Here is a 50,210-nt window from a genome sequence, read left to right on the forward strand (position 1 = left end):
CAAAGCTAAATTATCAATTGAGTTAGCACCACCTTTTGCAAGAGGAATTATATGGTCTACTGTGAAGGAAACATATTGCCATTGTTCCGATGCGTGACAATATTCGCACAGAAACTTAGCTCGTTGTCGTACTTGGTTTTGAGTAGGTTCACTAATGTAACGATTCGCAGACAAATTTCTAATACCCTAGAATATGCTTTGGTTTTGAGTTAGCGATACATTTCTAATCATCCGATTCACTAAACTCAGATAATCGTCTAATTCTTCATATTCATCTAGTTCTTTTTCTTCCTCTGAAGTAAGTGCAGATTCTTTTTGCTTAACTAATAAAGCTTCAATTCGCCCCTGTACTAAATTTGAAGCTCGAAATATTGGCACTCCTTCTACTAGCTCGATGCGGACAGCACCGTCTAATGGCAAACTGTTGGGCAAGTGTGACAATTTCATAGGTAAATTGGTTGTCATAGCATCTATCTCAAAATATAAGGAAAATTATTAAAGAAGTCCTTTCCCCATGCCCCTTAATTTTTTAACATGTCGTTGAAATCAGTTAATGATATTTTAGGTGTTCTGGAGCAACAGGCTAAATGGCAAGAGCAGCCATTTAGCCTGTTGCTCGAATATTGGGCAGAAATTGTGGGAACAGTGATTGCTGCTCATACTCGGCCATTGTCAATTCAGCGTGATGTTTTGCGGGTGGCAACTTCTAGTTCTGCTTGGGCACAGAATATGACTTTCAGACGGCAGAACCTGCTGCTAAAGTTAAATGAAAAGTTACCTACACCCTTGGTAGATATTCGCTTCTCTACTGCTGAATGGCGGTCTCTACCAGAGATAGCGCCGCAACAACAACCAATTTTGCTACAAGAGCATCCAAGTTACTTGGGTCATGTTAGGAACTCCCATAGTGATGTTACGCCTACTATCAAGAGCGCTAACACTGTTTTTGGAGACTGGGCAAAGACAATGCAAAAGCGGTCGCTAGGTTTACCTCTTTGTCCCCAATGCCAATGTCCTACCCCACCCGGTGAACTCCAACGCTGGGATGTCTGTTCTTTCTGTGCGGCCAAGCAGTCAAAATAAACAATATCCTTAGCTGCCTGATTTTGTTACCCAAATTTGTTTTGATATTTGGAACAATCATCTGGGCTAGACAGTCAGACTCTCATGACTAAATAATTTTCAATAAAATGAATATTTTAGTAATAAAAGTAAAAATATTGTTATCAAGTTTACTATCCAGGTAAATTTCAACAGTCTTTTCTTGGAATGGCTGTAATTGGCAATTGTTAAGAAATATAGGTGGAAGGCAAAAACTGTGAGCAAAAAGTTAGAAAGTGTTTGGGCAAGGTTTTTAAAGCTCAATTTTTGCCGTATACACTTACAATTCATCCCAAAACTGCCATAGCCTTTGATCTCTAGGGCAGTTTACAAAACAGCCTACAAAATTAATTTTTATTCGCGACCTTAATTACTGGAAAAACAGTATGGCGTTTATGGAGTCCAACAGGGCCAACCTTCAACTAACTTGCAGCTTTTTGAGACAAGAGTTGCAATAGTTGAGAGATCAAAATATTTTATTTAAAATAATGCCAATTAGGCTAAATAACTGATCACACTTAATTGTAGACAGGATGCTTGAAGTATGTCTTAAGGATGAGGTAAAAATTGAATTTGCATCTAAAGTCATACTTTTAATCTTGATCCCCAACTAGTTTTAGCTGAAATTAGTGTGTATCCACTTTAGTGATCATTTAAAAATATAACAAGAATATAAAAACATCCTAAAGTTTATTTTTTCTTGGGGATCGCTACAACCTAGAGAAAATAACGACTTTTTGGCAATATTCCGTATTTATATCTAGAAGCAAAATATAAGAATGCAAATCAGCCCTTAACGGCACTAAAGATGAAATAAAATGAAACCTATTAAATTCTTGACATCTGCCTGTCGATATTGTCGTCATTACAAGCCAGAGGGTCGCCGTGGTGGAGTGTGCCAACAATTGGGAGTGCCAGTTCAAGCAAGTTGGAAAGCTTGCTCTTTAGCGCTTCCTCCTTTTGCACCTTCTTGGGAAACTTTAGAAGATGCTTGGAGTTTGCCAGATGCAACACGAGTCTTAGATGTTTCTCACTCTATGGCTTCTAATGTAGACAATGTAGTTCTTACCCCTGTGGAAGAAACAGTTAACTGTTCCTTACAGGAGGCTAAGGCTGAGGCAGTACGAATTTAGTCATCGTTTATCACTAGGCTCAATTTGTATTCTGCTTAATATTAAGATTTATCTTTAAGATTTCTAGTGCTGTTAATTTGACATCTTCAGAAATCGCATCTTGTTTAAAGATGCGATTTCTGTAATTTTTAGGGTAGCCAGGGGAAAGTGCGAAAATTCGGTGGACGTTTTTCTAGAAAAGCTTGTTTTCCCTCAGACCCCTCTTCTGTCATGTAATACAGTAGAGTGGCGTTCCCAGCAAGTTCTTGTAAACCGGCTTGTCCATCACAATCAGCGTTGAATGCTGCTTTGAGACACCGAATTGCGATCGGACTTTTTTCTAAAATCTCCTGCGCCCATTGAATGCCTTCGGTTTCTAATTGTTCTACTGGGACAACATAATTAACTAAACCCATGTCTTGGGCTTGTTGTGCATTATATTGGCGGCAGAGAAACCAAATCTCTCGTGCTTTTTTTTGCCCAACAATGCGGGCTAGATAGCTAGCACCAAAACCCCCATCGAAACTGCCAACTTTGGGGCCAGTCTGCCCAAAAATCGCATTATCGGCAGCAATGGTTAGGTCACAAATTAAGTGTAGGACGTGTCCACCACCGATCGCATAGCCTGCTACTAGAGCAATTACTACTTTGGGCATAGAACGAATCAGACGCTGCAAGTCCAGGACGTTCAAGCGGGGAATACCAGCATCATCCACGTAACCAGCTTGTCCCCGTACACTTTGATCGCCACCAGCACAAAAAGCATATTTGCCATCTGTGTGTGGCCCAGCACCTGTAAAGAGTACTACTCCAATATTTGTGTCTTCACGAGCATCACAAAAAGCATCATATAGTTCAAAAACAGTTTTAGGGCGGAAGGCATTACGTTTATGGGGGCGGTTGATGGTGATTTTAGCGATGCCATCAGTTTTGTGATAAAGAATGTCTTCGTAAGTTTTAACAGTTTGCCAGTTGACTTGCATGAGAATAACTGCGCTGTTGTGCTTGAGAATTTTATCGCGGACGCAGGGACAAGCGATCGCTGAGTTAAGCTAATTTGGTAAATATGGTTACACAATGAAATTTATCGGCATTGATTTAGGCTGGAAATCTCAACCTAGCGGCTTGTGTTGCTTAGAATTCATCGACGGAAAGCTGCAATTACTTGATATAGACCGAGAAGATGCTATTGCAGACATCCTCACCTGGATTGATCAACGCGTACAACAGGATGAACCAGCCATTATTGGTGTAGATGCACCCACCCTCATCCCCAACGCTACCGGGAGTCGCCTACCTGACAAACTCACTCACAAGTACTTTGGCAAATATCATGCTGGCTGCTATCCAGCCAACCAAAACTTACCTTTTGCAGAACGCACTATCAACTTTGGCTTAGAACTAGAATCGCGTGGTTTTATACATGCACCTACTATTGATCCCCAAAAAATTGGTAGATATCAAATAGAAGTTTTTCCCCACCCAGCAATAGTTAATTTATTTAATTTAGAACGCATTCTCAAATACAAAAAAGGACGCATCAATGAGCGTCGCTTAGAATTAATTAAACTCTACAATTATATTCTTGATATCCTTCCCTCTCTTTCTCCTCCTCTGCGTCTCCCTTCGGGTTCACCAGTCGCCTGCGGAGGAGCCAGTGCGGTCTTGGGGGTTTCCCCCATGAGCAACTGGCATTGGAAACCCTCCCGCAGCGCTGGTTCACTGCGCCTCTGCGGTTCATTTCCTTCCGAAATCCCCACCACTGGGGCAGCCCTCAAAGCAACCGAAGATAAACTAGATAGCTTGATTTGCGCTTATGTCGCAGCACACTGGTGGTATTGGGGAGAACAGCGCAATTTAGTACTAGGCGATCGCACTACTGGCTACATTGTCATTCCTGCAAAAATGGGGCTAGAGTAATTTCTAGCCCCTAGTCTATTTGGGGTGTGCGAGCCAGTTGTCAGTTGTTTGATTCACTGACTACTAACCACTGACCACTGACAAAACTCTATCCCTTGTGGGTAAAGTTTTTATTCTGCCCAGGCAATCAATCTTGGCTCATAAGGACTAGACAAGTATTGGTGTCTTGGCAATACGCGCAAAGACAAGCCTTGCAAACCGGAGGTGGTGTAGGTGATGTTGGCTGTGTAAATACTCAATTGTTGTGTATCTTGTCCTTGGTAATCCATCACTACTGGTGTAGCGTTGACGATTTCACCATTGGCATCGATCGTACCTTGATAGAGTTCTACTTGCACATCATCATTTATCAAAGTTGACAAGTCAATTTTGGCTTTGACAGCAACGGTTTGGTTAACTTCGATATCCGCAGGTGCCGATACATCAATATCTTTAATTTTGATGTTGAACCAGTCTTCGCTGAGTTTTGCTTTCCAAGCAGCTAATTCTTTGACTGGGGCATAGTTATCGGTTGTCAGGATATGATAGCGATCGCTGGCTGGAAAATAAGCCCGTTGGGCATATTCTCGCACCATCCGTGCTGTATTAAAGAACGGACAATTTAACCGGATGGCATCTTTCATTTTGGCAACCCATGATCGGGGTAAGCCATCGGCATCCCGGTGGTCATAGAACAGGGGTACAACTTCCTTTTCTAATAACTCGTAGAGGGCGTTAGCTTCTACCTCGTCCTGATAATTGGGGTCGTCGTAGTTTTCACCGTGTCCAATTGCCCAACCTGTGCGGACATAATCAGCTTCATCCCACCAGCCATCTAGGACGCTTAAATTGGGCAATCCATTCATTGCGGCTTTCATACCACTAGTCCCAGAGGCTTCTCGTGGACGGCGCGGCGTATTTAACCAGATATCACAACCCGCTACCATCAACCGGGCGATGTGAATGTCATAGTTGGGAACGAACACCACTTGTTTTTGTAAATTTTGTTCGTCGATAAAGTGATTGATGTCGCGGATTAGTTCTTTACCAGGAATATCCTTGGGATGTGCTTTACCAGCAATCACAAACTGCACTTTCCGGTTTTTGTTGGCTAACAAAATCCGCTTAATGCGTTCTAAATCACGCATCCAGAGAGTGGCGCGTTTGTAAGTGGCAAAACGACGGGCAAAACCAATGGTCAAAACGTTGGGATCAAGAACTTCTTGAGCTTGGCCAATCTCTGAGGCCGAAGCGCCGCGATCGCGTAAATGCTTGACTAAATGATCCCGCACATACAAAATCATGTCTAAGCGGCAGCGTTCGTGATTGCGCCATAATTCTTCATCGGGAATTGCATCCATCCGATCCCACAACTGGTTATCTGGTGGTACTGAAGACCAGTTTGGCCCTAGGTAGCGATCGTACAGTTCTTGAGTCGATTTAGCGACACAGCTACGGGCATGGACACCGTTGGTAATGGCTGCAATTGGTACTTCTTCGACTGGAACTTTTTTCCACAAACCCTGAAACATCTGCCGCGACACCACACCGTGCAGTTGGGCTACACCGTTAGAAAATGTCGCCATCTTCAGAGCCAGTACCGCCATACTAAAAGGTGCGGATAAATCACCAGTATTCTCACGCCCCAGTCCTAAAAATTGCTCTTTGGGCAAATCAAAGATTTCTGCATAATATCCCAGGTAATGCAAAACTTTGTCGGGAGCGAACAAGTCAATTCCCGCTGGTACTGGTGTATGGGTAGTAAAGATATTGCTAGAAGCTACTACCTGTCTAGCTTGGGCATAATCCAGTCCCTCTTCTTGCATCAAAACACGGATGCGTTCTAAAGCCGAGAACCCCGCGTGACCTTCATTCATGTGATAGGCGGTGACTTTATATCCCAACGCCTTCAGCATTTGTACACCACCAATCCCCAGCATAATTTCCTGGTGGATACGCATATCGATATCACCACCGTATAGCTGGTCTGTGATGTCGTGGTCGTAAGAATTGTTGGGTTCAATATTGGTGTCTAGCATGTATAGAGGCACAGTGCCAACTTGTACACGCCAAACTCTGGCATACACCTTACGTCCTGGATAATCTACTGCAATCCGTAGTTCCGAACCATCAGGGTTGCGCTCCAGGTGTAGAGGCATATTATAAAAATCGTTGATTTGGTAGCGTTCTTGCTGCCAGCCATCAGCGTTGAGGTACTGAGCAAAGTAGCCTTGCTGATACAATAAGCCGACACCAACAAGAGGTAGCCCCAAATCACTAGCAGATTTGAGGTGATCCCCTGCGAGAACACCCAAACCTCCAGAATAGATAGGTAAACAATCTACAAGTCCAAATTCAGCCGAAAAATAAGCATAGCATTCTTTTGGCTGTTGGCTGCGTTGCTTTTGATACCAAGTGCGCTCTTGCAAATAATCTTCTAACTGACGGTTAGCTCGATCCATTTGCGCTAGAAAACCTTCATCTTCGACAACTTCTAAAAGTCGTCCTTGACTGATAGTACCCAGCATCAACACCGGATTGTGATGGCTAGACTCCCACAGGTCGGGGTCTAAGCGTCGAAATAAATCTTTAGACTCAACGTTCCAATCCCAGTGCAGGTTATATGCCAGCCGCCGCAGTGGTTCGAGTCGCGGCGGTAGTGAAGGAGAGACGTTGAATGTGCGAATTGGCTGCATAGGTTGGCAAAACTCCTAGTTTTAGCTATGGCTATTGTTTACTGTCTTTCCCCAATGTTGCCAATTCTTGATACTGTGTTTGTGAAAATACGGTGACTTTGTTAAGCATTGAGAATTATTCTTTCCCTCGCTGCTAAAGTTTACACCAAGGATATGTCTAAGTCTATGCGTTATCCTTAGACATATCCTTGGTATATTAAAATTTAACTATTTGCTGATATTTAAGATTTCAATACATAATTAGGGTTGAATTAGAAAATATTTATATTTATTTTATATTTACCCTGCTAGATATTGGCGAAACACGGTCAATGTCTCCAACATCATGTCATGTTATGTGCAGGTAAAACCACATATAGCAATCCGATTTGATTTGAAGAACTTGTTTACGTAGGGAGGGAATAAAAAACAAAAAATAAGGGAGATAGAGATATATTGAGGGGAGCATCCCACTTTTTCAATAAATACCCTAGAAGGGTATTGCTACACGAACAAAGCCTGCGTTCGCGTAGCGTTCCAAAAGGAAAGGCAGGCTTCGTATTTGTAGCCCCAGGCTTATAGCCTGTGGGCATTTTAAAAACTGGGATGCACCCAATTGAGTGCAATCCTGCTCCACTGAATTTGGAGCTATTTTGTAGAGAGCTAATTGAAGAATTTTCTGCTGTTCAAACTACCGGGCATCAGATTGTTTTTATCTGTCAGAGCCATAATACAGAAGCTTTGATGGATGAACAGCTTCTACATTATATGTTTATAAATATACTTTCAAATGCCGTTAAATATTCTCCCAGTGGTGGAACTATTTTATTTGATTTAACCTGTGACCCAGTTGCAGGTGTATCAATTTTTTGTATTCAAGATCAAGGTATTGGCATTCCTGAAACAGATCAAACTCGGCTTTTTGAGTCATTTTATCGAGCTTCTAATGTCCAGTCAATTCAGGGAACAGGACTAGGATTAGTCATTGTCAGGCGTTGTGTTGAAGCTCACAATGGTCAAATTAGTGTGGTCAGTCAAATTGCAGTCGGTACTACCGTTACAATAGTTCTGCCATTAAATTCTGAACCGTTATTAAATGCAACTATTGATTAGTTCTCTTGTCGCACACCACCTACAACTGGTCTAACATCAGAAAATGGATCAGTACCGCCAGCCCAGTTAAAATCACTAATCCGGATGCTGATGCCACCTAATTCCAGTACTGGATTGTAACGCAAGGTGAGACCATAAGTGCGGCGGCTATATTCCACAAAGTAATCGGTACTACTTTCTTCACCTGTATCCAAGTTAATTGATGTTTGAAAGCCTAAGCGTAATGGCCCGTAAATTTGTTGTGAGATTCCGCCACTCAAGACTCGATTATCTACAGAACGGTCAAACAAAAAGGGCGATAACCCGCTATTTATACCTTGATAATAAATAACATTAAAAGCGGTGTAGTCTAAAAAGGGGCGAGAAAAATTTCCTACCTGCCCTACTAAACCAACTCTACCAGTCAGGGTGCTTTGGTTATCACCATTGGTGTAGTAACTAGTAGTACCTGTAACGCCAGCGATCGCTTGTAAGTAAGGAACCACTGGGTTGGGTGTGTATCTTAATCCTTCGGTAGCTGTGGGTGGTAATGGTTTACCTTGCCACAACAATAGACCAGTACTGAGGTCAGCGCTGGCTTGTAAACGACCTAATGAGATGCGATCGTTTTCTCGGTTTACTTCTAGTAAGTCTTGGCGGTCGGTGTTGGCGTTGATGTATTGAGCGCCTGCTTGATAGCTGAGGTTAACACCACTTTTACCTAAAGGAATCACCGGAGAAAGAATAACACCACCAAGGCTACTCTGGACGGTTTGAAAACCCAGAGTCCCGTTATAAAGGCGATCGCGGTAGCTATATTCTAAATTCAAGATGTGGGGATTGAGGTCGCCTAATTGTTGACGCAATCGCAAACTCGCCCGCAAATTTTCGTCCAGCTTGTCCAAATTAAAACTGGTTAATTCTCCGGAACCTTGGAGTGAAGCTTGTGGACTCAAAACAGCATTTAGTTTGGTCTTCACGCCAAACAGTGAAGCTATATCACTTGCACCTTCTTGTACAGCTTTTTGCACGAACAACTGGGGTGTGACTGTCCAGGTTGCCTGTTCTGTATCTATTGGTGCAAAACCACGTTCCAAGAATAAACCACCCCGTTTATCGCCATCAAAACCAGGGGAGACTATTGCAGGTGTAACTTCTCTCTCCCGACGGTCAATAATTTGCTGATCCACAGGTATGGGGATAGTAACCCTTTGATCTAATACTAAACGCTGGCGTTGTGTCTGAATGCGGTCTACCAGCGGTGCTTCCCGCGTCATTGTTACTTTATCTGCTCGTAATTCTAGTTCTGGCGGCGAAAAAGGATCATTGGTCAACCGTACATCCCTTGCTTGCCAGCCTCGCGGGTAAAATTCAATTCGTGCAGCCTCAAATCGTACTCGCTTGACTACACCCCCTGCTTCTGGTGATGCGATGTTTCTCGCATCTGCCCTACCACCCAACACAAAGTCAATACCTCCTGGACTGCTGACACCAGTAGTTGGCTGATTGGCTCGAATGCGATCGCTTGGAGGACGCTGGGGTACACCACCGGCTGTCACATCGTTGGGTAAAAAAGCAAAGTCTGTTTGAGCTGAGGGTATATTAATCTCCCCCCTACCATTTTCTAATTCTCCACTGTCTTGGACAAAGTTATAGGTAAAACGTTGTCCTCGTAATACCTGATCGCCCCTTGTCAAGGCTACATTACCTTCTCCAACGGCAATTAAATTGTCTAAATTTACTTGCAGGCGATCAGCATCTATGACTGCTCCATCAAAGCGCACTACTACATTACCTTGCGCTGTAACAATTCGCCGTTGTTCGTCATACTCCTGCTGATCTGATGTAACTTCTACAACTCTCACTCTTGCTGGTGGTGTGGTAGCAGGTGCAGTTTGTTGGGGAGTGGTAGCAGGTGGTGGTTGAGTTTGTTGGGGTGAATTAAATTCTATTGTGGAAGGCGTTGAAGATGTGTTTGTTGGGCTGCGAGACTTGAATTGTATAGTATTTTTTACTGGTTGAGAACTTGGTAAGTTATCAGCAGTAGATACAGAAAGATTGATTTTTCCGGGAACCTGTTGTGCTGTTGGAGCTAATTTTTCAGCTACAACTGGCGCTGTGGAAGGTAGTGAATCTCTACCATTTGTAAGGCTGGGGACAATAGGCAGATTTGAATTACTGCTGTTATTGGGATTAGACCCTTGAACCTGCTGCATGGGATAACCCACTATCTGGGGTTGTCCCAAATTGGCGGCACTCCTAGAAGTGTTGACAGGAGAAAATTCTGGTGGGAAGGTCTCTGGAGAGTTAGGTACTACTGAGTTATCTTGAGCAGTTTCAGTGGTAGTTAGCACTCGCACAGAATTATTAGTCTGTCCCACACTTGGTGTTTGTGGCGTTTCCCGTTGTGTGTGGGATTTTTCTAAATTTTCTGAGGTACTACTGTCAGTATCTACGACTGAAAGAAACTGAATATCACTAGCAAATGAGAGGGAATTTGCAGTTTGTACAGGTTCGACGATGGGAAGCAGTGCGGGCGGTGGAACTGAATGCAGCATATCTGGGAACAATCAAGCTAGAAATAGCCAATTGATAGCCGGAAGGAGGAATTTACACTTTTAACCTTCCGACTTTTGCTTTTTGCTTACATACAGCAAACCGCCCGGAAGAAAACACTGCGTTACAAAGAGAAGTCGCTTAAGCGAGTCTTTGAGGGTTACGAGCGCCGGAGAGATTACCTCCGTTGTAGCAACTGCCGTCCCGTTGAAACAAGTGTTCTTAAGTCTGGTGTTTTTCGCCCACCGGCAGTCGCGGATAATTATCAGGATATTACTCTAAATCCCGTCGTCCGGGGTTACGAGCTGGGTCATTCGACAAAAATCCGAAGATAAAGATACTCACGAAAAAGGCAACAACAATATAAACAGCGATTTTTAAAGTCACCATAGAAATATCTCCAAGGGTTATGAGAAAGAGAGCTTTATCTCTCGGTATCTGCGATGCAGAAAAAGATAGCTCCTTTATATTACCCAAATCTCGTCCCTTTTTCAGATGACTCTGATGGGAAGTGGAGAACCTTCTTGCTACAGGGTAATCACAGAATAACCCTTCTGCTGCAAAGACGCTAGTCCTGTATTTGTTAAGACAGTGCTGCGCTTTAAGCAAGTTGGGCTGCTTTGGTTTGTCTGAATCTTAATAGATGCACCTCAGAAAGTAATTTTTAGCTATTTAATTTGGTGACGTGTCACTAACAGCAAAAGTTTCCAGTCGCAGCCACTTGTTAATGTTTTTTAGTCAGCAGATGTGACTAAATCCTTGGCAATCCGGCTTTTGACTATTCGCACAGGCGCACCTACAGCAATAGAGAAGGGAGGAATATCTTTATTGACAACTGCTCCTGCGCCAATAACACTGCCTTGTCCGATAGTCACACCATCTAATACTGTCACTCCATGCCCTAACCAACAGTCATCTTCAATTACAATGCCCTTGCGAGTAACACCTTGATATTTGATTGGCTTTAGTGGATCTGTAAAATTATGGTGATTGGCATATATTCCAGAATGGGCTGCTATCATGCAGCGTTTACCAATTTTAATGTTTCCAGGCCCAGCAATACAGACATCAGGCCCAATAAAAGCTTCTTCACTAATTTGTATGTAAGTGTCTTCCATACACCCAATATCGACGTTACGCTCAATGGCAACTCCATTGCCTAGATGAACTCGATTATTTGGGTGTCCTTTAGCATCAATACGCACACCTTTAAAAAGGTATACTCCTTTGCCCATTTCAATACAGTCAGTGCCCATAAATTCAACACCATTTTGAATATAAACTGGGCTGCTCATCTGAGCAAAAATTATGCGATACACCAAATTTCGCAACTTTGGGCCTAGAGCGATGGTAGGAATATCTCCTAATAAAGTAACTACTAATAGTTCTTGGAGGCGCTGCCATGTTGAGGAGTATTGTTTGTTATTCATGGCTGAATATATCTCAAATAAATTGTTGTTGACAGTATTGAAGGTTTGTTGGGGATGTATCCTATCTTCTGGCAGTAGTGCTTATCCCGTACATTGATCAAATTCAGAATTTAGTTTGCAAAAAAAGGCAAGAAGCTGCATTCAATTTTCGTAATTGAGATACACAACAATTACTTAATTTCCTGTATATCAATTGTCTGAGTTAATCAAAATATCCCATTATTTCAATATCAAAATAAAGATACTGATCTTTTATAGGATGATTTTCCAAGCCAATACTCAGTTAATTACAGCGTCTATCCTCGGAATATAAAAATTGTCAAATTGGGTGTTACAGACAAGATGATATGAATAGCTGGATACACTGCCAATACAGTTGTTGAGCTTCACTTCAAGCTATTTCTTGCCAAGAAATTTTAGTTTTTTCTTATTCAAAAACCCAAATTCACAAATTATTTCTACATTCCTACATTCTTTATGGCAAATATCAAATTTTGAGGATATTTTTTTTATCCATCAAAATGTAATTATTGTTGAATTGCTTGTGGTATTTTACCTAAATACAACTCTATTAGGGTGGAGTATCACCAACTTCAGCCATTACATTAAAATTCACCATCGGTGCAAACAAGTAAGCACTTCCCCGACTGCGATGACGATTTTCTTGCAACGAATTTCTAGAGTATGCTGCTCTAATCATGTTGCACACCGATGATTTACATGCCAACCATATCACGATAACAACTACATGAATGGCTTTTAATAATAGTTGTTTATAAGAATAACACATTTTATTTTTAGCGGATCACTCTGAAGAAGTAAGTTTATTTATATATAAAATTTGCTATTAAACCAACATTATTACTTGTGCAATCATCATTGTCAAATATTTTTATGTAGGTGCTAAAAAATATACATTGCCAAATTTAAAAATGGCAAAATTTATGTCCATTGATATATATATCAAATCAGGCGATCGCCTAATAAATCAAGGATAAGCACAACTGATAATTTAGATCATGCTATAGGTTCATACGTCCGGAAGTTATTCAAGTTAGTTGAAATATTAAACGAATTATTTTCTACACAACTGCGCTAAGATGAAAATGATATCTGCGATACTTTTTACAACTTAAGTTCTCAAATAACCAAAATTAAAAGTTTTTCTTTATTACCCATACTCCAAAATTTGTCAATCACCCGATCAGGTGATCCAAATGGGTGATGTGTTATGGCAGTTACTTATTATAAATTGTGGACAAAATCTAGATCAACAACAAACTAATACACAAAGGCATCATTGTTAACTCACACACTTGGTTAAAATTATGATTTTAATTAAAGAAATTGTCCAACAAGCTTTGACTACTGGCTATTTGAGTGTGGCAGACCAAAACCAGATGCAAGTGCTATTGCAAACAAGCTATGACTCAGAAGACCTAGATGCCTTTATTATTTTGCAGCGGGCTGTTATGGCTGGTGATGTCAAGGAAGAATCCCGTACTCGCAAAACTTTTCGTTCTTCCCGCAGTAAAGATACTGCATCTAATATCAAACAGGCTTATCAAATGGCAGCAGAGATGGCTTTTGCAGCAGCAATGGCTTTGACTATGCCAACAAAAGCTCAAGACCAGCCTTCTTTGGGTGCATAAATATTGTCTTTGAAAAAAGCGCCCTCTGACTAGAGAGCGCTTAAATTAGGACTAAACATGAATTGCAGGTGTTTGTAGAGCCACAGGTATTGCCTCACCAGCAGCCAAGTCTAAGGGAAAGTTGTGAGCATTGCGCTCGTGCATGACTTCGATGCCCAGGTTGGCGCGATTTAACACATCTGCCCATGTGTTAATTACACGTCCTTGAGAATCAAGTACTGATTGGTTGAAGTTGAACCCGTTGAGGTTGAATGCCATCGTACTTATACCCAAAGCTGTTAACCAGATACCAACTACTGGCCAAGCAGCCAAGAAAAAGTGCAAAGAACGCGAATTGTTAAAGCTAGCGTATTGCCAGATTAAACGTCCAAAGTAACCGTGAGCAGCGACGATGCTATAAGTTTCTTGTTCTTGACCAAACTTGTATCCATAATTCACAGATTCAATTTCGGTTGTCTCTCTTACTAAAGAAGAAGACACCAAAGAACCGTGCATGGCGCAGAATAGCGAACCACCGAATACCGCAGCTACACCCAGTTGGTGAAATGGGTGCATGAGGATATTATGCTCGGCTTGGAACACGAACATAAAGTTAAACGTGCCGCTAATGCCTAGAGGCATTCCATCAGAAAAGCTACCTTGACCAATTGGATAAATTAAAAAAACAGAGGTTGCAGCAGCTACAGGAGCAGAATAAGCAACACAAATCCAAGGACGCATCCCCAGACGGTAGCTTAACTCCCATTGCCGACCCAACCAGCAGAAAATACCGATCAAGAAATGTAAGATAATGAGCTGATAAGGGCCGCCGTTGTAGAGCCATTCATCCATTGATGCAGCTTCCCAAATTGGGTAAAAGTGCAAACCAATAGCATTGGATGTAGGTACAACAGCACCAGTGATGATGTTGTTGCCGTATAATAGAGAACCAGAAACTGGCTCCCGAATGCCGTCAATATCGACGGGAGGAGCAGCAATAAAGGCAATAACGAAACAGATGGTAGCGGTCAATAGAGTGGGAATCATTAAAACCCCAAACCAACCGATATAAATTCGATTATCGGTGCTAGTAATCCATTGACAAAACCGTTCCCACAGATTACCGCTTTCGCTTCTTCTGAGAATTGTGGTCATGGCTATGTTGTTAATAATGTACTGACAACAAACTTTCTCAAATCATCAGATTTAAGAATTTTGCTATTTGCAATAGTTTTGCTAAATACCTTCTCTCTAAATGCCGAGACTCTTTAGAATGACCCCACACCGAAAATACTGTTAATTAATTTCCCCAGGGAGACTGTATGAAAAAAGGGGAATTTTTCTCGGCTCTTCACTTCACGTTTTACATTAACTATTGAAATTTTTCAATATATTTATTCTAAAGATTTGCTAAGCTAACTGCTGAACAAATTGTATGTGTTCTGGGGAATTCAACCCTTGTTGCAGCACTGCTAAAACTTTCATCATGTCCCCTGTAATTAGCAAGTTTTATAGATAACCACAAACCAAGAAAAACTTGGCTTTTGATCACACTATCTGCATCTGCCACAAGTGGTAAATATTCACCATTTTCTAAATAGAACCAGTCAAGTTTATTTTCCCAAACCTGCCAGACAATATATTCTTGCAACCAGTTGCGGCGGTAAACGTGTTTTTTATCTATCAGCAGCACAACATCAGGCTGTGGTTTATTGTCTATGTGCCTTTGTGGTTAGCAATGATTTTTTAACCACAAAGGCACTAAGGGAAATGTATATTTTCTATAGTTCCCTTACCAAGGGTTTACCATCTTTAACTTCGCCAATTAAAACCAAATCTACACAGTTGACGAAGATGCCATTTTCTAAAACACCTGGAATGTTATTTAATGTTTTTTCCAGGTTAATTGGGTCGTCTATAGAATCAAATGTGACATCTAAAACCATGTTGCCTTGATCGGTGATTACTGGCCCAGCTTTTTTTACACCCATGCGGAGTTCTGGTTTTCCACCAAGTTTTTTAATTGCATTAATCACGGGGGTCATAGCCATTGGGATCACTTCCACTGGTACGGCAAAACTTGATCCCAAGCGATCAACCAACTTACCACTATCAACTACAACGATAAATTGCTCTGCCAAGTAATCGACTACTTTTTCGCGAGTATGCGCTGCACCGCCACCTTTAATGAGATTTTTTTGGGGATCGACTTCATCAGCGCCATCGATCGCAATATCAATGTGGTCAATAGCGTCTAGGGTGGTAAGAGGGACACCGTACTGCTTTGCCAAAACTTCTGATTGAAAAGAAGTAGGGATGCCAACGATATCTTTAAGTTCACCAGATTTGAGGCGATCGCCCAAAAACTGAATTGTATAAGCTGTGGTTGAGCCTGTACCCAAACCGACTATCGAACCTGATTTTACCAGGGCAGCGGCGGCTTTGCCAACTTCTTGCTTCATCAACTTTACGGGGTCTGCTGCTGCGGTCATGCCCAAATCTGCTCCATAAAACTTCTAAAATGAACATAACCTAAAGTTACGTACATTTTGCGCTTTACTTCTTGTGATCTGTCGTTTGGGGATGTTAACGAGGCTGTTGTAATGAGAGTTGCGATCGCTTGTTAATTTCTTGCCAGTTCACTACATCCCACCAATTATTCAAATACTCGCTGCGACGGTTGCGATATCGCAGGTAATATGCATGTTCCCAAACATCGTTACCCATGATGGGATATACACCATCTATAATCGGGTTATCTTGATTTGCTGTGGTGACAATTTGAAGTTTACCTTGTGGGTTACGCACTAACCACACCCAACCACTACCAAAGCGATCGCTACCTGCGGCATTAAATTGTTTTTTAAAAGCATCAAAACTGCCAAATGTTTGATTAATTTCTTTGGCGATCGCTCCTGTTGGTTCTCCACCGCCTTTGGGACTCATAATTTGCCAAAACATCGTATGGTTGAGGTGTCCCCCACCATTGTCGCGCACCTTTGTGCGAATATCTGCTGGTACGCTGTTTAAATCTCTCAATAAAGCTTCAATACTTCTTTTTTGCAGATTTGGGTAATTTTTTAAAACGTCATTAAGGTTATTAACATAGCTTGCATGGTGCGCGTCATGATGCAATCTCATTGTTTCAGCATCAATTGCTTTTCCTAGTACACCATAGTCATAAGGTAATGGTGGTAGTTTTGCTGGGTTAGCGCTCAATTCTCCCTGAGGAGAAACTACAGGAGGGCGCGACCTAACAGGAACTGGAGTTGCTGTAGGAGATTGCGATCCAGCTATTGGTAGTGGTTGACAAGAAATGAGTACAATCCCCAATACAGCTGTCAAAAAAAAAGCAGTTATTTTTTTGAACGTTCTTTTCATAAATATTTACTGTACATTAGTTTTTCAGAAATGAAAATTTATACTAGTTTTTTATGTAAAAATAGCCACATTTTCCCAAGCCATAAATTGACTTAAATTATGTCTAAGACAATAGTTGTTCTATTTATCTATTATCTATATAATTTGATAGCATAATCATTTATTTACTCTGTTTTTCGCTTTAATAATAAATCTGACTATAAAGCTTGAAATTATTTATTTGGTAAGTAAAAATTCGGTTTACATGGGAATCTACAATAACATAGAAATACATCTTCATCATCTATTTTTTAATATACTCCTTTGGGAATACGACCACAGTTAATAAGCAAAACTATCGGCAGAGATAGGATAAATCTGATTCTGTTAAATATATAATTGGAACACTACTCGTACTCCCTTGGAAACAAGCTACTGAGATATTTCATGACTTAAATTTTTTATTGATGGCAACTGTCCGACTGAGTCAAAAATATTCTGTCAAGGACAAAATAATCCTCGTTTATCCGAAGTATAAAGTATTTATAATCTTCGGTCTCTGATGCTTTAATTTATGGCAACGAGTAAGTAGAAATTGATAGTTGTTGTCCCATAATTAAAATTGCCTTTTTATCAAAAATCAAGGTGGTAAATATACATAATCAAGGATAAATAATATGTCTATTAAGCAAATAGCGGTCAGAAATTTCACAGTAAATCGAAATATTCAGCAGATAACTGGCAGTGAAATCAAACAAGAAGAGGTACAAATTGAGGCTTCAAATGTCCCTGATATATTAGTATCATTAGCCCCCGTCGGCTTGCTTTCGAGTTGGGTGATTTTTTTTCTAGTTTTACGAAAAATTCGGGCAGCTTTAGATAATAAGATGGTTTTTGAAGTTAAGGGCTTACATAAAGTTCCCTGCAAAAATTGTCAATTTTATTCAAATAATAATTATCTGAAATGTGCAGTAAAACCTGATGTTGTTATGACTGAAGAAGCTAAAGATTGCTCTGAATACTCACCCAAAAATGGCGAAGTTTCTACCAAAAAATTCTTTTAACCTGCTACTCTTTACTGATAAATAAAATTTGATGTGAAATTGCTGGTAAGTAAATCGGTGAACAAGTCTTTAGTCACGTCATTAGCAGTAATAATACCTCTGAGTAAATTGTTCTGAATCACTAACATCCGGTGAACTTCTGAATTTTGCATTTTTTGTAAGGCCTGAGTTATCTGTTTTTCTGGATAAACTGTGACTCCGTTAAGATTGATTGCATCCAAACGAAAAGCGCTATGTGAACCAACTACAAAATTAGCATTTCTCGTTTGGTTTAGTTTCCACCACTCAAAGCTATGTATAGACGGGCTACCCCTACGCTAAATTTGTGTCAATAAGTAGGGATTAATGCGATTATTTTCGATCTGATCTTATTGAGAATACAATCTTTTTGTTGAGATGATACGTTTGTTCTATGGTAAATATCGAAAACAATTTTTATTTTCTGTGGAATTTGCTCAATGACAATATTAGCAAAGATGTGCTATAACATTTTAATTAATTTTAGAAGTACTGTATTAGCCTTTCAGCATAACTTTTAAAATTCTCTCTGTTATCAACATCATAAAGCAGTAGGTATATGCAATTAACTTCACAGCAGTTTGAGTCTAAGGATGTCAAAGTTCAACTTCTTTTAGCAGGAGGTTATCAATACACCGTTTATTTAAAATCGGATGCACCTGTACTGCATAGTCTTCTAACAACAATTGTGGCTCGTGCCTACAATCAAGAATCTGCTGCTCACAGTTTATTTCAGGTTCCCATAAATGAAGGCTATTCTGCTTTGTGCTTTTCAAGCGATCGCCTTGTAGGCTTAGTGACAGAACCTCCTATTTGGGTGCAGCAAATAGAAGAAATAAAACCACCATCTATTGATATTTTAAATTCTAATTATATACAAATAGAAAACTTCTTATCGCCAAAAGAATACGAGCAATTAATCAACTATGTTCTAAAAAAAGAGTCAGATTTTATAGCAACTAGCACTTCTACTAAAGAGCAGGATTATCGCCGATCAATGGTTCTCTACTCGTTTCCCGAATTTGCTGAACTGATTGTCAAGCGCATTCAGGAAATAATTACTGATGTAATTAGTAAGTTAGGATTACCATCATTTGTGATATCTCAAATTGAAAGTCAATTAACAGCGCATAATGATGGAAATTATTACAAAATTCATAATGATAACGGCAGCCCAGAAACGGCTACCAGAGAACTAACATACATTTATTATTTTAATAAACAACCAAAGGCTTTTTCTGGAGGTGAATTAATAATTTATGACAGTAAAATTGAAAATAATTTTTATGTAAATGCAGAGTCTTATAAAAAAGTAGAACCATTAAATAACAGTATTGTGTTTTTCCTCAGTCGATATATGCACGAAGTTCGACCTGTAATTTGCCCCTCTAAAGCTTTTGCCAATAGCCGTTTTACCATCAACGGCTGGGTACGTCGATAGAATTTAATAAAGAGAGACGCGATAAATAGCCGTCTCTACAGCAAATCTATATCGTCAATTATTTCTTAATCCGCTTCTACTGGGCTACGCCTGGATTGAGTTGAAGTAATAACCAAGTCAGATAAGTACCAAAAGGGCCCCAAAGAGCATAAGGAAGAAAAAGCCAAGACGCTCTCTGGGAAATAGGTTTAACTACAAAAGCCAGGATATAAACAAGTAGCGTTGCTAAACCGCCTGCAATCAATCCCCCTGTGAGGCTGCGGAGTTCTACCACAATGGGACTGTAAAGTGAAGTTAGCAGAGCGATAGCTGCATAGATAGCCATTAAGTACCAAGGATGAGATCGTTGTTTGGAACGTCTCTCCCACACGATAATTGCTGAAATTGTCAGACAAAGCCAGATAAAAGTCCAAATAAACGGGATTAGGAACTCAAAAGTTAGCCAGTTAGGACGTTGCAAATTCTGAAACCAAGGGTCGCGCAATGATGTCAACAGACTACCGCCAAAAAATAGTGCCGCTGAAACTGCTGTGATGATCCATCTAGCTTTCACAAGAAGTTCCTGTAATGGTGGGAATACACTTGTAGTTTAAGACGGGACTGCGATCGCCACACCTATCTGGGGACTATCTTTTTGTTGAGAATAACATTTGCGTCCCTAACTCACATAACAAGAGAACTTAAACGTTTGTAACGCTTATTCTGTACTGACCAATCTCTACAAACTTCTGTGACAAGTTGTATTTCTTCATCTGTGAGCTGTTCATCTGGTTTTCCAGATGCCAAGATTTTGGCTGCTTTCGCTGCTTTTTCATATTCCACACCGTACTTAACTAATTGTGTGTGAAATATTTTCTCTTTTTCTGCCGCTGTCGTTAAAAACTTACGTTGCATAAGTAAGATAGAAGGAGATTTAAATTTTTTTAAAATTACATTGCATAAAAAATCAACCGATAGTTTTAAGTTTTACAAAAACTAAATTTTCTTACTTCTACCTGAGGATGCAAAAGCAAATATACTTAATATTTTTTTTATAAACTTCCTTTTCTATGAGAGACTCCACCCTAAACGTAGCTATGCCGGAGGCTTTACGAGGCGGTAACTTTTAATCCTAGTTTGAAAATAACTTGATTGCAGGTCGCTGCAACTAAGTTTCGGTTTTAGCTAGTCCCTCAACTAATATTTGGGTGATGAAGACAGCGAAATGATAAGTGGATTGAGTGGCAGAGAAGGGAATTTGACCATCCATCCACAGCTTTGCCCAACCATGCACTAATGCCCAAGCAGTTAAGGCTAATTTTTCAGAGTCATCTGCTCGAATCACCCCTGCCTGCTGTCCCCGTGCAATCACGCCAACAAGAACCATGAAGACTTGTCTTGCAGCATATTCCAACTCAGGATTTTGTTGAGCAGAGGATGAGCGATAAGCACCAAACATCAAATCATAGTGCGAAGGATGTTCAAGGGCGAATGTTATATAGGCAACTCCACTATCCTGTATTTGCTGCACAGGATCAGTAGATGAGTTTTGAATTGCCACTTCCAATTTTTGATGCAGCGTTTGAAATCCATCTTTGGCTACGGCTGCCAACAGAGACTCTTTATCTGCAAAGTGACGATAGGGAGCTGCATGGGAGACACCGACTCGACGCGCCACCTCTCGCAGAGAAACCCCTTCAACAGTCTTCTCAGAAATGAGTTCTAAGGTAGCGGTAATAAGGGCTTGGCGCAAATCTCCATGATGATAAGGTTCTCGTTCTGACATCAGTTTTGATCAGGCATATACAAGATGCCTAAATTTTAGCTCAAGTATGTTGACAGTGAAAACATAAGACGCTAAATTAATGTTGTCAATGTAAACATATAAAATTATGAAAGAACGAAATCTCCTCCGGTGGATTCATCTCATCAGTTCTGTGGCAATTGGAACCTTTATTTATTCCCCTTGGCGGAATCAAGCTGAGTTTCTCCTATCTATGCGGATATTGATTATTCCAGTCTTGACTCTGACTGGATTGTGGATGTGGAAAGGACATCAAATAAAAAAACTTCTGAGTTCATCTCAGCACAAAACGAAAGCGTAGTTGGAAGGAGCCAGAAGGATGTACACCTATTTTGTTCGTCAGTTTGTCAAGAGAACCTTTGAGTGTTTGAACCACGGTGATTATGAATCAGTTCTTCAAGGTGTTTCTCCTTCAATTACTCATACCTTTAGCGGCACTCATGCCCTGGGTGGAACTCGTCATAGTGTTGAGGCAATGCGGCAGTGGTTTAAGCGTCTTTATCTTATGTCACCCAAATTAGAATTTGAGATTAAAAACATTGTTGTTAGCGGGTTTCCTTGGGACACAACAATTGCTGTGGAGTGGGTTGATACCGCCATGCCCGCAGATGGTTCAGAGTATGTCAACGAGGGAGTTCACATAATCAAGATGCAGTGGGGCAAAGCTGTATACATCCATGCTTACCTGGATACACAGTTAGTTGAAGCTTTATTGAAGCGTTTATCAGCTTACGGCATAGCGGAAGCTTCTGCACCTCCAATTGAAGACTAACAGGGTAGTCAATTTTGTAGGAGCATCAAAAATTTTGCCTAAACCCTCTACTTAGCTACCCCTGGTCTTATTAGACGCGATAAATCGTGTCTCTACATGAAGCCTTTTGGCTTACATAACTATTTCCTTTTAAGATTCAATAATTCCTCCACCCAACACTTTATCGCCGTCGTACCAGACAGCGGCTTGTCCGGGGGTGATGCTGAATTGGGGTTCATCAAATACCAAGCGGACGCGGGAATTTTCTAAGGGAATCACCGTCACGGGTTCGGGGTGAGAACGATAACGGATTTGTACTTCTGCACGAATTGGGGTAGAAGGTTCAGCAATGGAAACCCAATTTACCCGATTGACTGTGCATTCTGGCTGAGTTACCTTAGTGCGATCGCCTACAATCACTTTATTATTCACCGCATCTAATTCAATCACATACAGCGGTTCGGGTGCTGCTATACCCAAGCCTTTCCGCTGTCCAATGGTGTAATGATGCACACCATCGTGTTCTCCCAAAACTTTGCCTGTAGTATCTACAATGTCGCCTTTTTTAGGAGCGAGATACTTATCCAAAAATGCGCGCATGGAACCGTTACTTTCCACTAGGCATAAATCTTGGCTTTCTGGCTTATCCGCAGTTTTGAGTCCGTATTCAGCGGCGATCCGGCGGGTATCGGCTTTTTGCAATTCGCCTAGAGGAAATACAGTTGCTGCTAGTAATTCTTGAGACAAATCGTAAAGAAAATAAGACTGGTCTTTATTACGATCAACAGCCCTTAATAGCTGATAACGCCCACTTGCTTTGTCATAATTAATTTGAGCATAATGACCAGTGGCAATGCGATCGCATCCCAATTGTTCGCGGGCATACTGCACCATCGGCCCAAACTTTACTGTTTTGTTGCACTGAGAGCAAGGTAGAGGCGTGATCCCAACACTATAACCAGTCACTAGATAATCGACAATATGGGTTTGAAAGACATCCCGCATATCTACAATCTGATGGGGAACGCTCAATTGTTCACAGATATAAGCCGCGTCGATCATCCCTTCAGAGCAACATTGACCTTTGCCTTTCATCAGCCAAAGAGTCAAACCAATTACTTCATAGCCCTGATGGTGCAAAATAGCAGCAGCGGTGGAACTGTCAACGCCACCAGAAAGACCAACGACGACTTTTTTCATATCTCTAAATTTTATTAAGCTTGTGGCTACTCCCGATAGGTATTTAAACAAATGCCATACAATCTGATGGCAAAATCTTAACTTTGTGTGACTTTCTACCCGTGAGCTTTATGCAATCAATGATAACTCACGCTCTTGAAAGTGCTTGCTCCAGGGTGCGAGTAGAGGCTTTTCATCCAAGCGCCAAACAAGAGCCTGATGATTGTTCAATTATAACATGTATCTCTGCAAAGCCTTGCTAATCAAGCGCTTCAGTTTATAGTCTATCCAAGATAAAATCGGTGATTTAGTTAAATTAGCCGAGCGATCGCTCACCACAACTTTCGTATAGTACATTACCAGCCTCTTCCGCGAGCCTGGATATTTTTAATGCATTACTGAGTTTTTTTTCGGCTATATTTATTGCAACATAAACATGTTAATTCTAAGCTAACACTATATAGTTGCTACAACAGTGCATTCATTAGTTTCTGAACGAAAAATCTTATTAATACTATGTCCAGCCAAATAGCGAGTAAATTTATCACATTTCAGATTCTGCCTTTATTTGTAGGGAGTTGGTTGGCGCTGATTTTCCACAGTTATCCAGCACAAGCACAAATCAACAATCATCAGGGTATTTTGCAAGCTCAAGGAACTTTACCGCCGCCACCAAACGTCCCAGGAACTTATTATGGTCAGCAGCCGCTACCGCAGCTGCAACCCTATCAACCAGGAGTACAACCTTACTATCCTTACGAGCAGAACTTACAGCCTGCTCAACCAGGACAGGAATATTATGAATATTCGCCGCAGCCTTCTCAACCCCAATATAACCAGAACTGGGAGCGTTACTTAGTATATGTTGAGAGTAATAATTACCAGACGCTACAACAAATCAAGCAAATAGAACCTGGTGCTTATATCCGGCAATACAGAGGTCGTTCTGTTATTCAATCAGGAGTTTTTAGCAGACCATCAAACGCCCAAGACCGGGTTAGACAACTGCAATCATACGGTATCTATGGCGCACAGATTGTCAATTTTAATAACGGTCAGGAAGTACTTGCTTCTCCCGCTGGCGGTAATGTAGTTAATCCTAGGGGCAGCAGTTCTCGGTACTATGTCGTTGTTCCTACCAGTTCCGAAAATTTGAATGCACTTGCAGAGCAGGTTATACGGAGTGTAGGACAATCTAGCGCTGTGCTTGCAAGACAAAAGCCATTAGGGCCACATGTAGCTGTAGGGCCTTTTGCTGGGCGAAAAGATGCCACACAATGGAACAACTATCTGCGAAACTTAGGTTTCGGCGATGCAAGAGTTTACTACGGCAATTAAAGAGTAGCACTTTTAAGGTGAGTAAAATTTTTAGTCAAAATATTCCTCTTTAAACTCTTTACTCTGTGTCCTCTGCGTCTCTGTGGTTAAGTAAATAATTACAGGGAACAGGGAACAGGGAATGGGCAACAGGGAAAACAAAGCCACCCACAAGGGGCTTGGTAAAGCCTGCGGCATAGCTTCTCTACGAGACGCTAACGCGAACGCTTAGAGCGACGAAGGAGCGTCATTGCGAATTGCGAATTGGTATGACTGCCGTGCAAAGAACGCTGAGAGAAAAAACAAAGGTTAAGAGTTAATAATTCACGACTAAATAACTCAGGATTTAGAACTGATGCAGGATAGGCAAGAATACATTTCACAAGTCGTAGTCACCGCTGAACAAATGCGGGATATTGAAGGGCGGATCTTTGCAGCAAAAATGCCTGTAGCGGCTTTGATGGAAAAGGTGGCGGGATTAATTTTTCGCCGCATTCAAGTAATAATTCCCCCATATCCCATTCCAGATCAGGGTAAATCTCGTGTAGGGATTTTAGTTGGCCCTGGTCATAATGGTGGTGATGCTTTAGTAGTAGCCCGTGAGTTACACTTTCGCGGCTATGAAGTTAGGATTTATTCGGCTTTTTCCAAGCTTAAGGAATTAACATCACAGCATTTGCATTATGCCCAAAGTTTGGGCATTCCATGTTATCAAGAATTGACGCAACTATCAGATTGTGATTTTTTTATTGATGGTTTGTTTGGATTGGGTTTAGAAAAAGCGATCGCTAATCCCATAGCTTCTACAATTAATCAGATCAATAATTGGCATAAACCAATTATTAGTATCGATTTGCCTTCGGGTTTACACACCGATACAGGCGAAGTCTTGGGAACTGCTATTCGTGCTACTTACACGTTTTGTTTGGGTTTGTGGAAACTGGGTTTTTTACAAGATCAGGCTTTAGATTACATCGGCAAAGCTGAATTAATCGATTTTGATATTCCCTTAGCTGATGTGCAAGCTGTTCTCCAAGATGCACCCCAGATTAAACGGATTACAAAAGCAACGGCACTTTCTACTCTTCCCTTACCCCGCCCGCCAGTTACTCATAAATACAAAGAAGGTCATTTACTTCTAATTTGTGGTTCACGTCGCTATGCTGGTGGGGCAATTTTAACTGCTTTGGGGGCGCGTGCTAGTGGTGTAGGGATGCTCTCAATCGCTGTACCAGAATCTTTAAAACAACTTTTGGTGTCTCACTTGCCAGAAGCATTGATTATTGGTTGTCCAGAGACGGAAACCGGAGCGATCGCACATTTACAATTACCAGAAAAAACTGATCTTAGTTCATTTAATGCGATCGCTTGTGGCCCTGGTTTAACAAAAGATGCTACTTCTATTGTGGAACAGGTAATAACGAGCGATCGCTCTTTAGTCCTTGATGCTGATGGTTTGAATATTTTGGCACAATTGGGAACGATCCCCACCTTAAAAAAACGTCAAGCAGCAACGGTGCTGACACCTCACACTGGTGAATTTCAAAGGTTATTTCATGATATTGCAGATCCTAAAGAAGATAGAGTGAAAGCTGTACAATCAGCAGCAATGCAAACTGGGGCAGTAGTGTTATTAAAAGGCGCAAGAACGGCGATTAGTAACCCCCAAGGTTTCGTTTGGATTAATCCTGAAAGTACCCCAGCTTTAGCCCGTGGCGGTAGTGGTGATGTGTTAACTGGGTTACTGGGTGGATTATTGGCACAAGCGGCTACCAAACAAATTGCTGTTGAAGATATTGTGGCAACTGCGGCTTGGTGGCATTCGCAAGCGGGGATTTTAGCGGCGCAAGAACGTACAGAATTAGGTGTAGATGCGTTGACATTGACACAATATTTGATGAAAGTTGTTAGTAATTAAAGTTTAGTTCGATGAAACTAAATTTCCTGGATGTACAGGGGTAATTTTGTTGGCATAGCGGGTAAAGTCCCTAGTGTTGAAAGTCAGGATATTCGTTAGACCATGAACAAGTATTACTGCAACAAGCCTAGCATCGTGAACATTTACACCCATTACTCCGTACTCAAGCACAATGCGTTTCCATTCCGGGTAAATCTCAGGTACATCTGGCAGGATTGGGAAAAGGGCTTCTATGTGGTGTAGTTATGCCTCTGCTTCGGCTAAACTCATTCCTAATCCATTTCTTTCAAGAGGACGGGTAGCACTTCGCCAAAACTCAACTAGATTTTGATGCGTCAGATAGTGATCTTCTCCTCGTCGCCGGATTATCTCCAATGCATTCAAAGCTTCTGCACACATTGAGTTATTTGGCTGTGACATCCTCAGTATGATATTTGTATCAATGAGATATGCCACTAAATATCCTCATCTTCATAGATACCTGCCCGACTTACGGCGTAGTCAGATAGTGTCGGCGTATTTTTTTTATGGCTAGCACTCCATTCATGCAATGCTTGAATCCATTCTTCAGTGGTAGCAGTTTCATAAAATGGACGCTCTTTAGTTTTCACTAGCTGCTCAAGCATGGCATCAAGATGAAGCTTAACGGCTTCAGCGGGAAGACTAGTTATCTTTGCCAAAACCTGAATAATCGTCTGCAACTCTTCTCTGTTAGCTGACTGCAAGTTGTGAAGTTTCTCAGAAGCTTGCAGAGTGCTGTTACCACCAAAAGATGTATTTGTACTCATAACCATTTAATAGCTCATTGTCTGTATTAAAAGATTAGAAAATAGATGACTAAGATTTTTTGAAAAAAGGCTAAAAAGCGACAAAAAAAGCCGAAACGCAAAATACCTCACAAAAAGCAAGGTTACGGCTATGTCTACTATTGTATCTCGCCTCGAATTACACAATCTGAAAAATTAGGAGCGCAAAACCTTACGCTCCCATTCTCTAAAATTCTTCTAAAATTAAGCTTGCTGTACTCCCGGACGACCATTTTCAACTACAAATGAAGCACGTTGACTAATTGTGCCAAATTGGGTTGTCACTTCTGACATCACTAGATAATCTGTCTTCCATGTTGTGGGAGTCAACTCGCAACGGGCGTATCCCCGTTGAGCATTGAAAAACTTAATGTGTGGATTATCTGGTAAATAAGCTTGAACTGTGGGGTTAGTGTCAGAACCATCTCCACCAGAACTAATCGAGCTACAAACAAATTCGCTTCCTATTGTAGGCGATTGTGGGTTATCAAAGTCAGCCTTCAGATCCATTGCCCAATGAGAATGGACATCGCCTGCTAAAGAGACGGGATTGGAGGGACGGCGCTTTTCTAGGAAATTCATCAGGCGATCGCGGGAAGCTAAATAACCATCCCACTTATCCATACTGAAGGTTGCACCTTCGCCTGGTGTCATATCTCTCTGAGCGATCGGAACTTGTTGGGCTAAAATATTCCATTTAGTTTGAGAACGATTTAAACCTTCAAATAACCAATCCTCTTGGCGTTTACCAGTAATTGTTGCCTGTGGATCAAAATTCTCTGGACAACGTTCTTTGGTTCCATCGCCACAGGGCTGATCGGTACGATACTGACGGGTATCTAGAACGTTAAAGGTTGCTAAATTACCAAAAGAAAGGCGACGGAAAAGTTGCATGTCGGAACCACGGGGTCGTGAGAAAGGACGCAGTGGCATGTGTTCGTAGTAAGCTTGATAGGCAGCTGCTCGCCGTTGGAGAAAAATTGCTCGATTTTGATCTGGTTCGTTATCAATTTGTGAGATGTCACTAGCGTAGTTGTTTTCTACTTCATGATCATCCCAGGTAACAATCCAAGGAAACGCTGCGTGAGCTGCTTGCAGATCAGAATCGGTTTTGTAGAGGGCATGACGATTGCGGTAATCTTCCAGCGTGATAATTTCTGGGCTGTTGTGCTGTCTGACAGTATTTGCTCCAATTCCTCCCTCATAAATGTAGTCTCCAACATGCACAACTAAATTGAGGTCTTCTTGAACCATGTATTTGTAAGCAGTATAATAGCCCTGCTGATAGTTCTGACAAGAAGCTAGTGCAAAGTTAAATCTACTCAAATAGCTCTCTGGTAAAGGGGCGGTACGAGTCCGACCAATTGGGCTAGCATAGTTGCCTACATTAAATCGATACCAGTACCATGTATCTGCTTGCAGTCCATCAACGACAATCCGAACTGAGTGAGCCATTTCTGGGGTAGCAAACTCAGTGCCTTTGGCTACAATGCGCCTCATGTTAGCATCGGTTGATACTTCCCAGCGAATTGGCACGTTTAGGGGTGGCATTCCCCCTCCATTTAAAGGTTCGGGAGCTAAACGAGTCCAGAGAACTACGCTGCTTGGATATGGTTCACCTGATGCTACACCAAGTGTAAAAGGATAATTGGAAAATCTACCCGTGGCAATCGCTCTTTGATGGGGAAACTGGTTAGCAATCATTAAACCAGTAAATGCTCCTGCCCCAATGATTAAGTTGCGTCGTTTAATTCGGCTGTGCAGCAACCGCTGGAAATTTTCGTTTACCATCTTCCCGGATTCCTTAGGTGAATTACAGCAGAGCAATATCTGAGACCAGAAATGCAGAGCAATTACAGGCCAACTCTACAATTGGTGCCTTTGCTTAATTAAGCTTTAACCATCAAATTTTTCTGCAATCGTGTGTCAGATGATACTTTGCTGCTTCGAGCCTACCAAGGAGATGTTAATTCTTCATCAAGGCACAGTTAATATCAACTTAATAAGTGGTTAGGTAAAATTAAAAAACTCCACGCCATTTGCAAGATAGAGTTTTTGTCAGTGGTCAATAGTCAGTGGCAATTAATTATATTTTTTAAGACCACGCCACTTGCGCTTTGGGGGTATTAAACCAGATCAAAAACAACTAACAACTGACAACTGACAATTTTAATAATTTGGAGATTTTTCAATTACTTAAAAATTAAACTTAAGTTTTATGATTGACAAATAAAACTAAAACTGCCCTTGCTGGAAGTTAGTGCAAGAGCAGTTTTTAATAGTCAAGTCCAAACAAACTAAGGAACTATACATCCTCAAGTTCAAGTTGAGCCACTGTCACAGCGTTAAAAGCGAAAGCGAAAACCAACGGCATAGGACATCTGAGTACAAAGGTAGAAACGACTGCTGCGACTGTACCAATCACTGCTGACATCGACCACAATCTTTCTTCTAAAGTTAATCCTTTTTCCGCTTTAATAACTCTCAGAACATGACTTGGAATTGGTTCAGGCATTACTCCTCCAGGAGGGAAAGCCCAATAGTTATTACGCCGTTCGACAAATAATTCTGTCCAGCCATTTTCTTGGCACCATGCTTCTATCCAGTCAACAGAGTAATGTGTCATATCGGTGTGGGTAATTCGGCTTGTTGAATTTGTGTAGTGGGTGAAAATAAATCTATGGGGGGATTTCAGAATAATTAGATAATTACTATGCAGTTACAGTTAATTCTCCTCTGGTAAAGCTTGCTGAGCATATCATGCTCGAAGCAATGCTTATCACTCACCTTAAATAAAAGACTAACAGTCAATAGTGGCTGTTAACCTCAAAAGACAATAAACTTTACTTGAAAAGCTTTAATATCAAGAAATGTAAACAATTTAGCGATCGCATAACAAACTAGATATCTTAAAAGTCAACTTTTAATGTCAAAAATTGTAAATTTTATAGGTAGCCAATACTTCATTTGATTTATTTAATATCTAAAAACTAAGTATTATGCTAATGAGGTTTCGTAGCGTCTGTCTTTAGTAATATATTCTTGAATATTTTACTGCGATCGCCAACCGGACATTACAAAATATTAAAGATGAAATGAACCGCCGATGTGTGCCAATGTACGCTGATAAGACTAATAAAGTAATTCTTTGAATCTCCAGCCTATTTTGAGATGCGATAAGCTTAAATGCAGTGATTGAACACCAAATTGGCTACCTAGATTATGTTTTGGAAGCAAGGACTGGCATTAATTTTGGGGATAATGGTATTTTTCTTGGCTTCCCCAGCACAAGCGGTAGATTGGACTCATCCCCTGTCATTTAGCAATGCAGAGTTAGCAAGACGTGATTTTTCTGGTCAAACTTTGCAAGCTGCGGAGTTTTCTAACGCCAATATGGAAATGATTAACTTTCAAGATGCGGACTTGCGGGGAGCAGTATTAAGCGCCTCGGTGATGACGCAAGCAAATCTGCATGGAGCAGATTTAACTAATGCGATGGTTGATCAGGTAAACTTGACTGGGGCTGATTTAAGTGATGCCGTTTTAAAAGAAGCTCTTTTACTTCGTGCCATCTTTCCTGATGTGAATATAGACGGTGCAGATTTTACTGATGCAATTTTGGATGGCGCACAAATTAAAGAACTATGCAACAAAGCCAGTGGAATAAATTCTAAAACTGGCGTAGAAACTCGTGATTCTCTAGGATGTCGATGAAGCGTGTTGGTGTAATTGGTGGTGGGCAACTTGCCTGGATGATGGGAGATGCCGCAAAGAAATTAGGGGTAGAATTGGTAGTACAGACTCCTAATAGAAATGATCCTGCTGTATCTATCGCCCAGGATAAGGTTTTTGCCGCAGTTGATGATGCCGTTGCTACTGAAGTTTTAGCAACCAAAAGTGATGTTATCACCTTTGAAAATGAGTTTGTGAATTTAGATGCTTTATCTGTTCTAGCTGGGCAAGGCGTATGCTTTCGTCCTAATTTGGCAGCTTTGGCTCCTCTTTTAGATAAATATCATCAACGTTGCTATTTACGTGATTTAAAGTTACCTGTTCCTCAATTTTTTGCCCTTGAAGAACAGGAAGATATTGCATCTAAAATAGAATATTTGGGTTTTCCACTAGTTCTCAAATCCCGTCGTCATGGCTATGACGGACAAGGTACTTTTATCATCCAGGATTTAGCTGCTTTGCAGCAAAAGCTAAATTCCAGCAACATCACTTTGTTTTTAATCGAGCAATTTGTACCCTTTGCCAGAGAACTAGCAGTAATTGCGGCTCGTTCTGTAGAAGGTGAAGTTGTGACTTACCCAGTCGTAGAAACCCAGCAAGAACAACAAGTGTGCAGACGAGTGATTGCCCCTGCTGATATTACACTCCATCAAGCAACAGAAATAGAGGCGATCGCACATACTCTATTAAATAGCTTGCAAGTAGTAGGAGTTTTTGGCATTGAACTATTTCTGACTAATAACGGTCAGGTGTTAATCAACGAAATTGCCCCTCGTACCCATAATTCTGGGCACTTTTCTTTGGATGCTTGTGAAACATCTCAATTTGAGCAGCACTTAAGAGCCGTTTGTGGTATGCCTTTGGGTAATCCCGTCTTGCAATGCCCTAGTGCTGTTATGGTTAACCTCTTGGGGTATGAAAATTCTCATAGTAACTACCACAGCCAACGCCAACAATTAGCAGCGATTCCCCGCGCTTTTGTTCACTGGTACGGAAAAACAACATCACGTCCTGGGCGTAAGTTGGGACACGTTACTGTTTTGCTAGATGATCAAAACCAAGATACCGCAAGTACCATTGCTCACAATATAGAATTTATCTGGTATCCGAGCCAAATTCGCTCTTAATTTTCAATCTTGGACACACAACCTGTTTTTGAAAGCTATAATGAGTTAGTTGCACTGCGACGTTGGTGACTGCCATCAAGTTTTTTGATCTATGTCTTTAAAGAACAGGGAGCTAAATATTTCTCGTGGCAGTAGACCGGGCATGTACCCGGAAACTTTAAACGTAGAACATCGGTTCCCACCTGGTTTAACCAGGTCATAAACTTAGGTAAAACGGCGTTGCGGTGAACTCAAAATTATCGGCTCCCAAAGTCAGCAAGAACTTGGGAGCTTTAATTTTATAAAAAATTAGTGCTTAAAAAGCGGCTGAAAAAAACAAAATCTGTATAAGTTGATTCTAATTTAGCGATCATTCAGAGTTAAGATAACAAAAATTACATTAAATTGTGGTTAAAGCTACAAAAAATTGTCACAACAACTTACTCATACCGTTTTTCCAGCCTCAGTTCTCCGACTAGACAGTGGTTTAACATTTATTCATCAAGAAATTCCCACTACCCCTGTAGTTGTGGCCGATGTTTGGGTGCGTGCTGGAGCAACCCTTGAGCCTGAACCTTGGTTTGGTATGGCTCACTTTTTAGAACACATGATTTTTAAAGGTACAGCGAAACTAGCCCCTGGCGTGTTCGATTACAAAATTGAAAATGGGGGTGGTGTGAGTAATGCAGCCACGAGCTACGATTATGCTCATTACTCCTTAACTACAGCGGCTCCTTATTTAGCAGATACGCTACCCCACTTGGGAGAACTACTGCTAAATGCAGCAATTCCAGATAATGAATTTATCCGCGAACGGGACGTGGTACTTGAAGAAATCCGTTCTTGTAATGATGATCCCGATTGGATAGGATTTCAAGCCCTCAATAAAAGCATTTACCAACACCATCCTTACGGGCGTTCTGTGCTGGGTACTGAACAAGAACTCATGCAGCAGTCACCAGAAGCCATGCGCTGTTTTCATCGCGCTCACTACCAACCGGAAAATATGACGATAGTGATTGCCGGGGGAATTGCCCAACAACAAGCTTGGGAGTTGGTAAATCGCTCATTCATTGATTTTGCCGAACGCTCTGATTGTCCACCATCTCCAAAAGTGGTAGAGCCAGTTATCACTGCAATCTGTCGTCAAGAACTGTGCTTACCTCGCTTAGAGCAAGCGCGATTAATGATGGCGTGGGTCGTACCAGGAGTAGAGCAACTACGGACTGGTTATGGTTTAGATATATTATCAGTATTATTAGCAGAAGGACGGACTTCGCGTTTAGTGCGCGAGTTGCGGGAAGAATTGCAATTGGTACACGGGATTTATAGTAGTTTTTCTTTACAACGAGAATCGAGTCTATTTACCATTACTGCCTGGTTAGAGCCAGAAAACCTAGAGCAAGTTGAGTACTCAATTCTTACTCATTTAGATAATTTGCAAAGTCAAGGAATTAGCGAACAGGAGCTTGTTCGTACACGCAGATTGCTTTGTAATGAATATGCTTTTTCTACAGAAACACCAAATCAGTTGACTGGTCTTTATGGTTACTACAATACTATTGCCCAAGCTGAATTAGCTGTGGCATATCCTCATCAGATTCAATCACTGAATGCTCAAGAACTGCAACAATTAGCTAAACAGTATCTTTCACCGCAGAATTACGCGGTGACTATACTTAAACCCTGTTAGTCAGTGGTTAGTTGTCAGTGGTCAGTGGCTACAAGCAGCCATCATGAACTGCATACACTAGAACGAATGAAAATTATTTTTCTCTTTGTGTCTTAGTGTCTCTGTGGTTCAAGATTTTCATCACTAAGGCACAAACCAAAATTTTTTCAAGTCAAGTGGACGTGCCTTCTGACAACTAACAACTAACAACTAACAACTGACAACTGACAACTGACAACTGACAACTAACAACTGACACAATTGACAACTCATAATTTAAATCGTGAAACCTTCCCTATCTCACTTCCCTATCCATCGCACTGTATTGAATAATGGCATCGTAGTGTTGGTGGCAGAAAATCCGGCTGCGGATATTATTGCAGCACGGGTTTTTGTCCGCGCTGGTAGTTGTAATGAACAACCAGGACAGGCGGGTTTGTCCCATTTGCTGTCAGCAGTTATGACAAAGGGATGTGATGGACTTTCGAGCTTAGAAATTGCTGAACAAGTCGAATCTACCGGGGCAAGTTTGAGTGCAGATACCTCGACTGATTATTTTTTGCTGTCGTTGAAGACTGTAACATCTGACTTTGCGGAAATTTTAGCATTAGCAGGGCGGATTTTGCGATCGCCGACATTTCCCGAAGCCCAAGTGGAACTCGAACGGCGGTTGACACTACAAAATATTCGCTCTCAACAAGAGCAGCCGTTTACTATTGCCTTTGAACAAATGCGGCAGGCGATGTACCAAAACCATCCCTACGCTATGTCAGTGTTAGGTAACGAAGCCACAATGAACCGCTTAACTCGTAGCGATTTAGTGGAGTATCACCAAACTTATTTTCGTCCAGATAATGTAGTAGTTAGTATTGCTGGGCGTGTGACGCGAGCTGACGCAGTAGCACTGACAGAACAAGTATTTGGTGATTGGCAAGTTCCCACCCAAGCACCGCCAACAATTACTTTACCTGAGATTCGAGTAGAACCGCAGCATCAACTGAAACCTATACAGACGCAGCAATCAATCGTAATGCTAGGTTATTTGGGAGCATCAGTCATGTCTCCTGACTATGCCCCACTTAAGTTGCTGTCTACTTACCTAGGAAATGGGCTTTCTAGTCGCTTGTTTGTAGAGTTACGAGAAAAGCGGGGCTTAGCTTACGAAGTCTCCGCATTTTACCCGACACGGTTGTATCCAGGGTCATTTGTAGTCTACATGGGTACAGCACCAGAAAATACCAGTATAGGGTTGAATGGACTACGCAAAGAAGTAGATTTAATCTGTACTACGCAAGTATCAGAAGACGCATTGCAAGCTTCTAAGAACAAGATTTTGGGGCAGTACGCCTTGGGTAAACAAACGAACGGTCAAATTGCTCAAATTTACGGCTGGTATGAAACTTTGGGTTTAGGAATTAATTTTGATAGTGAGTTTCAAAAGTTAATTACATCGGTAAGTGCCCAAGATGCAATGGCTGCTGCTGCTCGATATTTACAGGAACCTTATTTGTCTTTAGTTGGTCAAGAAGAAGCAATTAATAGTGCCCTGGCGTAAGTAGTTGACGTGCGATCGCCATCATCCGAGGTGTACTATTAGCATCAGAAGATTCTGGGAACAAATTCCATGAAAGGCAGCCTGACAGCAAGTATATTGAATTACTTAGAGTCACCAAAACCAACTCGCCTCTTAAGGGCAAGTAAGTTTTCTTGGTTACTTTTGTTTGTCTCTACATCTGTGCTAATTGGCTCCTGGGCTGTAGTATCAATTGCTGCACCACAAAAAGTTGCCCAAGTCAATGTCGTAGATAGCATCAATCGTCCTACCCTCAAAGTTGGTAGCCAAGGAGAACGTGTCTCAGAACTGCAAGCAGCTCTCAAGCTTTTGGGCTTTTATTCAGGTACAGTAGATGGCACTTATAGCGAAGATACGGCCAAAGCTGTTTCTCGATTTAAACAAGCGGTTGGCTTAAGTCCAGATGGTGTTGTTGATGCTGCTACTTGGCAACGACTGTTTCCTAATCAGCCAACAACTGCAACTGTCTCTTCAGCAAACCCGACAACTAACTCTGCATCTAACTTGATACCAAAGTTTCCTGTTCCAACTCAATCGGCTACAACTCAAGTACCAACTAAACCTGAGCCGAGACCTGCTACCCGAAAACCCTCTACAGCTCAAGCCCCAACCAAACCTGCTACCCGAAAACCTCCTACAACTCAAGTACCAACCAAACCTGCTACCCGAAAACCTCCTACAACTCAAAGCACAAAAAAAGCGCCCCAACGACCATCAACAACTAGACGCACTAGCCAAATCGCCGGCGTTCAATACACTTCAGAAGGATGGCCGATTTTACGTTTAGGGATGCGTAATGCAGAAGTGACCAAGTTGCAACGGCAATTACAAAAACTGGGTTTTTTAGGTGGTAATGTAGATGGAGATTTTGGCCCCACAACCGAAGCAGCAGTGAAAGCTGCACAAAAACGCTATGGACTGGAACCTGATGGCGTAGTTGGAGGTGCGACTTGGGAAGTTTTATTGCGGCGATCGCCCCAAGGGCGTTAGTTAACTAGTAAGTTAAAAGTTGCGAGAATGTCTCTAAAATAGCTCATGAAAAACTTTCTACTAACTTGGCTTGCAACGGCGGTAGCTTTGCTCATCACCGCTAGTATCGTTCCGGGATTTTATGTCAAGAATTTTGTCGCTGCTTTAGTTGCTGCTATTGTAATTGGGCTAGTAAATGCATTTATTCGCCCAATCTTAGCTATTTTGACCTTTCCCATTACCTTACTCACCTTGGGTTTATTTACATTAGTTATTAATGCCTTAACCCTTTGGTTGGCAAGCGCTCTCACTCCCGGTTATGGTTTTGAGATTCGAGGATTTCTGCCTGCTTTGTTGGGATCAATCGTACTAGCAATTGTTTCTAGTGTGATTAACTATTTTGCCAGAGTGATTGATTAGAAAGTCGGCGGGAAACTTCATTCTCTTATGCGTGGTCGAGGTTGCTCTCTCGCCAACTTGGGATATGGGGCATGGGGCATAGGGCATAGGGCATAGGGCATAGGAAAAAAATATTTATTCCTTATACTCCTACTCCTAATCCCTGTGCTTCTTCACTATGCTCAAAAACCTCAGATGCTTGTGGGTGGAATTTTTAATTTTTAATTTTTAATTTTTAATTCCCCAAAGGGATTGATTTTTGAGCAACAGCTATCGTTACTGCTCCTGGTTGCTCCTGCAAGCGAAAAATTTGTTTGGGAACCAATAATCTTATTTTTAACTTCTGCTTTACTACAACATCAGGAGTGAAGCTAGAGGCTGCAAGAATAGCAGCAGCCTCTGCTACGCTTGGTGTACCTACTTTTTCGTTAGTGATTTTATTAGGGCTGGGTACACAAACAGTAGAGAGAATTGGCGCTGCAAAGGTTTTTAAAGGCAAATTGCGTAGGCGACAAAGTTCGACTAATCCCAATTCTGAAGCTTTAGTTTCAATAGTAGCAAAGCCCGCGATCGCACTTTGGTCAAGTTGATTTTCTTCAAACACCTGTTGAATTGCTGCTGCTATCAACTCCCGCGAACTACCCCTTTGACAACCAATCCCCACCCATAAACTCTTTAATTGCCGTTGCTCTTGGGGATTTTTTTCATTCACTGAGGTTATTTGCAGTTGCATTGCGAACTCCCAATTACCCAGCAATCTCAGATTAGTGGAGTGTTTTTTTGGCCGTTTACTATGATACTTGAAAACTGATCTTTATAATACTGTTCTCAGAAATAAAAACTTATATATTAAGCATATCTAGCACAGTAGGAAACACCGAGGGGGAGACAAGGTAAAAGTTAAAAAGAATTTTGTTCTTTATGTTGGCTTCTTTGGTGTCTTTGAAGCCCAAGGATTTTACCTCCTCTACCTCGGTATTTCAATTTTTTAAACTCTCCGCCGTAGCAAGTTCACAACAGCTACGACGGAGTTTTGCTTTTTTCACTAAAGCATAATATTTATAGAATTTGATTCTTTGATCCCCCCTTGGTAATCGTAATTGCGTTTTAGACTAATTAATTAATGAAAAATTTTCCCGAAATTGGATGTTCTTTGAGGGATTGAACAAAGTCCTTCAGAGTCATCATGTCACCCCTTAAAGTAAATTTAGGAGTGCCATTTGAAGCAACTATTCTCACCTCGCCATCTTGGATTTGAATTTGATTCTTAATGCTATCCCAGAGAGTATCGAAGCTTTCGTCATCTTTACAACCGTTAGCTTCGAGGAATTTCTGGCGTACTTCTGTTTTTAGCGCTCGTGCTTCTGCCGCTTGGGTACGCACTTCAAAGTGTTTAATTACATCTTCATAGCTACACTCTCTGAGAGTTTTGTTTTCAGCCTGAACTTGCTCTAATTGAATTTTTATCGCTTGCAATTGTGATATGGCATCGGCTGATCTTTTGTATTCAACTTTTAAAGCCAGCTTGGCATTAGCTAACAGAGTTTTGTAATCTGGTTCCTGTTCATTTTGAATTTTTTCAGATTCCATATTACAAAAATGCGTGAAAATTTAGTAAACAGTTTGTGATTATTTGAGTATGAGTTTACTTGCTTAAATTAATAGTATCCAATAGTTAAGAATCATCCTGGATACTACTCAAACAAGATTTAATATGAGAGCGAATGGCTCGCTCATAAACTACAGTTTGTTCTCTGCGTATTCCTACAGGTTGATATATCAAGTTAATATCTGGAAATTCGCACCAAGACATCAAAAAAATGTCTTTAGCCGGTGTAATAATTTCATAACTATTCTCTTGTTTCTTCTTTTTTAGCCGACAATTATTTAGTTGTAATTTTTCTCTCAACAGTTTTTCAAATTCTGGAATCAAAGTTGAAGTTGTTTTCATGGTTTCTACACTTTTAACTGTGTTAATTCAACAAATACAGGAATCCCATTTGATTTTTGAAAAGCTGGGTTAGACAAAGCCCTCAACTAAGATAGTTAAAGTTTCAAGCGTGGTTCCTATATTACTCTGGTGATATTTCTCAGTGTGATACTTCAAATATCTATCACAACACATTGTATCAATCAGAATATTTTTTAGAATTTGAGTTTAACTCTCTTAAATATCAGCGTAACAGAAAACAGCCCATTTTAACTAAGTTGATTGCAATCTGATACCAATCTACTCTTTGTGTTTGCCATTAATTAGGAGACTTGAAAATGAATTGAAGATTATAGATTTACTAAATTGCCAATTCCTGTTATTGTTCTAGTCCAGGTTAAATAGCCCTCAACAAAGAGCGATCCTTTGTTACCTAATAAGCCTGGAAGGCAATCGTTACACCTCAGTGAATCTTACACTGAATTTATTTCAAATTAAATATTTTGTATAAAATAACTACTTAAATTTTAAATTTACCTACTCAAATCTACTAAATTTATCTGTATCGTTAGATACTAAACTTCCAGCAAGTACAGTAGACGCATTACTGAAAGATATTCCCAAGCTCAAGAAAATCTTGACGTATCATGTCGTTTCAGGCAAAGTCCCGTCAGCAGACGTAGTTAAGCTGAGGTCAGCTAACACTGTTGAAGGAACGGAAGTAAAAATTGATGCTTCTAATGGTGTCAAAATCAATGATGCCACTGTTACAACACCAGATGTTGCTGCTGATAACGGTGTCATCCACATTATTGATACAGTTTTGATTCCTGCCTAAATAAAGCTTGAGAGAGAATACTATATTGTGGGGCAGCGATTATTTGTAGTCGCGGCCCTATAAATGTCTAAATGTATTTACTAAGGTATATTTACACATCTTTCTACTTCAGCTAACAATAAACCTATCTAAGAAGTTGGCCTTTGTTCTGATCAGGCTAACTTTTTGATATAGGGCAAGTGTAGCAAAATACCAATATAAGAAACCTATTGCAGAGATTGAGACACACGGGCTAGTAAGCAAATTCAAGTTTACCTTTTTGATGCATTTGCTCACACCAAAGTAAACCAACATTGCATAAAGGATTTCATGAAAGCATTATTGATTTACCCTCGGTTCCCTCAGTCTTTTTGGTCTTACGATCGCTTTATGGAAATCGCTGGGCTAAAAGCTGTTTTACCTCCACTGGGCATTATTACAGTAGCAGCCCTTCTCCCTCAAGACTGGGAAATTAGATTTTGCGATCGCAATGTTAATCTGGAAACAGATGCTGATTGGGAGTGGTGTGACCTAGTAATTCTCTCTGCAATGCTAGTGCAGAAGCCAGACTTTCACGCCCTAATTAAAAAAGCAGTACGGTTAGGCAAAAAAGTCGCAGTCGGTGGCCCCTATCCCACCTCTGTACCCCAAGAAGCCCTTGACTCTGGAGCGCATTATTTGATATTAGATGAGGGAGAGTTAACTGTTCCCCAGTTTCTAGAAGCGCTCAATCAAGGCCAAGAGCAAGGAATCTTTCGGTCTCTGGAAAAACCTGATGTTACCCAAAGCTCAATGCCGCGTTTTGATCTGCTGCAACGGGATGCCTACTTGATGATGGCTATCCAGTTTTCTCGCGGTTGCCCTTTCAATTGCGAATTTTGTGACATCATCTCTCTCTACGGTCGCAAACCACGCACTAAAGAACCAAGTCAAGCCTTAGCAGAGTTGCAAAACCTTTATGATTTAGGCTGGCGAGGATCACTCTTCATTGTTGATGACAACTTTATTGGCAATCAGCGTAACGTCAAGCGCTTCCTGCGAGAATTGATTCCTTGGATGAAGCAGCACGACTACCCATTTACCTTCATCACTGAAGCTTCTGTAAATTTGGCAGAAGATGATGAAATGTTGCAATTAATGAATGAAGCAGGTTTTTATGCTGTCTTTCTCGGCATTGAAACCCCTGACCAAGATAGCCTGCAAGTAACACAAAAACTGCAAAATACTCGCAATCCGTTAGTTGAAGCCTGTCGCAAAATTAATGACGCAGGGATGCTCATCTATGCAGGCTTTATCCTCGGTTTTGATGGAGAACGTGCAGGAGCAGGAGAACGGATTCAAGCTTTTGTTGAACAAACCAGTATTCCTCAACCCATGCTGGGCATCCTCCAGGCTCCTCCTAACACTGCCCTCTGGACTCGGCTTCAGAAAGAAAAGCGTTTATTTGATGACATTAGTCATCCTACGGGAGACCAGAATACCTTAATGAATTTCATCCCCACCCGTCCGGTAGCTGAAATTGCTAGAGAGTATGTAGAAGGCTTTTGGAGATTGTATGAACCCACAAACTATCTTAGACGCTGCTTTCAGCAATGCCTCAGTATTGGCTCCCTGGAAAAGCGAAAACAGACTATGCAATTTCCCTTGGGTAAGGGGTTACAGCTTGTTGCTCAGGTAATTTGGCATCAGGGCTTACGGCGGCCGGAAATTCGTTTGCAGTTTTGGCAACAACTATGGACTATTGTGCGGAAAAAACCTCAAGTTCTCAATATGTATTTAGGTTTATGCGCCGCTGGAGAACATTTTTGGGAATACCGCGCTTTGGCTAGGGAACGGATTACTGAACAACTAGGCTACGACCCAATGCAAGTTCCTATGTTACCTGAGCCAGAACCAATGTTAATAAAATCCTGATTGGACTCAAAAATAAAGGGGCAAAAAGCCCCTATTTGTTTTCTCTAGAAAAATTCAATATAATGCGTAGACGTGAAGCGGCTTGTCGCAAGACATCGCCTAGGGAAAAAGGATAGAATTTTACTCTAACTCTTGTACTGGTGGTATTATTGCCCGAAATGTTGTAAAGAACATTAGTCGACAGTACCTATCGAGTTGATGAGATGTCACGCCCAAAGTCAGCACCAGAGTCAAACCCAAAACGACGTAAGTCAGATGGCGATCGCGTTGGTGATACAGTAGATGGAGCAAAAGTTACATCAACATTGTTAACCCGAACAATAGTTGGATCAATTGTTGTTGTTGAACCGGATGCCCGTGCTTCATTAACGGCACTTACCCTTCCAGTACTGGGGTTAGTTCCTAATCCTTCTAAGTCGTTGTTCTGAATATTCGCAGCATTGATCCGACCTATTAACTGAGGATTACTACTGAATGGGCTTATACCGTCGAGCTAAAGTTAGCCCTAAGCTTACATAAATCAATAACGCAGTAATAGTTGAAGATTCGGGAATTACTTTATTTATTTGTGCCGCTGAGGTGATGTTGACTTTTAAGGTAAAAGCATCAATGCCATTGCCAAAAGCTCCTAAATCACCTCTTGTCAGTCCGACATCAAATTGTCCGGCCAACTGAGTTGACGTACTACCAACATTTAGTTGAGGTAGATAGCTGGTTTGAAATACTAAACTGCCATCATCAAACCAGCTTCCTTGGGCTGAGTTATAAGTAACAGGAGTAGGGAAATCTATTCCATTATTGATGCCAGCAAAAAAGTTACTTAAATCGAATATCCATTGATTGACTGCTTGTCCTCTTAATGTAGTTCCTGGAAGAATGAACCCGGAATTAGACCCTGTAGTCAGAAAAAAGTTTAAGTCATAGCTACTTGAAACAACTTGTTGAAGTTGGGTACTTAATATGAGGTTGGGAAATAAAGAAAAATTAGAATTAACAGAGGTGGTTGTTTGACCAAAGATTAAACTTGAAGCTTCGTGACTAGCTACTGTGCCGGCTGGTGAAGTAATCAGAAAAGCTGCGTCAAAATTATCTTCTAAAACTAAGTTTTGATTCTGCGCTTGAGCAACTTCATTAGTAAACAAATTCACGCTCAAAGACAAACAGGCAACTGCCAAAGTTATACGATTAAAGATAGGCATAAGATTTTTTAGAACTAATTTAAATTAATTGAAGTAATTTCAAATAATAACTAACATTTTTATCTGAAATACTTGTGTCAGTCATTGCATAAGCTCAGGTTTACTTTACTGGTGTTTATTTAAAAAAATAAACAATTGAAGACTTTTGTTTAACGCTAGGTAAAGCAAAAGACGCACATCTAGTGTTCCTTAAGCAGGTGAGCGCTTGATAGTGTCAAATTAATAACTGAAAAGTTCATCGATATCTTACTGCTTTCTCAGATAGACAGCAAGTTAGCTATTATACAATTAATATAAATTGATCACACATTTGAAGTAATCGCTGGTAAAAATTGTGTTTGACCACAACTTTACGCAAGAATACAACCTTCACCTCTTCAAGAACTGAATTTCCTTCTTGTCGTCCGAGTCAGAATCATCCACTTTTATAACGTCAATGTCGTACCCATCTGTTACCAATCTCTGAAGCACAGATTTTTGATAGCGTCTCATAGGAAAATTGAGCGACTATTTGGGTGTTGACTTAGGGGTAAAGTTTGATGATCCTTTAACAGAGCGATCGCACGCAGGTGAAGATGAGTAGTTTTGCTTTAATACTCGTCATTGCATAAATAGATAGGGCTTTTTGCTAAATCTGCAAAAAGCCCTTAAGACAAATATAATCTTGGGGTTTTTTAATAGAAGGCTTCTATCTTGTTAAAGAAATTCGTTCTACTTTTGCATCTGATCTTGACGAACCCAACTCAGAAAATATCTCAAAACCTTCCAACCCCCTAACCCAACGCGAACAAGAAATTTTGTCGCTATTAGCAGCCGGAAAAACTAATCAAGAAATTGCCGCACTATACATTACACCTGGAACTGTCAGGGTGCATGTTCATACGATTTTGCATAAATTGGGAGTAGGCGATCGCACTCAAGCTGTTGTTGTGGCTTTACAAAAAAGGTTAATTAAAACTGACTTGACTGTAGAAGAGCAGTAATTTCACAACTTTTTCTAAACTTGAAATTACTGAATTCACATTAATTCTTAATTTTTAATTAACGAACATTCACTTCTGGCAGATGATTTCCAGGGTGAGAGTTTTCAATTTGATATGTGGAAGAAACCATACTAAAAGCTACATTTTGTCCTTGAGTTTGTCGGCGCTGTTTTTGAGTATATTCGTTCAATTTGGCCTGAACTTGAGTATAAATGGGGGTATCTTTAGGAATTTTGTGGAGAAATGCCACAGCACCATTGAAATCACCCATCAATGCTTTTTTATGGGCATTATGTAAAAAATAGGCTGCTCTAATTTGCCGCTTTTGATTATATTCAGCCAATTTTTTTTGAACTAAAGCACCAGCAGAACTTTCTTTGGGAATTTGCCGCAGATACTTTAAAGCTGTAGAAAAATCTCTTACACTAGCTTTTTCGTAAGCTTTTGCTAATAAATCTTGCGTCTGTGCTTCGATATTAAATTGTGCCTGTTGAACTAATTTATCTATTTTAGATTGCCAATACAAAATATCAGGAACTTTAGGGGCAACACTTAGTACATCTGACCATCTACCATCATTTAAGGCTTGTTCAGCTATGAAATATTGTTCCGCAGCCTGTTGCCATTGCTGTTGCCATTCTTCAATTGTGGCTTGAACTTCTGGATAAACATTACTATGAGAAGGAATTGATTTAGCTAAAGCGATCGCTTCTTGCAAATCCCCTGCTTGATATTCTTCTGTTGCTTTATATAAAGTTTCGGTTTCGGAATAAGCGGGAGAATTATTCACTAAAGAATATACTCCCAATCCCATTAATAAAGAATTGGCTGCTAGTCCTACTTTCATTCCTGTCAATAGCGGCGATGATTGCTCAGACGCAGCACGCTGAGCAGAATTACGATTTTCAACTGCTACCTCTAAAGATTCATTATGCTGAGTTTCCTGTACCATTTGCTGGAGTACCCGCAGTACCTCACTCACAGACTGAAAACGCTCTTGGTAGTCATAACGAACCATTTGGCTAAGAACAGCTGCTAAATAATCATTAACTGGTGTGTCTTGAGAACGCCATAAAATCTCATTAGTATGAGGATCACCTTTTAATTGCAGCGCTTCTAATCCTGTTAAAGCCTGGATGGCAATCATGCCCAAAGCATAAATATCACTATTAGGCTGTGTTTGACCAATAAACTGCTCTGGCGGAATGTAACCCAGTGATGTCACAGGAATCCGATAGATCGGCAATTCCTCATCTATACCTAAATCAACTGACTGGATTGAACCAAAATCAATTAAAACTAACTTGCCATCAACAGCACGTCTGATCAAGTTTTCTGGTTTGATATCACAATGGATCACACCTTGAGAGTGAACAAATTCTAAAATACTTAAAACGTCTTGTAGAAATTCCACAACTTCGTTTTCAGTCCAAAGACATCCCCATTGTTGATTAATGGGCAATTCTGCTGTTAACGAGTGTCCTTCTATAAACTCTTGAACTAAATAAAATCGTTCATGTTCTTCAAAGCAAGTGATAAATTCGGGAATTTGGTTATGGAGTCCCAGACGCTTGAGAGTTTCGGTTTCGGTAAGAAAGCGTAATCTTAAGGTGTCTAAGTAGCTAGGTTGGGAATTGCTCACCTTAAGCTGTTTAACGACACATTTGGGGTTATCTGGGTAATCTATATCTACAGCAATGTATGTCTGTCCAAATACCCCTGCACCCAGGCTTTGGACTATTTGGTAGCGTGACTTTAGTACTTTACCGATCATGTGGTAGTTCATGAGCTGGTTACTTGGTAAATCCATATATAAGTTTTCTAACATGGCTGATTAATTCCGGAAGTCCTGAAAAATAAATGATTAGCGCGTTGATTGCTAAAATATAATTTGTTTTCTTAGTATTTTTACTTAAAAAAATAAACATTTTTAATACTCTATTTGTACAGAAGTATATTTATTTTTAAGTATGAAACATCACTATTAAAATCGAATTGTAGCGGTGTTTTTCCTCTACATAATGTGTGAGCTTATTTGAGATAGCACAATAAGTATTTTTACTTAAAATATCGTTTGCCTTTTTATGCAGCTAACTGAAAATTCAGTAATTAAACTTAAACTAACATTTATCCATGTACACAGTACTTATCTCATACTGACGACAACATAAGAACGGGGTTCCCTTTATAAGGGGAAAATTATAGCAGTATAAGGATTTATACTTAGTCAAAGAATAGTTCGTCAGATTGACACGTAAATATCAAGTTCCCATCACACAAGTAGTAGTTTTCTTGCAAGAGACAAGCGACGAAATTGCTTTTAATGAAGAATATGTAAGCGAAGTCATAACCCACCGTTATCGAGTTATGCGAATATGGGAGCAAGATTCAACGCTATTTCTTGGTAATCTGACTTTATTGCCTTTAGCGCCGTTAACGCGAACAGATTCAGCTTAAATTCTGTGAGCGATCGCTAATCATTAATCAGTTTCACTCTTCAAAAATTTCCACAGCTTGAAAAACTTGGTTAGCTGTGATTTTCAACTCAGGAAAAGTTGGGGATATAATGTAATCGTTATCTCAAAATTGACTAACCTGATACTCTCCATCTACTAATTGATAGATTGAGAAGGTAGGAAGTCTGGGAGAGAGCATCCTGTTTTGGCAGATTGCCCTCAGACTAGAAGTCTGGGGCTACACAAACGAAGTCTGCCTTCGCGGACTCATCTGAAACCCGCGCAGGCGGTGAGTCCAGTGCTGCGGGAGGGTTTCCCTCCGCAGGCAACTGGCGAACCCGAAGGGGTTTTGTTTGTATAGCCAAGCCAGTGCGTTGGGCGGCTATGCCGACTTGAAGCAACTGGCGCGCGATTTCCAGCCCGGTGTTTCTTCCAAAAGTGGATGCTCCCGTTTGGGATTACCGATAAACTTTCTAGCACCTAATGCTGCATAATCGACAATCCAATATTCTGCAATGCCCATTTCCTCATAGTCAGCCAGCTTTTTATAGTAATCATCGCGCCAATTTTGGCTAACAATTTCAATTACTAAAGGAATGGAAGTACCCTAAGTTATAGTTGAGAATTTCGTCCACAGTGGTTCTAAAACTAAACTGGGACGGTTCAATATTAAAACATCCAAGAAATAGCCAGACTCACCTTCAGGAGGTTTTACTATTGCTTGATTGGGTATAAAGTAGGGAAGATTTAATCGACTGTATTCAACGACTAAGTAAGTCGGTGAGAATAAATCAACGTGAGTTCGACAAGTCTTATTTGACCTCTCCCCCAACCCCTCTCCGACACAGAGAGGGGAGCAAAAAGCTCAATTTTTCGTTGCTCCTCCCTTTCAGTTGCGGAGAGGGAGGGAGCGAGTGAGAGGTTCATCGAACTCACGTTAAATCAAACTATGTTAACTAATATAAAGTTAGCTAAATTTATTTCGTAGTAAGGGCTTTAGCCCTTTTCTTAGGACTAAAGTCCTTATAAGACTTAAATTACAGAAAAATTTGATTTAGTAATCACTATGCCATAGTTGTATTTTGGTTGGGTTTCACTGGCGCTCAAATCAACCTACTTTTCATGATTATCTATCGGATTCTCCTTGTTCTTCTACTTCCTCGATCGCCTCGGATCGATCTGTTAAAGGCTTAACTACTTTGGCGATCGCTTCTTGCACAAAAGCCTTAATAAATTCATCTCGGCGATTCATTTGGAACTGTCGCTGTACTACCTCTGTCATCCCACCATCGCCCCAATCTTGGTCGTGACGAAAATACTCAATAAAACTTTTACCAGCAATCCGGGTCAAATAAGCTGCGGTTACGCCTTGAATTGCCCTACCAACGATAAAAGTTGCCGGATTCGTTTGTAAAGCAGTAGATAGTAATCCAATTGCTCCCTTGACAATTCCTAAACTGGCGAGCGTTTTCGCTAAAGAAAGGGCTAACTCTCGTCCCCTTTCCATATTCAGTTCGCAGCCGTAGACTCTACCAATTTCCACAACCATTTGAGCATTGACAGCAGCAGTTGCTAACAAATCGACAAATGGTAGAGGCGTGACTGAAACTACACCAGCACCAATCCACTGAAACCTTTCTACAATTTTGTCAGCTTGACGGCGGCGCTGGCTATCAATGAGTTTGCGTGCTTCTTCTCCCAGTCGCAGAGATTGCAGGAGAATGTTATCTGCTACTAAATCTTCACCTTCAGCCCTTAAAATAGCTGCCATTCGCCGCAGCAGAGGGACAATATCTGGTTCTGGCTGGAAGGTTTCGCCAGTTTCTAGTTGTGCAGATTGGGGATTAGCCGCGATCGCCACTACATCACTTGCAGCAATAAATCCCCGCACTCGTTGGCGCAAGCGTGCGAGAATGACTTCTTTATCTTCATCGGTGTATAAGTCAGTTTTGTTGAGAATTAAAAGCGATCGCTTGCCAATTTCTGCTAATCCTCGCAGTGGTTCATATTCTGAACGCCTCAAGTCATTATCTACCACAAACAACAGCAAATCTGCCGCCGTCGCCAGTTCTCTGGCCATTTGTTCCCGTTCTGTTCCTGCTACCCCTGCTTCTAAAATTCCTGGCGTATCTGTAATCAAAATCTTGCGTTCTAAGCCCTTCAACCGCAAACAATAGGTTTCTCCTACTTGAGTTGTTCCCATTGGGGCATTAACTTGACCCACCATGCGTCCCATAACTGCATTCACCAGGGAAGTTTTGCCAGCACTTCCTGTGCCAAATACCACTACTTGAATTTCGCCCCGTGCTAAATTAACTTCAATCTCCCGCGATTTACTTAATAAAGCTTGGCGTGCTACTTCATCTTGAATTTGTGATACCTGTTGGCGCACAGCTTGTAGCGTCGTAGAAGCCGCATCAGATTTGGCAGCAGGGATTTGTGCTGGAGTCACACGATTACGTTGGCGGCGCGATCGCTTTTCCCCAGATTGAATTACCAGTACATAATAAACAAAAGCTGCAACCAAAGCCCCTATGAGTACAATCAACAGCAGCAACAGCAAATTACCCAGCAGCGGCGAATAAGACAATTGCCAATAGAGGCGTGAAAGAGAATCAATCAGCCACAGGGCTAGCCCCAAAATGACGATTAGACCAACAATCAGCGTGACTATGCGCGACAGAGGCATGGGTGGCAAAATTTAGTGGTTATTAAGGACGCAGATGCTTCTAATATTAATAGTTTCAGTCTTTTTTAACAGAGTAGTAAGAATCAAGTTGTAGATCTTTTGGAAGTTGTGGCGAATGAAATTTGCTGCAATAAAGAAAGTACACCCTAAGACGGGCTTGGTTGATGTTGCCTGATACTTACAGTCTGAGCAGCTTTCAGGTTGGTCTTAGGAAAGAAAAAATACAAAAACACAAGAAACTTATGGGACTTTTCGATCAAATTCTTGGTGCTGTCGCCAATCCTAATCAACAAGGCAGCTTAGGTCAAATCGGTGGTATTATCAACGCTGTCGATCAGTTAAGTAATCGGACTGGGGCAGATTCTTCAACAATACAATCTATGTTGGGTGTTGTGGGTAATTATGTGCGCTCTTCTTTACAACAGAAACAAGCTACAGGTGGTAACGAACAAGCTCAAGCTTTAGTAAATCAATACAGCGGCACTTCTGCCAATCCTCAAGCTGTTAACTCTTTATTTTCTCCGGCAATGCAACAACAGGTAGCTGAGGTTGCTGCCCAACGCACCGGATTAGATGCTGGTACAATCCAACAATTGCTGCCTCTAGCAGTACCTTTGGTATTGAATTTCTTGCAATCTGGCGCGAATGCTCAAAATCCTCAAGGTGGCGGAAATTCTGTACTGAATTCTTTCCTTGATGCAGATGGGGATGGAGATGTCGATATTTCGGATGCTATCCAGATGGCTAGTAGGTATATCAAACGGTAATCAACTGAATCTACTTAGTAGATCGAAAAGTCAGTAGATAAACTATTATCTGCTGGCTAGTATTTTCCAGATAAAGAACTTGAGCAGTATTTAGCTGACGCGATCGCTTATAGATTTCAGGGTAAATAGCGACAAAACAGATGATTTTGTTATTGTGTAATCGCGCTACAGTCTGATAAATGGTCGAGTGAAGCGATCGCAGTTTGTTCAAAAATGATGCGAGGAGTGATCATCAGACAAACGCAAAAGCTAGGACAGATTATCATCCTGAATGGTACCCCGCGATCAGGGAAGTCGAGCATTGTCGCAGTCATCCAGGAGACGTTTGATGGTCTATGGATGAACTTGGGTGTCGATAGGTTTATGCAAATGACTCCCACACGATACCTGCCTGGGATTGGTCTGCGACCAGGGGGAGAACGCCAGGATATTGAACCTCTCGTACCTGAAGGGGTGACAAAGAAGCTACAAAGCAGACTGGATAAGAGACATAGCACGTAGACCCTTGCGAAAATAGGGTAGTTTACTGGGCTTTAAACGCATTAAATCATGAGCTAAATCAGCCCAAAACTCCATTGCACCCACCCATAATTGGCCATACAAACCAACCCAAAATGCGCTATGTCGGCGATGTAGTCGGTTTAATTCCTTCAGACGACCAATATATTTTTGTAATCCCATTTGACGAGAGTTACGACCTGCTAAAACAGCACAAGTATAGGCGATAGCAATTAATAAAATCAGTGCCATCAATCGTTGACCATCAGCAGAAGTAGATTCAAGATTATAGCCACCAGTCTTGCAATCACGGAACATGGCCTCAATGCCACTGCGCAACTTAAATGCTTTAATGGCATCGGCAAGACTATCT

The 50,210-nt window shown here is 41.0% G+C and carries 48 protein-coding genes, 1 other RNA gene and 7 pseudogenes (1 of these 56 only partly in view); 25 read left to right on the forward strand and 31 right to left on the reverse strand.

All coding sequences use genetic code 11. The features are described 5' to 3' along the window. Both I8751_RS28345 and I8751_RS28350 read right to left on the reverse strand, forming a co-directional pair. Nucleotides 1-174: the 5' end (the start) of an HNH endonuclease gene (locus I8751_RS28345; RefSeq protein ID WP_225894474.1), read on the reverse strand. The gene continues 270 nt to the left of window position 1, outside the view; 174 of the gene's 444 nt are visible here — the first part of the coding sequence; the start codon lies at nt 172-174; its stop codon lies off the left edge, out of view. Nucleotides 175-186: 12 nt separating this feature from the next. Next, the gene (locus tag I8751_RS28350; protein ID WP_214442406.1) at nt 187-465 is read right to left on the reverse strand and encodes a hypothetical protein; all 279 of its coding nucleotides are present in this window, start codon (nt 463-465) and stop codon (nt 187-189) included. A gap of 69 nt (nt 466-534) precedes the next feature. On the opposite strand from I8751_RS28350, the gene I8751_RS28355 reads away from it, so the two are divergent. Together I8751_RS28355 and I8751_RS28360 are read left to right on the forward strand one after the other, a co-directional pair. After that, on the forward strand, nt 535-1,083 hold the full coding sequence (locus I8751_RS28355) for a DUF721 domain-containing protein (RefSeq protein WP_214442407.1): 549 nt from the start codon (nt 535-537) through the stop codon (nt 1,081-1,083). An 836-nt stretch (nt 1,084-1,919) separates the two neighbouring features. Next, nucleotides 1,920-2,234 (forward strand): hypothetical protein, encoded by a 315-nt coding sequence (locus I8751_RS28360; RefSeq protein WP_214442408.1) that lies wholly within the window; start codon nt 1,920-1,922, stop codon nt 2,232-2,234. A 128-nt stretch (nt 2,235-2,362) separates the two neighbouring features. Here the strand turns inward: I8751_RS28360 and menB are convergent, their stop codons facing one another. Continuing rightward, a complete protein-coding gene (menB, locus tag I8751_RS28365) occupies nt 2,363-3,196 on the reverse strand; it encodes a 1,4-dihydroxy-2-naphthoyl-CoA synthase (protein ID WP_214442409.1) in 834 nt (277 codons plus the stop codon). Between the two features lie 94 nt (nt 3,197-3,290). Between menB and I8751_RS28370 the strand changes: the two genes are divergently transcribed. Then, entirely contained in the window at nt 3,291-4,133 is an 843-nt protein-coding gene (locus I8751_RS28370) for a DUF429 domain-containing protein (protein WP_214442410.1), read from the forward strand. 110 nt (nt 4,134-4,243) lie between these two features. Here the strand turns inward: I8751_RS28370 and glgP are convergent, their stop codons facing one another. Continuing rightward, nucleotides 4,244-6,808 carry an alpha-glucan family phosphorylase gene (glgP, locus tag I8751_RS28375; protein ID WP_214442411.1) on the reverse strand — a complete coding sequence of 855 codons (2,565 nt, stop codon included), beginning with the start codon at nt 6,806-6,808 and terminating at the stop codon, nt 4,244-4,246. Between the two features lie 594 nt (nt 6,809-7,402). On the opposite strand from glgP, the pseudogene I8751_RS28380 reads away from it, so the two are divergent. Further along, nucleotides 7,403-7,900 (forward strand): annotated as a pseudogene (locus I8751_RS28380) (sensor histidine kinase); the annotation flags it as partial. On the opposite strand, the gene I8751_RS28385 reads toward I8751_RS28380, so the two are convergent. The 4 genes from I8751_RS28385 to I8751_RS30145 form a co-directional block, all read right to left on the reverse strand. Beyond that, complete coding sequence (locus I8751_RS28385; RefSeq protein WP_214442412.1) at nt 7,897-10,437, reverse strand: DUF3769 domain-containing protein; 2,541 nt, start codon at nt 10,435-10,437, stop codon at nt 7,897-7,899. The pseudogene I8751_RS28380 and the gene I8751_RS28385 sit on opposite strands and share 4 nt — an antisense overlap. Before the next feature lie 271 nt (nt 10,438-10,708). After that, nucleotides 10,709-10,825, reverse strand: coding sequence for a photosystem II reaction center protein I (locus I8751_RS28390; protein ID WP_214442413.1), 117 nt, complete (start codon nt 10,823-10,825; stop codon nt 10,709-10,711). Nucleotides 10,826-11,169: 344 nt separating this feature from the next. Next, the gene (locus I8751_RS28395) at nt 11,170-11,865 is read right to left on the reverse strand and encodes an acyltransferase (RefSeq protein ID WP_214442414.1); all 696 of its coding nucleotides are present in this window, start codon (nt 11,863-11,865) and stop codon (nt 11,170-11,172) included. Nucleotides 11,866-12,436: 571 nt separating this feature from the next. Then, entirely contained in the window at nt 12,437-12,565 is a 129-nt protein-coding gene (locus tag I8751_RS30145; RefSeq protein WP_263973536.1) for a hypothetical protein, read from the reverse strand. 628 nt (nt 12,566-13,193) lie between these two features. On the opposite strand from I8751_RS30145, the gene I8751_RS28400 reads away from it, so the two are divergent. Continuing rightward, the gene (locus I8751_RS28400; RefSeq protein WP_214442415.1) at nt 13,194-13,517 is read left to right on the forward strand and encodes a hypothetical protein; all 324 of its coding nucleotides are present in this window, start codon (nt 13,194-13,196) and stop codon (nt 13,515-13,517) included. Nucleotides 13,518-13,568: 51 nt separating this feature from the next. Here I8751_RS28400 and psbA read toward each other — a convergent pair whose 3' ends face one another. The 4 genes and pseudogenes from psbA to I8751_RS28420 all read right to left on the reverse strand — a co-directional run bounded on the left by psbA (nt 13,569) and on the right by I8751_RS28420 (nt 16,877). Next, the gene (gene psbA, locus I8751_RS28405; RefSeq protein ID WP_214442416.1) at nt 13,569-14,651 is read right to left on the reverse strand and encodes a photosystem II q(b) protein; all 1,083 of its coding nucleotides are present in this window, start codon (nt 14,649-14,651) and stop codon (nt 13,569-13,571) included. A gap of 255 nt (nt 14,652-14,906) precedes the next feature. Then, nucleotides 14,907-15,216 (reverse strand): annotated as a pseudogene (locus I8751_RS28410) (Uma2 family endonuclease); the annotation flags it as partial. A 61-nt stretch (nt 15,217-15,277) separates the two neighbouring features. Beyond that, nucleotides 15,278-15,988 (reverse strand): ribose-5-phosphate isomerase RpiA, encoded by a 711-nt coding sequence (rpiA, locus tag I8751_RS28415; RefSeq protein WP_214442417.1) that lies wholly within the window; start codon nt 15,986-15,988, stop codon nt 15,278-15,280. A 94-nt stretch (nt 15,989-16,082) separates the two neighbouring features. Then, entirely contained in the window at nt 16,083-16,877 is a 795-nt protein-coding gene (locus tag I8751_RS28420; RefSeq protein ID WP_214442418.1) for a superoxide dismutase, read from the reverse strand. Between the two features lie 656 nt (nt 16,878-17,533). Between I8751_RS28420 and I8751_RS28425 the strand changes: the two genes are divergently transcribed. Continuing rightward, nucleotides 17,534-17,920: a hypothetical protein gene (locus I8751_RS28425; RefSeq protein WP_214442419.1), complete on the forward strand. Its 387-nt coding sequence runs from the start codon at nt 17,534-17,536 to the stop codon at nt 17,918-17,920. An 11-nt stretch (nt 17,921-17,931) separates the two neighbouring features. Here I8751_RS28425 and I8751_RS28430 read toward each other — a convergent pair whose 3' ends face one another. Continuing rightward, a complete protein-coding gene (locus I8751_RS28430) occupies nt 17,932-18,141 on the reverse strand; it encodes a CBS domain-containing protein (protein ID WP_225894475.1) in 210 nt (69 codons plus the stop codon). Between the two features lie 356 nt (nt 18,142-18,497). On the opposite strand from I8751_RS28430, the gene I8751_RS28435 reads away from it, so the two are divergent. Next, complete coding sequence (locus I8751_RS28435; RefSeq protein WP_214442420.1) at nt 18,498-19,379, forward strand: 2OG-Fe(II) oxygenase; 882 nt, start codon at nt 18,498-18,500, stop codon at nt 19,377-19,379. Nucleotides 19,380-19,455: 76 nt separating this feature from the next. Here the strand turns inward: I8751_RS28435 and I8751_RS28440 are convergent, their stop codons facing one another. The 3 genes from I8751_RS28440 to I8751_RS28450 all read right to left on the reverse strand — a co-directional run bounded on the left by I8751_RS28440 (nt 19,456) and on the right by I8751_RS28450 (nt 21,144). Next, nucleotides 19,456-19,932: a TspO/MBR family protein gene (locus tag I8751_RS28440; RefSeq protein WP_214442421.1), complete on the reverse strand. Its 477-nt coding sequence runs from the start codon at nt 19,930-19,932 to the stop codon at nt 19,456-19,458. A 110-nt stretch (nt 19,933-20,042) separates the two neighbouring features. After that, entirely contained in the window at nt 20,043-20,273 is a 231-nt protein-coding gene (locus tag I8751_RS28445; RefSeq protein WP_214442422.1) for a hypothetical protein, read from the reverse strand. A gap of 253 nt (nt 20,274-20,526) precedes the next feature. Further along, nucleotides 20,527-21,144 carry a TetR/AcrR family transcriptional regulator gene (locus I8751_RS28450; RefSeq protein ID WP_214442423.1) on the reverse strand — a complete coding sequence of 206 codons (618 nt, stop codon included), beginning with the start codon at nt 21,142-21,144 and terminating at the stop codon, nt 20,527-20,529. Nucleotides 21,145-21,250: 106 nt separating this feature from the next. Here I8751_RS28450 and I8751_RS28455 point away from each other — a divergent pair, with 106 nt between their 5' ends. Both I8751_RS28455 and I8751_RS28460 read left to right on the forward strand, forming a co-directional pair. Then, nucleotides 21,251-21,463 carry a hypothetical protein gene (locus I8751_RS28455; protein WP_214442424.1) on the forward strand — a complete coding sequence of 71 codons (213 nt, stop codon included), beginning with the start codon at nt 21,251-21,253 and terminating at the stop codon, nt 21,461-21,463. Between the two features lie 18 nt (nt 21,464-21,481). Beyond that, nucleotides 21,482-21,934: a nuclear transport factor 2 family protein gene (locus tag I8751_RS28460; RefSeq protein WP_214442425.1), complete on the forward strand. Its 453-nt coding sequence runs from the start codon at nt 21,482-21,484 to the stop codon at nt 21,932-21,934. A 129-nt stretch (nt 21,935-22,063) separates the two neighbouring features. Here I8751_RS28460 and mnmA read toward each other — a convergent pair whose 3' ends face one another. Together mnmA and I8751_RS30150 are read right to left on the reverse strand one after the other, a co-directional pair. Beyond that, entirely contained in the window at nt 22,064-23,128 is a 1,065-nt protein-coding gene (mnmA, locus tag I8751_RS28465; protein WP_318780379.1) for a tRNA 2-thiouridine(34) synthase MnmA, read from the reverse strand. A 195-nt stretch (nt 23,129-23,323) separates the two neighbouring features. After that, nucleotides 23,324-23,449 (reverse strand): hypothetical protein, encoded by a 126-nt coding sequence (locus tag I8751_RS30150; RefSeq protein WP_263973537.1) that lies wholly within the window; start codon nt 23,447-23,449, stop codon nt 23,324-23,326. 159 nt (nt 23,450-23,608) lie between these two features. Between I8751_RS30150 and I8751_RS28470 the strand changes: the two genes are divergently transcribed. Beyond that, on the forward strand, nt 23,609-24,430 hold the full coding sequence (locus tag I8751_RS28470; protein ID WP_214442427.1) for a hypothetical protein: 822 nt from the start codon (nt 23,609-23,611) through the stop codon (nt 24,428-24,430). A 334-nt stretch (nt 24,431-24,764) separates the two neighbouring features. After that, complete coding sequence (locus I8751_RS28475; protein ID WP_214442428.1) at nt 24,765-26,327, forward strand: NAD(P)H-hydrate dehydratase; 1,563 nt, start codon at nt 24,765-24,767, stop codon at nt 26,325-26,327. Between the two features lie 3 nt (nt 26,328-26,330). Here the strand turns inward: I8751_RS28475 and I8751_RS29985 are convergent, their stop codons facing one another. From I8751_RS29985 to I8751_RS28495, 5 genes are all read right to left on the reverse strand, one after another. Beyond that, nucleotides 26,331-26,498: a PIN domain-containing protein gene (locus I8751_RS29985; RefSeq protein WP_225894477.1), complete on the reverse strand. Its 168-nt coding sequence runs from the start codon at nt 26,496-26,498 to the stop codon at nt 26,331-26,333. A gap of 72 nt (nt 26,499-26,570) precedes the next feature. Next, a complete protein-coding gene (locus I8751_RS29990) occupies nt 26,571-26,747 on the reverse strand; it encodes a hypothetical protein (RefSeq protein WP_225894478.1) in 177 nt (58 codons plus the stop codon). A 35-nt stretch (nt 26,748-26,782) separates the two neighbouring features. Continuing rightward, a complete protein-coding gene (locus I8751_RS28485; protein WP_214442429.1) occupies nt 26,783-27,115 on the reverse strand; it encodes a hypothetical protein in 333 nt (110 codons plus the stop codon). 222 nt (nt 27,116-27,337) lie between these two features. Beyond that, nucleotides 27,338-28,924 carry an alkaline phosphatase D family protein gene (locus I8751_RS28490; RefSeq protein WP_214442430.1) on the reverse strand — a complete coding sequence of 529 codons (1,587 nt, stop codon included), beginning with the start codon at nt 28,922-28,924 and terminating at the stop codon, nt 27,338-27,340. A gap of 514 nt (nt 28,925-29,438) precedes the next feature. After that, nucleotides 29,439-29,759: a slr1957 family protein gene (locus I8751_RS28495; protein ID WP_214442431.1), complete on the reverse strand. Its 321-nt coding sequence runs from the start codon at nt 29,757-29,759 to the stop codon at nt 29,439-29,441. Between the two features lie 596 nt (nt 29,760-30,355). Between I8751_RS28495 and I8751_RS28500 the strand changes: the two genes are divergently transcribed. The 7 genes from I8751_RS28500 to I8751_RS28530 all read left to right on the forward strand — a co-directional run bounded on the left by I8751_RS28500 (nt 30,356) and on the right by I8751_RS28530 (nt 36,605). Continuing rightward, nucleotides 30,356-30,847 carry a pentapeptide repeat-containing protein gene (locus I8751_RS28500; protein WP_214442432.1) on the forward strand — a complete coding sequence of 164 codons (492 nt, stop codon included), beginning with the start codon at nt 30,356-30,358 and terminating at the stop codon, nt 30,845-30,847. Next, nucleotides 30,844-31,992 carry a 5-(carboxyamino)imidazole ribonucleotide synthase gene (locus I8751_RS28505; protein WP_214442433.1) on the forward strand — a complete coding sequence of 383 codons (1,149 nt, stop codon included), beginning with the start codon at nt 30,844-30,846 and terminating at the stop codon, nt 31,990-31,992. Before I8751_RS28500 ends, I8751_RS28505 begins: the two co-directional genes overlap by 4 nt. Before the next feature lie 48 nt (nt 31,993-32,040). Further along, nucleotides 32,041-32,224, forward strand: a non-coding RNA gene (ssrS, locus tag I8751_RS28510) — 6S RNA. A gap of 174 nt (nt 32,225-32,398) precedes the next feature. Further along, entirely contained in the window at nt 32,399-33,664 is a 1,266-nt protein-coding gene (locus I8751_RS28515) for a M16 family metallopeptidase (RefSeq protein ID WP_214442434.1), read from the forward strand. Nucleotides 33,665-33,926: 262 nt separating this feature from the next. Beyond that, the gene (locus I8751_RS28520) at nt 33,927-35,198 is read left to right on the forward strand and encodes a M16 family metallopeptidase (RefSeq protein ID WP_214442435.1); all 1,272 of its coding nucleotides are present in this window, start codon (nt 33,927-33,929) and stop codon (nt 35,196-35,198) included. Between the two features lie 69 nt (nt 35,199-35,267). Then, a complete protein-coding gene (locus tag I8751_RS28525) occupies nt 35,268-36,206 on the forward strand; it encodes a peptidoglycan-binding domain-containing protein (protein WP_214442436.1) in 939 nt (312 codons plus the stop codon). Nucleotides 36,207-36,251: 45 nt separating this feature from the next. Continuing rightward, nucleotides 36,252-36,605: a phage holin family protein gene (locus I8751_RS28530; protein ID WP_214442437.1), complete on the forward strand. Its 354-nt coding sequence runs from the start codon at nt 36,252-36,254 to the stop codon at nt 36,603-36,605. 214 nt (nt 36,606-36,819) lie between these two features. On the opposite strand, the gene I8751_RS28535 is transcribed toward I8751_RS28530, so the two are convergent. The 3 genes from I8751_RS28535 to I8751_RS28545 form a co-directional block, all read right to left on the reverse strand. Next, nucleotides 36,820-37,317: a cobalamin biosynthesis protein gene (locus I8751_RS28535; RefSeq protein WP_214442438.1), complete on the reverse strand. Its 498-nt coding sequence runs from the start codon at nt 37,315-37,317 to the stop codon at nt 36,820-36,822. Nucleotides 37,318-37,700: 383 nt separating this feature from the next. After that, entirely contained in the window at nt 37,701-38,174 is a 474-nt protein-coding gene (locus tag I8751_RS28540) for a hypothetical protein (RefSeq protein WP_214442439.1), read from the reverse strand. Nucleotides 38,175-38,259: 85 nt separating this feature from the next. Continuing rightward, nucleotides 38,260-38,535, reverse strand: coding sequence for a hypothetical protein (locus I8751_RS28545; protein ID WP_214442440.1), 276 nt, complete (start codon nt 38,533-38,535; stop codon nt 38,260-38,262). 556 nt (nt 38,536-39,091) lie between these two features. Between I8751_RS28545 and I8751_RS28550 the strand changes: the two are divergent. The 3 genes and pseudogenes from I8751_RS28550 to I8751_RS30550 form a co-directional block, all read left to right on the forward strand. Further along, nucleotides 39,092-39,352, forward strand: a pseudogene (locus I8751_RS28550) (fasciclin domain-containing protein); the annotation flags it as partial. A 309-nt stretch (nt 39,353-39,661) separates the two neighbouring features. Beyond that, the gene (locus I8751_RS28555) at nt 39,662-41,245 is read left to right on the forward strand and encodes a B12-binding domain-containing radical SAM protein (RefSeq protein WP_214442441.1); all 1,584 of its coding nucleotides are present in this window, start codon (nt 39,662-39,664) and stop codon (nt 41,243-41,245) included. Between the two features lie 203 nt (nt 41,246-41,448). Next, nucleotides 41,449-41,673 (forward strand): hypothetical protein, encoded by a 225-nt coding sequence (locus tag I8751_RS30550; RefSeq protein WP_404800460.1) that lies wholly within the window; start codon nt 41,449-41,451, stop codon nt 41,671-41,673. Nucleotides 41,674-41,712: 39 nt separating this feature from the next. Here the strand turns inward: I8751_RS30550 and I8751_RS28565 are convergent, their stop codons facing one another. Further along, nucleotides 41,713-42,444 (reverse strand): hypothetical protein, encoded by a 732-nt coding sequence (locus I8751_RS28565; RefSeq protein ID WP_214442442.1) that lies wholly within the window; start codon nt 42,442-42,444, stop codon nt 41,713-41,715. A gap of 698 nt (nt 42,445-43,142) precedes the next feature. Here I8751_RS28565 and I8751_RS28570 point away from each other — a divergent pair. Then, nucleotides 43,143-43,427, forward strand: a pseudogene (locus tag I8751_RS28570) (helix-turn-helix domain-containing protein); the annotation flags it as partial. A gap of 58 nt (nt 43,428-43,485) precedes the next feature. On the opposite strand, the gene I8751_RS28575 reads toward I8751_RS28570, so the two are convergent. Further along, nucleotides 43,486-45,213 (reverse strand): serine/threonine-protein kinase, encoded by a 1,728-nt coding sequence (locus I8751_RS28575; protein WP_214442443.1) that lies wholly within the window; start codon nt 45,211-45,213, stop codon nt 43,486-43,488. Between the two features lie 452 nt (nt 45,214-45,665). Here I8751_RS28575 and I8751_RS28580 point away from each other — a divergent pair. Next, a pseudogene (locus I8751_RS28580) lies at nt 45,666-45,878 on the forward strand (hypothetical protein); the annotation flags it as partial. Between the two features lie 453 nt (nt 45,879-46,331). Here I8751_RS28580 and I8751_RS28585 read toward each other — a convergent pair. Both I8751_RS28585 and I8751_RS28590 read right to left on the reverse strand, forming a co-directional pair. Then, nucleotides 46,332-46,646: pseudogene (locus I8751_RS28585) on the reverse strand (Uma2 family endonuclease); the annotation flags it as partial. Nucleotides 46,647-47,009: 363 nt separating this feature from the next. After that, entirely contained in the window at nt 47,010-48,572 is a 1,563-nt protein-coding gene (locus tag I8751_RS28590) for a YcjF family protein (protein WP_214442444.1), read from the reverse strand. Between the two features lie 242 nt (nt 48,573-48,814). Between I8751_RS28590 and I8751_RS28595 the strand changes: the two genes are divergently transcribed. Both I8751_RS28595 and I8751_RS30555 read left to right on the forward strand, forming a co-directional pair. Further along, nucleotides 48,815-49,339, forward strand: coding sequence for a DUF937 domain-containing protein (locus I8751_RS28595; protein ID WP_214442445.1), 525 nt, complete (start codon nt 48,815-48,817; stop codon nt 49,337-49,339). A gap of 216 nt (nt 49,340-49,555) precedes the next feature. Beyond that, nucleotides 49,556-49,840 carry a phosphotransferase-like protein gene (locus tag I8751_RS30555; RefSeq protein ID WP_225894491.1) on the forward strand — a complete coding sequence of 95 codons (285 nt, stop codon included), beginning with the start codon at nt 49,556-49,558 and terminating at the stop codon, nt 49,838-49,840. Here I8751_RS30555 and I8751_RS28605 read toward each other — a convergent pair. After that, a pseudogene (locus I8751_RS28605) lies at nt 49,805-50,210 on the reverse strand (IS4 family transposase); the annotation flags it as partial. The gene I8751_RS30555 and the pseudogene I8751_RS28605 overlap by 36 nt on opposite strands.

It is taken from the genome of Atlanticothrix silvestris CENA357 (genome assembly GCF_016056295.1).
Classification (GTDB): domain Bacteria; phylum Cyanobacteriota; class Cyanobacteriia; order Cyanobacteriales; family Nostocaceae; genus Atlanticothrix; species Atlanticothrix silvestris.

Bases quoted from the DNA above. Each gene is read 5' to 3' on its own strand.
- I8751_RS28350 (WP_214442406.1), bottom strand. From the start codon at position 465: ATGACAACCAATTTACCTATGAAATTGTCACACTTGCCCAACAGTTTG.
- I8751_RS28500 (WP_214442432.1), top strand. From the start codon at position 30,356: ATGTTTTGGAAGCAAGGACTGGCATTAATTTTGGGGATAATGGTATTT.
- I8751_RS28575 (WP_214442443.1), bottom strand. From the start codon at position 45,213: ATGAACTACCACATGATCGGTAAAGTACTAAAGTCACGCTACCAAATA.
- I8751_RS28485 (WP_214442429.1), bottom strand. From the start codon at position 27,115: ATGAGTACAAATACATCTTTTGGTGGTAACAGCACTCTGCAAGCTTCT.
- I8751_RS28540 (WP_214442439.1), bottom strand. From the start codon at position 38,174: ATGGAATCTGAAAAAATTCAAAATGAACAGGAACCAGATTACAAAACT.
- I8751_RS28360 (WP_214442408.1), top strand. From the start codon at position 1,920: ATGAAACCTATTAAATTCTTGACATCTGCCTGTCGATATTGTCGTCAT.
- I8751_RS30145 (WP_263973536.1), bottom strand. From the start codon at position 12,565: ATGATTAGAGCAGCATACTCTAGAAATTCGTTGCAAGAAAATCGTCAT.
- glgP (WP_214442411.1), bottom strand. From the start codon at position 6,808: ATGCAGCCAATTCGCACATTCAACGTCTCTCCTTCACTACCGCCGCGA.
- I8751_RS30555 (WP_225894491.1), top strand. From the start codon at position 49,556: ATGCGAGGAGTGATCATCAGACAAACGCAAAAGCTAGGACAGATTATC.
- I8751_RS28460 (WP_214442425.1), top strand. From the start codon at position 21,482: ATGTACACCTATTTTGTTCGTCAGTTTGTCAAGAGAACCTTTGAGTGT.
- psbA (WP_214442416.1), bottom strand. From the start codon at position 14,651: ATGACCACAATTCTCAGAAGAAGCGAAAGCGGTAATCTGTGGGAACGG.
- I8751_RS28555 (WP_214442441.1), top strand. From the start codon at position 39,662: ATGAAAGCATTATTGATTTACCCTCGGTTCCCTCAGTCTTTTTGGTCT.
- I8751_RS28420 (WP_214442418.1), bottom strand. From the start codon at position 16,877: ATGAAAAGAACGTTCAAAAAAATAACTGCTTTTTTTTTGACAGCTGTA.
- I8751_RS28495 (WP_214442431.1), bottom strand. From the start codon at position 29,759: ATGACACATTACTCTGTTGACTGGATAGAAGCATGGTGCCAAGAAAAT.
- I8751_RS28445 (WP_214442422.1), bottom strand. From the start codon at position 20,273: ATGCAACGTAAGTTTTTAACGACAGCGGCAGAAAAAGAGAAAATATTT.
- I8751_RS28355 (WP_214442407.1), top strand. From the start codon at position 535: ATGTCGTTGAAATCAGTTAATGATATTTTAGGTGTTCTGGAGCAACAG.
- I8751_RS28490 (WP_214442430.1), bottom strand. From the start codon at position 28,924: ATGGTAAACGAAAATTTCCAGCGGTTGCTGCACAGCCGAATTAAACGA.
- I8751_RS30550 (WP_404800460.1), top strand. From the start codon at position 41,449: ATGTCACGCCCAAAGTCAGCACCAGAGTCAAACCCAAAACGACGTAAG.
- I8751_RS28530 (WP_214442437.1), top strand. From the start codon at position 36,252: ATGAAAAACTTTCTACTAACTTGGCTTGCAACGGCGGTAGCTTTGCTC.
- I8751_RS28525 (WP_214442436.1), top strand. From the start codon at position 35,268: ATGAAAGGCAGCCTGACAGCAAGTATATTGAATTACTTAGAGTCACCA.
- I8751_RS28385 (WP_214442412.1), bottom strand. From the start codon at position 10,437: ATGCTGCATTCAGTTCCACCGCCCGCACTGCTTCCCATCGTCGAACCT.
- I8751_RS28400 (WP_214442415.1), top strand. From the start codon at position 13,194: ATGATTTTAATTAAAGAAATTGTCCAACAAGCTTTGACTACTGGCTAT.
- I8751_RS28455 (WP_214442424.1), top strand. From the start codon at position 21,251: ATGAAAGAACGAAATCTCCTCCGGTGGATTCATCTCATCAGTTCTGTG.
- I8751_RS28505 (WP_214442433.1), top strand. From the start codon at position 30,844: ATGAAGCGTGTTGGTGTAATTGGTGGTGGGCAACTTGCCTGGATGATG.
- I8751_RS28545 (WP_214442440.1), bottom strand. From the start codon at position 38,535: ATGAAAACAACTTCAACTTTGATTCCAGAATTTGAAAAACTGTTGAGA.
- I8751_RS28470 (WP_214442427.1), top strand. From the start codon at position 23,609: ATGTCCAGCCAAATAGCGAGTAAATTTATCACATTTCAGATTCTGCCT.
- I8751_RS28370 (WP_214442410.1), top strand. From the start codon at position 3,291: ATGAAATTTATCGGCATTGATTTAGGCTGGAAATCTCAACCTAGCGGC.
- I8751_RS28450 (WP_214442423.1), bottom strand. From the start codon at position 21,144: ATGTCAGAACGAGAACCTTATCATCATGGAGATTTGCGCCAAGCCCTT.
- I8751_RS29990 (WP_225894478.1), bottom strand. From the start codon at position 26,747: ATGTCACAGCCAAATAACTCAATGTGTGCAGAAGCTTTGAATGCATTG.
- I8751_RS28565 (WP_214442442.1), bottom strand. From the start codon at position 42,444: ATGCCTATCTTTAATCGTATAACTTTGGCAGTTGCCTGTTTGTCTTTG.
- I8751_RS28425 (WP_214442419.1), top strand. From the start codon at position 17,534: ATGTCTATTAAGCAAATAGCGGTCAGAAATTTCACAGTAAATCGAAAT.
- I8751_RS28535 (WP_214442438.1), bottom strand. From the start codon at position 37,317: ATGCAACTGCAAATAACCTCAGTGAATGAAAAAAATCCCCAAGAGCAA.
- I8751_RS30150 (WP_263973537.1), bottom strand. From the start codon at position 23,449: ATGTACTATACGAAAGTTGTGGTGAGCGATCGCTCGGCTAATTTAACT.
- I8751_RS28395 (WP_214442414.1), bottom strand. From the start codon at position 11,865: ATGAATAACAAACAATACTCCTCAACATGGCAGCGCCTCCAAGAACTA.
- I8751_RS28590 (WP_214442444.1), bottom strand. From the start codon at position 48,572: ATGCCTCTGTCGCGCATAGTCACGCTGATTGTTGGTCTAATCGTCATT.
- I8751_RS28595 (WP_214442445.1), top strand. From the start codon at position 48,815: ATGGGACTTTTCGATCAAATTCTTGGTGCTGTCGCCAATCCTAATCAA.
- menB (WP_214442409.1), bottom strand. From the start codon at position 3,196: ATGCAAGTCAACTGGCAAACTGTTAAAACTTACGAAGACATTCTTTAT.
- I8751_RS28435 (WP_214442420.1), top strand. From the start codon at position 18,498: ATGCAATTAACTTCACAGCAGTTTGAGTCTAAGGATGTCAAAGTTCAA.
- I8751_RS28390 (WP_214442413.1), bottom strand. From the start codon at position 10,825: ATGGTGACTTTAAAAATCGCTGTTTATATTGTTGTTGCCTTTTTCGTG.
- rpiA (WP_214442417.1), bottom strand. From the start codon at position 15,988: ATGACCGCAGCAGCAGACCCCGTAAAGTTGATGAAGCAAGAAGTTGGC.
- I8751_RS28475 (WP_214442428.1), top strand. From the start codon at position 24,765: ATGCAGGATAGGCAAGAATACATTTCACAAGTCGTAGTCACCGCTGAA.